General features: G+C 66.5%; 52 protein-coding genes and 2 riboswitches (1 of these 54 cut by a window edge). Of the genes, 36 read left to right on the top strand and 16 right to left on the bottom strand.

The window, feature by feature from the left end:
* Together sucD and LV476_RS07610 are read left to right on the top strand one after the other, a co-directional pair.
* Window positions 1-843, top strand: the 3' portion of a protein-coding gene (sucD, locus tag LV476_RS07615; RefSeq protein WP_250074948.1) for a succinate--CoA ligase subunit alpha. The gene continues 60 nt to the left of window position 1, outside the view; the window shows 843 of its 903 coding nt (coding positions 61-903); its start codon lies off the left edge, out of view; its stop codon occupies window positions 841-843.
* Window positions 840-2,528, top strand: coding sequence for an NAD+ synthase (locus LV476_RS07610; protein ID WP_250074947.1), 1,689 nt, complete (start codon window positions 840-842; stop codon window positions 2,526-2,528). The genes sucD and LV476_RS07610 overlap by 4 nt, the downstream gene beginning before the upstream one ends.
* Window positions 2,529-2,553: 25 nt before the next feature.
* Here LV476_RS07610 and LV476_RS07605 read toward each other — a convergent pair whose 3' ends face one another.
* The 7 genes from LV476_RS07605 to LV476_RS07575 all read right to left on the bottom strand — a co-directional run bounded on the left by LV476_RS07605 (window position 2,554) and on the right by LV476_RS07575 (window position 10,452).
* On the bottom strand, window positions 2,554-3,288 hold the full coding sequence (locus LV476_RS07605) for a 16S rRNA (uracil(1498)-N(3))-methyltransferase (RefSeq protein ID WP_250074945.1): 735 nt from the start codon (window positions 3,286-3,288) through the stop codon (window positions 2,554-2,556).
* 7 nt (window positions 3,289-3,295) lie between these two features.
* Window positions 3,296-4,636, bottom strand: a complete 1,341-nt coding sequence (locus LV476_RS07600; RefSeq protein ID WP_250074942.1) for an adenosylmethionine--8-amino-7-oxononanoate transaminase — start codon at window positions 4,634-4,636, stop codon at window positions 3,296-3,298.
* Between the two features lie 18 nt (window positions 4,637-4,654).
* Window positions 4,655-5,644, bottom strand: coding sequence for a 3-dehydroquinate synthase II (locus LV476_RS07595; RefSeq protein ID WP_250074941.1), 990 nt, complete (start codon window positions 5,642-5,644; stop codon window positions 4,655-4,657).
* 43 nt (window positions 5,645-5,687) lie between these two features.
* Entirely contained in the window at window positions 5,688-6,530 is an 843-nt protein-coding gene (gene metF / locus LV476_RS07590) for a methylenetetrahydrofolate reductase [NAD(P)H] (RefSeq protein ID WP_250074939.1), read from the bottom strand.
* Between the two features lie 61 nt (window positions 6,531-6,591).
* Window positions 6,592-8,016 carry an adenosylhomocysteinase gene (ahcY, locus tag LV476_RS07585; RefSeq protein ID WP_250074936.1) on the bottom strand — a complete coding sequence of 475 codons (1,425 nt, stop codon included), beginning with the start codon at window positions 8,014-8,016 and terminating at the stop codon, window positions 6,592-6,594.
* 114 nt (window positions 8,017-8,130) lie between these two features.
* Window positions 8,131-8,234, bottom strand: a riboswitch (S-adenosyl-L-homocysteine riboswitch).
* A 69-nt stretch (window positions 8,235-8,303) separates the two neighbouring features.
* Window positions 8,304-9,476 (bottom strand): methionine adenosyltransferase, encoded by a 1,173-nt coding sequence (gene metK, locus LV476_RS07580; protein ID WP_250074934.1) that lies wholly within the window; start codon window positions 9,474-9,476, stop codon window positions 8,304-8,306.
* A gap of 109 nt (window positions 9,477-9,585) precedes the next feature.
* On the bottom strand, window positions 9,586-10,452 hold the full coding sequence (locus LV476_RS07575) for a phosphate/phosphite/phosphonate ABC transporter substrate-binding protein (RefSeq protein ID WP_250074932.1): 867 nt from the start codon (window positions 10,450-10,452) through the stop codon (window positions 9,586-9,588).
* A 236-nt stretch (window positions 10,453-10,688) separates the two neighbouring features.
* Here LV476_RS07575 and LV476_RS07570 point away from each other — a divergent pair, with 236 nt between their 5' ends.
* From LV476_RS07570 to LV476_RS07530, 9 genes are all read left to right on the top strand, one after another.
* Window positions 10,689-11,243, top strand: coding sequence for a thioredoxin family protein (locus tag LV476_RS07570; protein ID WP_250074930.1), 555 nt, complete (start codon window positions 10,689-10,691; stop codon window positions 11,241-11,243).
* 201 nt (window positions 11,244-11,444) lie between these two features.
* Window positions 11,445-13,433, top strand: coding sequence for a transketolase (gene tkt / locus LV476_RS07565; protein WP_250074928.1), 1,989 nt, complete (start codon window positions 11,445-11,447; stop codon window positions 13,431-13,433).
* A gap of 93 nt (window positions 13,434-13,526) precedes the next feature.
* Window positions 13,527-14,525: a type I glyceraldehyde-3-phosphate dehydrogenase gene (gene gap, locus LV476_RS07560; RefSeq protein ID WP_250074926.1), complete on the top strand. Its 999-nt coding sequence runs from the start codon at window positions 13,527-13,529 to the stop codon at window positions 14,523-14,525.
* Between the two features lie 143 nt (window positions 14,526-14,668).
* On the top strand, window positions 14,669-15,853 hold the full coding sequence (locus LV476_RS07555) for a phosphoglycerate kinase (RefSeq protein WP_250074924.1): 1,185 nt from the start codon (window positions 14,669-14,671) through the stop codon (window positions 15,851-15,853).
* Window positions 15,854-15,861: 8 nt separating this feature from the next.
* Complete coding sequence (gene pyk / locus LV476_RS07550) at window positions 15,862-17,331, top strand: pyruvate kinase (protein ID WP_250074922.1); 1,470 nt, start codon at window positions 15,862-15,864, stop codon at window positions 17,329-17,331.
* 150 nt (window positions 17,332-17,481) lie between these two features.
* Window positions 17,482-18,546, top strand: a complete 1,065-nt coding sequence (fba, locus tag LV476_RS07545) for a class II fructose-bisphosphate aldolase (protein ID WP_250074920.1) — start codon at window positions 17,482-17,484, stop codon at window positions 18,544-18,546.
* A gap of 159 nt (window positions 18,547-18,705) precedes the next feature.
* Window positions 18,706-20,910 carry a PAS domain-containing protein gene (locus LV476_RS07540; RefSeq protein WP_250074918.1) on the top strand — a complete coding sequence of 735 codons (2,205 nt, stop codon included), beginning with the start codon at window positions 18,706-18,708 and terminating at the stop codon, window positions 20,908-20,910.
* 70 nt (window positions 20,911-20,980) lie between these two features.
* On the top strand, window positions 20,981-21,931 hold the full coding sequence (locus tag LV476_RS07535) for an ATP-binding cassette domain-containing protein (protein ID WP_250074916.1): 951 nt from the start codon (window positions 20,981-20,983) through the stop codon (window positions 21,929-21,931).
* A 142-nt stretch (window positions 21,932-22,073) separates the two neighbouring features.
* Window positions 22,074-22,862 carry an ABC transporter permease gene (locus LV476_RS07530; RefSeq protein ID WP_250074914.1) on the top strand — a complete coding sequence of 263 codons (789 nt, stop codon included), beginning with the start codon at window positions 22,074-22,076 and terminating at the stop codon, window positions 22,860-22,862.
* 48 nt (window positions 22,863-22,910) lie between these two features.
* On the opposite strand, the gene LV476_RS07525 is transcribed toward LV476_RS07530, so the two are convergent.
* Together LV476_RS07525 and folE are read right to left on the bottom strand one after the other, a co-directional pair.
* Window positions 22,911-23,639, bottom strand: a complete 729-nt coding sequence (locus LV476_RS07525) for an SDR family NAD(P)-dependent oxidoreductase (protein ID WP_250074912.1) — start codon at window positions 23,637-23,639, stop codon at window positions 22,911-22,913.
* Between the two features lie 4 nt (window positions 23,640-23,643).
* A complete protein-coding gene (gene folE / locus LV476_RS07520; protein ID WP_250074910.1) occupies window positions 23,644-24,258 on the bottom strand; it encodes a GTP cyclohydrolase I FolE in 615 nt (204 codons plus the stop codon).
* Window positions 24,259-24,468: 210 nt separating this feature from the next.
* Here folE and argS point away from each other — a divergent pair, with 210 nt between their 5' ends.
* The 5 genes from argS (at window position 24,469) to LV476_RS07495 (ending at window position 29,978) form a co-directional block, all read left to right on the top strand.
* Window positions 24,469-26,220 carry an arginine--tRNA ligase gene (gene argS, locus LV476_RS07515; protein WP_250076294.1) on the top strand — a complete coding sequence of 584 codons (1,752 nt, stop codon included), beginning with the start codon at window positions 24,469-24,471 and terminating at the stop codon, window positions 26,218-26,220.
* Window positions 26,221-26,236: 16 nt separating this feature from the next.
* Window positions 26,237-26,812 (top strand): SPOR domain-containing protein, encoded by a 576-nt coding sequence (locus LV476_RS07510; RefSeq protein ID WP_250074908.1) that lies wholly within the window; start codon window positions 26,237-26,239, stop codon window positions 26,810-26,812.
* 338 nt (window positions 26,813-27,150) lie between these two features.
* Window positions 27,151-28,719: a diguanylate cyclase gene (locus LV476_RS07505; RefSeq protein WP_250074906.1), complete on the top strand. Its 1,569-nt coding sequence runs from the start codon at window positions 27,151-27,153 to the stop codon at window positions 28,717-28,719.
* A gap of 114 nt (window positions 28,720-28,833) precedes the next feature.
* Window positions 28,834-29,769 (top strand): branched-chain amino acid transaminase, encoded by a 936-nt coding sequence (locus LV476_RS07500; protein ID WP_250074904.1) that lies wholly within the window; start codon window positions 28,834-28,836, stop codon window positions 29,767-29,769.
* A complete protein-coding gene (locus LV476_RS07495; RefSeq protein WP_250074902.1) occupies window positions 29,766-29,978 on the top strand; it encodes a zinc-finger domain-containing protein in 213 nt (70 codons plus the stop codon). The genes LV476_RS07500 and LV476_RS07495 overlap by 4 nt, the downstream gene beginning before the upstream one ends.
* 18 nt (window positions 29,979-29,996) lie before the next feature.
* On the opposite strand, the gene LV476_RS07490 is transcribed toward LV476_RS07495, so the two are convergent.
* Window positions 29,997-30,983, bottom strand: a complete 987-nt coding sequence (locus LV476_RS07490) for a mitochondrial fission ELM1 family protein (protein ID WP_250074899.1) — start codon at window positions 30,981-30,983, stop codon at window positions 29,997-29,999.
* 394 nt (window positions 30,984-31,377) lie between these two features.
* Between LV476_RS07490 and LV476_RS07485 the strand changes: the two genes are divergently transcribed.
* Window positions 31,378-32,475, top strand: coding sequence for a glycosyltransferase family 4 protein (locus tag LV476_RS07485; RefSeq protein WP_250076292.1), 1,098 nt, complete (start codon window positions 31,378-31,380; stop codon window positions 32,473-32,475).
* Here the strand turns inward: LV476_RS07485 and LV476_RS07480 are convergent.
* Window positions 32,448-33,515 carry a glycosyltransferase gene (locus LV476_RS07480; protein WP_250074897.1) on the bottom strand — a complete coding sequence of 356 codons (1,068 nt, stop codon included), beginning with the start codon at window positions 33,513-33,515 and terminating at the stop codon, window positions 32,448-32,450. The genes LV476_RS07485 and LV476_RS07480 overlap by 28 nt on opposite strands.
* Before the next feature lie 39 nt (window positions 33,516-33,554).
* Between LV476_RS07480 and LV476_RS07475 the strand changes: the two genes are divergently transcribed.
* Complete coding sequence (locus LV476_RS07475) at window positions 33,555-34,427, top strand: glycosyltransferase family 2 protein (protein WP_250074895.1); 873 nt, start codon at window positions 33,555-33,557, stop codon at window positions 34,425-34,427.
* Here the strand turns inward: LV476_RS07475 and LV476_RS07470 are convergent.
* A complete protein-coding gene (locus LV476_RS07470; protein WP_250074894.1) occupies window positions 34,390-35,280 on the bottom strand; it encodes a lysophospholipid acyltransferase family protein in 891 nt (296 codons plus the stop codon). The genes LV476_RS07475 and LV476_RS07470 overlap by 38 nt on opposite strands.
* A gap of 92 nt (window positions 35,281-35,372) precedes the next feature.
* Here LV476_RS07470 and LV476_RS11210 point away from each other — a divergent pair, with 92 nt between their 5' ends.
* Window positions 35,373-36,617 (top strand): 3-deoxy-D-manno-octulosonic acid transferase, encoded by a 1,245-nt coding sequence (locus tag LV476_RS11210; RefSeq protein ID WP_284047424.1) that lies wholly within the window; start codon window positions 35,373-35,375, stop codon window positions 36,615-36,617.
* Window positions 36,618-36,626: 9 nt separating this feature from the next.
* On the opposite strand, the gene LV476_RS07460 is transcribed toward LV476_RS11210, so the two are convergent.
* On the bottom strand, window positions 36,627-38,141 hold the full coding sequence (locus LV476_RS07460; protein ID WP_250074892.1) for a TolC family outer membrane protein: 1,515 nt from the start codon (window positions 38,139-38,141) through the stop codon (window positions 36,627-36,629).
* A gap of 234 nt (window positions 38,142-38,375) precedes the next feature.
* Entirely contained in the window at window positions 38,376-39,035 is a 660-nt protein-coding gene (locus LV476_RS07455) for a protein-L-isoaspartate O-methyltransferase family protein (protein WP_250074890.1), read from the bottom strand.
* A gap of 203 nt (window positions 39,036-39,238) precedes the next feature.
* A riboswitch (TPP riboswitch) is annotated at window positions 39,239-39,352 on the top strand.
* 79 nt (window positions 39,353-39,431) lie between these two features.
* Between LV476_RS07455 and thiC the strand changes: the two genes are divergently transcribed.
* A complete protein-coding gene (gene thiC, locus LV476_RS07450) occupies window positions 39,432-41,321 on the top strand; it encodes a phosphomethylpyrimidine synthase ThiC (protein ID WP_250074888.1) in 1,890 nt (629 codons plus the stop codon).
* An 83-nt stretch (window positions 41,322-41,404) separates the two neighbouring features.
* On the opposite strand, the gene LV476_RS07445 is transcribed toward thiC, so the two are convergent.
* Window positions 41,405-41,767, bottom strand: a complete 363-nt coding sequence (locus LV476_RS07445) for a DUF5362 family protein (RefSeq protein ID WP_250074886.1) — start codon at window positions 41,765-41,767, stop codon at window positions 41,405-41,407.
* A 186-nt stretch (window positions 41,768-41,953) separates the two neighbouring features.
* Complete coding sequence (locus LV476_RS07440) at window positions 41,954-42,118, bottom strand: DUF1328 domain-containing protein (RefSeq protein ID WP_250074884.1); 165 nt, start codon at window positions 42,116-42,118, stop codon at window positions 41,954-41,956.
* Window positions 42,119-42,304: 186 nt separating this feature from the next.
* Here LV476_RS07440 and LV476_RS07435 point away from each other — a divergent pair, with 186 nt between their 5' ends.
* From LV476_RS07435 to queC, 16 genes are all read left to right on the top strand, one after another.
* A complete protein-coding gene (locus LV476_RS07435) occupies window positions 42,305-43,246 on the top strand; it encodes a DMT family transporter (protein WP_250074882.1) in 942 nt (313 codons plus the stop codon).
* Between the two features lie 110 nt (window positions 43,247-43,356).
* Entirely contained in the window at window positions 43,357-44,100 is a 744-nt protein-coding gene (locus LV476_RS07430) for a ferredoxin--NADP reductase (RefSeq protein ID WP_250074880.1), read from the top strand.
* Between the two features lie 171 nt (window positions 44,101-44,271).
* A complete protein-coding gene (locus tag LV476_RS07425; protein ID WP_250076290.1) occupies window positions 44,272-44,880 on the top strand; it encodes an anthranilate synthase component II in 609 nt (202 codons plus the stop codon).
* A complete protein-coding gene (locus LV476_RS07420; protein ID WP_250074878.1) occupies window positions 44,877-46,130 on the top strand; it encodes a multidrug effflux MFS transporter in 1,254 nt (417 codons plus the stop codon). The genes LV476_RS07425 and LV476_RS07420 overlap by 4 nt, the downstream gene beginning before the upstream one ends.
* Window positions 46,131-46,203: 73 nt before the next feature.
* Window positions 46,204-46,944, top strand: a complete 741-nt coding sequence (locus LV476_RS07415) for a YebC/PmpR family DNA-binding transcriptional regulator (protein ID WP_250074876.1) — start codon at window positions 46,204-46,206, stop codon at window positions 46,942-46,944.
* Window positions 46,937-47,602: a crossover junction endodeoxyribonuclease RuvC gene (gene ruvC, locus LV476_RS07410; RefSeq protein WP_250074874.1), complete on the top strand. Its 666-nt coding sequence runs from the start codon at window positions 46,937-46,939 to the stop codon at window positions 47,600-47,602. Before LV476_RS07415 ends, ruvC begins: the two co-directional genes overlap by 8 nt.
* Window positions 47,599-48,195 (top strand): Holliday junction branch migration protein RuvA, encoded by a 597-nt coding sequence (gene ruvA / locus LV476_RS07405; protein ID WP_250074872.1) that lies wholly within the window; start codon window positions 47,599-47,601, stop codon window positions 48,193-48,195. Before ruvC ends, ruvA begins: the two co-directional genes overlap by 4 nt.
* A 3-nt stretch (window positions 48,196-48,198) precedes the next feature.
* The gene (gene ruvB / locus LV476_RS07400) at window positions 48,199-49,251 is read left to right on the top strand and encodes a Holliday junction branch migration DNA helicase RuvB (RefSeq protein WP_250074870.1); all 1,053 of its coding nucleotides are present in this window, start codon (window positions 48,199-48,201) and stop codon (window positions 49,249-49,251) included.
* Between the two features lie 2 nt (window positions 49,252-49,253).
* Window positions 49,254-49,670, top strand: coding sequence for a tol-pal system-associated acyl-CoA thioesterase (gene ybgC / locus LV476_RS07395; protein ID WP_250074868.1), 417 nt, complete (start codon window positions 49,254-49,256; stop codon window positions 49,668-49,670).
* On the top strand, window positions 49,667-50,344 hold the full coding sequence (gene tolQ, locus LV476_RS07390) for a protein TolQ (protein WP_250074866.1): 678 nt from the start codon (window positions 49,667-49,669) through the stop codon (window positions 50,342-50,344). The genes ybgC and tolQ overlap by 4 nt, the downstream gene beginning before the upstream one ends.
* 3 nt (window positions 50,345-50,347) lie before the next feature.
* Complete coding sequence (gene tolR / locus LV476_RS07385; RefSeq protein ID WP_250074864.1) at window positions 50,348-50,797, top strand: protein TolR; 450 nt, start codon at window positions 50,348-50,350, stop codon at window positions 50,795-50,797.
* A gap of 3 nt (window positions 50,798-50,800) precedes the next feature.
* The gene (tolA, locus tag LV476_RS07380; protein ID WP_250074862.1) at window positions 50,801-51,949 is read left to right on the top strand and encodes a cell envelope integrity protein TolA; all 1,149 of its coding nucleotides are present in this window, start codon (window positions 50,801-50,803) and stop codon (window positions 51,947-51,949) included.
* Between the two features lie 104 nt (window positions 51,950-52,053).
* Window positions 52,054-53,292: a Tol-Pal system beta propeller repeat protein TolB gene (gene tolB / locus LV476_RS07375; RefSeq protein ID WP_250074860.1), complete on the top strand. Its 1,239-nt coding sequence runs from the start codon at window positions 52,054-52,056 to the stop codon at window positions 53,290-53,292.
* A gap of 22 nt (window positions 53,293-53,314) precedes the next feature.
* A complete protein-coding gene (gene ybgF / locus LV476_RS07370; RefSeq protein ID WP_250074857.1) occupies window positions 53,315-54,265 on the top strand; it encodes a tol-pal system protein YbgF in 951 nt (316 codons plus the stop codon).
* Window positions 54,262-54,960: a 7-carboxy-7-deazaguanine synthase QueE gene (gene queE, locus LV476_RS07365; RefSeq protein ID WP_250074856.1), complete on the top strand. Its 699-nt coding sequence runs from the start codon at window positions 54,262-54,264 to the stop codon at window positions 54,958-54,960. Before ybgF ends, queE begins: the two co-directional genes overlap by 4 nt.
* A 3-nt stretch (window positions 54,961-54,963) precedes the next feature.
* A complete protein-coding gene (gene queC / locus LV476_RS07360) occupies window positions 54,964-55,641 on the top strand; it encodes a 7-cyano-7-deazaguanine synthase QueC (protein ID WP_250074854.1) in 678 nt (225 codons plus the stop codon).
* Window positions 55,642-55,660: the final 19 nt, after the last annotated feature.

Below are 55,660 nucleotides of genomic sequence, written 5' to 3'. Positions count from 1 at the left end.
GGCACTTTCCACTCGGAGCAAGCACTCGCTTACGGCACACGTCTTGTCGGCGGGGTGACGCCCGGCAAGGGCGGACAGACGCACCTGGGGCTGCCGGTGTTCGACACGGTCGCCGACGCGGTCCGCGAAACGGGGGCGACCGCGAGCATGATCTACGTGCCGGCCCCGTTTGCCGCCGATTCGATCCTCGAGGCCGCAGCGGCCGGCATCGAAGTCATCGCCTGCATCACCGAAGGCATTCCCGTGGTCGACATGCTCAAGGTCAAGGCCGTGCTGGCGCAGGACTACCCGGATGCCTGCCTGATCGGCCCGAATTGCCCGGGTCTGATCACGCCGGACTCCTGCAAAATCGGCATCATGCCCGGTTCGATTCACAGCAAGGGGCGTGTCGGCGTCGTCTCGCGATCGGGCACGCTTACCTACGAGGCGGTCGCCCAGACCACCGCGGAGGGGCTGGGGCAGAGTACCTGCGTCGGCATCGGCGGCGACCCCATCGGCGGGCTGGATTTCATCGATTGCCTGTCGCGCTTCGCCGACGATCCGCAGACCGAGCTGGTGCTGATGGTGGGCGAGATCGGCGGCGGCGCCGAGGAGGCGGCTGCCGACTTCATCCGCCAGGGCTACCCGAAGCCGGTGGTGGCGTACATCGCCGGTGCGACCGCGCCGTCTGGCAAGCGCATGGGGCATGCCGGTGCGGTAATCGCGGGCGGGAAGGGGACCGCTGCGGCCAAGTGCGAGGCGCTGCGCGCGGCGGGCGTGCACGTGGTCGAGAGCCCGGCCGATCTCGGTGTGACGGCCGCCCGGGTGCTCAATGGTCAGGCCGAGGGCAGCAGCGCATTGTGAGTGATCAGCTGAACGGTATCGAGGAGCGCGAGGTCGACGGGCTCCGAATCGCGCTCGCCCAGATAAATACCCGGGTCGGCGACAGCCGGTCCAACGCCGCGCGCGTGATCGAACTGGTAAAACGCGCCCGCAAGGAAGTCGATGCTCGGCTGGTCGTGTTCCCCGAACTAACCCTGTCGGGCTACCCGCCCGAGGATCTGCTGCTGCGGCGCGACTTTGTCGATGCCTGCGAGGCCGAGTTGGCCCACATCGCCGAGCGTGTCGGCGAGACCGCCGTACTGATCGGCACGCCGGGGCGGGGCCCGGACGGCCATCTGCAGAACCAGGCGGTACTGATCGACGGTGGTCGGATCGTGGCTCGATACGCCAAGCAGGCGCTGCCGAACTACGGGGTGTTCGACGAGAAGCGCTATTTCCGCAAGGGCACCGAGACCCTGGTCGAGGAGATCGATGGTGTGCCGGTTGGGGTCGTGATCTGCGAGGATGCCTGGCGCGAGGGGCCGATCGAGCAGACCGCCCAGGCCGGCGCCAAGGTGATCTGTGTACTCAATGCCTCGCCCTTTCACCGGCTCAAGACTCGCGAGCGCGAGGCGCAGATCGCCGAGCGCGTGCACTCCAGCGGCTGCGCGATCATCTACGTCAATCTGGTCGGCGGTCAGGACGAGCTCGTTTTCGACGGTCGCTCGTTCGTTTCCTGCCGTACCGGCAACCACATGCACCTGCCCGGGTTTGCGGAGAGCATCGGCTGGACCGAGGTGTCGGCCGACGGCGAGATCGTCGCCCATGGGCAGAGCCACGAATGGCAGGAAGGCGAGGCGGAAATCTACCGCGCCCTGACTACCGGCATCGCCGACTACGTGCGCAAGAACGGTTTTTCGGGCGTGGTGCTGGGACTGTCCGGTGGTATCGACTCCTCGCTGGTGCTGGCCCTGGCGGTCGACGCCCTAGGCGCCGACAACGTGCTCGCCGTGCGCATGCCGTCGCAGTACACCTCGCCGATGAGCCTCGAGGACGCCGCACTCCAGTGCGAGGCCCTCGGCGTGCGTTGCGAGACGCTCTCGATCGAGCCGATCTTTGGCCAGTTCAAGGAGACCCTCAGCCCCCTGTTCGCGGGCCTGGCCGAGGATGTCACCGAGGAAAACCTGCAGGCGCGCGCCCGCGGCGTGATCCTGATGGCCCTGTCGAACAAGTTCGGCCGGTTGTTGCTGACCACCGGCAACAAGTCGGAGCTTGCGGTTGGCTACGCCACCCTCTATGGCGACATGGCCGGCGGCTTCGCCCCGATCAAGGATGTGCCCAAAACGGTCGTCTATCAGCTGGCGCGCTACCGAAATACCCTCGGCGGGACGGTGCGCCCGGAACTGGCCGCCGTGCCCGAGCGGGTGATCACCCGCGAGCCGTCCGCTGAGCTGCGCGCCGATCAGCTGGATTCGGATTCGCTGCCGGCTTACGAGGACCTTGATCGCATCATCCAGGCCTTCGTCGAGGAGGATCACAGCATCGAGGAGATCGTCGCGATGGGGTTGGACGAAGCCGTGGTGCGTCGTGTGGTGGGCATGATCCTGGTCAACGAGTACAAGCGGCGTCAGGCGCCGCCGGGCGTGCGCATCAGCCGGCGTGCCTTCGGCCGGGACCGTCGCTATCCGATCAGCTCGGGCTTCCGCCCCGACAAGACCGGCTCCTGATCCTGGCGCCGCCGGATCGGGCGCGTCAGCCCAGATCGCCCCACTGATATTGCAGCACCGCCACGCCGGTGATTGCGGCCGTCTCCGCGCGCAGGATGCGCGGACCCAGGGTCAGGGCGCGGAAGTCGTGCTCGATGGCCGTTTTCACCTCGTCGTCCGTCAGTCCGCCCTCCGGGCCTACCAACAATGCCACCTCGTCGGGGCGCGGCTGCTCCCGCAGCTCGGTCAGCAGTCGTTCGGCGCGCGGGTCGAGTACCAGGCGTACCGGCGCCTCGGTGGCGACGATCGCCTCGTCCAGTGACCGAATCGGTTCGATGGTGGGCAGGATGTCGCGACCGCACTGCTCGCAGGCGTTGATCATGATCTGGCGCCAGCGGACAATGCGCTTCTCGGCCCTCGCGCCCTTGAGTTCCAGCACGCTGCGCTCGGTCTCCACAGGCGCGATGGTCGTCACCCCGAGTTCGACGGCCTTCTGGATCACCAGCTCCATCTTCTCGCCCTTGGCCAGAGCGGCCATCAGGGTGATCGGCACCACCGATTCGGTCGGGCTCGGCTCGCTACTCTCGACCTGCACGCGCGCCTCGCGCCGGGCCAGTACCAGTTGCGCACGCGCACGCCGGCCGCGACCGTTGAACAGCTCCAGTGGCTGGCCGTCCTTGAGGCGCAGCACGTTGCGCAGGTAGTTGACGGTTTCCGCCGGGAGGTCGATCTCCCGGCCGGGCTCGAGTTCGGCGTCGACGAAGACGCGACGGATGCGCATGGTCGAGTTAGCGAATCGCCGCGTGACTGGCGTCGTGCGTAACCTGGAAGACGTGACGGTAATCGTCCTCGTCGAGCACGTAGGGCGGCATCCAGTAGAGGGTGTTGCCCAGCGGGCGCAGCAGCAGTTCGTGCTCCAGCGCGTACTGGTAGGCGCGCACGCCGCGGCGCTCCTCTGAGGGGAACGGCTCGCCGGTCTCCGGGTTGACCAGGTCCATCGCCGCGATCATGCCGGTGCGGCGCACGTTCGTGATGTGCGGCAGCTTGGCTAGCTCGGCCAGGTGGCCGTCCATGATCTCCTGTGCCTTGTGGTTGGCATTGATCACGTCGTCGCGCTCGAACAGGTCGAGAGTGGCCAGGGCCGCGGCGCAGGCGAGCGGGTTGCCCGTGAAGCTGTGGCTGTGCAGGAACGCTCGCATGGTGTTGTAGTCGTCGTAGAACGCCTGGTAGACCGTGTCGCTGGTCATGACCGCGGCCAGCGGCAGGTAGCCTGCGGTCAGTCCCTTGGACAAGCACATGAAGTCCGGGGTGATGTCGGCCTGCTCGCAGGCGAACAGCGTGCCGGTGCGGCCGAAGCCCACCGCGATCTCGTCGGCGATCAGGTGGACGTCGAACTCGTCACAGAGCAGGCGCAGGCCGCGAATGTAGTCCGGGTGGTGCATCAGCATGCCCGCGGCGCACTGCACCAGCGGTTCGACGATCACCGCCGCGGTGCGGTCGGCCTGTTCCTCGAGGATCTTGCGCATGCCATCGAGTGCCTCGGCGGCCCGTTCGCGGCAGTCGCCACGGTCCTGGCGGCAGGCTGGCGACGGTGCGGTCGCGGTGGCGCGCAGCAGCGGGCCGTAGGTGTCCTTGTACAGACCGACGTCGCCGACCGAGAGCGTGCCGAGGGTCTCGCCGTGGTAGCTGTTGGCCACGGTGATGAATTCGCTCTTGTCGGGTTTGCCGCTGTTGCGCCAGTAGTGGTAGCTCATCTTCAGCGCCACCTCGACCCCGGAGGAGCCGTTGTCGGCGTAGAAGGCGCGGTCGAGCCCGCTCGGGGTGATCTCGACCAGTCGCTCGGAGAGTTCGACCACCGGGCCGTGCGAGAAGCCGGCCAGGATCACGTGTTCGAGCTTGTCGAGCTGCGCCTTGATGCGGTCGTTGATGTAGGGGTTGGCGTGGCCGAAGATGTTGACCCACCAGGAGCTGATGATGTCGAGGTAGCGGCGGCCGTCGAAGTCGTACAGCCACGGGCCTTCACCGCGGTCGACGGGCACCAGCGGGATAGACTCGTGGTCCTTCATCTGGGTGCAGGGGTGCCAGAGGACGTTCAGGTCGCGGCGTTGCCAGTCCTGGTTGCGGGTCATTCCGGGCTCTCCTGGGAATTAGCGTTCGAGAATGGTTTCTTCGACCCGGCGACCGAAGTGCCGTCCGCCGCGCTCGGTCAACGAGACGCGCACCCGGTCACCGGGGTTCAGGTCGAGCACGCTCACCGCCTTGCCCTCGGGGTTCACCAGGCGGATGGTCTCGGCGTGCTGCAGGATGGCGGAGAAAACATTGGCCTCGTCGTCGACCGCCTCGATCTGCACCATCGGGCGGCGCTCGATCTTGTTGCGGCCGACGGCAAGCGCGCGTGTCTTCCCATCGGCGCCGACCACCAGGGCCGGATCGCCGCTGGCCATCTCGGCGAGATAGCGCACCCGGTCGCCGGGGGTGACCACATAGCCATGGATCGCGCCGGCATTGACGCGGAAGGGCCGGGCGGCGCAGTGCGGGTTGTCGACGTTCTCGCTGTGAACGAGAAAGCGGGCGTGATTGAAGCTGCCCACCAGCAAGCCCTCGCCGGGATCGAGCTCGCCGATCAGGTCGAGGCAGCTGCGGTCGCCCATACCCACCGGGGTGATCGCGGTGATGCGCGCTTCGGTCAGGGACAGCGGGGCGGGCTGGAGTTCGTCGAGCACGCGCCCGAGCGCCTCGATTGCCGGCCTGTCCGCATTGCGCAACCAGATGCCGGCCACTCCCTGTTCCATGATGGTCAGGGCGAGCTTGGCCTGTTCGGCAGTGTCGACCACCTGGACCACCTTCGCGCCACGGGCGATCAGGTTCTCGGCCGGGATGATGGTCCACTCGGCCGGTTCGACCACCGCGAGCCGATTGTGGCGGACGGCTTCCTCGTCGCTTTCCCGCTTGATGCGATAGCGGTCGAAGTCGCGGCCTTCCTGCAGGTCGCCGTCGCTGCCGACCCGCGGTAGACCGGCCGTGTCGGCGCCCTCCGGCAGTACCAGGGCCGTGGCGCCGGCCTCGCGCGCGGCGTGCGCGTCCGCCGGGTCGGCCGGCTCGATCCAGATGTGTTTGCGCGGGGTCGAATCGCTCATGATCGGCAGTATAACGTCTCGCCGGCGGGGCGCGGGCCGGTACTCAGTCGCCGATCAGCCCGGCGTCTTCGCACAGCCGGATCACCGGCCCGGAGCGGTTCATGGCGTAGAAGTGGATGCCCGGCGCGCCGGCGTCGACCAGTTGTCGGCACAGCTCGCTGACCACGTCGTGACCGAAGGCGCGCAGCCCCTCGAGGTCGTCGCCGAACCCTTCCAGCCGTTTTCTCAGCCAGCGCGGGATGTCCGCCCCGCACATGTCGGAGAAGCGCGCCAGCTGCTGGTAGTTGGTGATCGGCATCACGCCGGGGACGATCGGCACGGCGATGTTCAGCCGCTCGCAGTCGTCGAGAAAGCGCCGGTAGGCCTCGATCGAGTAGAAGTACTGCGTGATCGCGGCGTCCGCGCCGGCCTCGACCTTGCGCTTGAAGTTGGCCAGATCGGTTTCGGCATCGGGCGCCTGCGGATGGATTTCCGGGTAGGCGGCCACCTCGACGTGGAACCAGTCGCCGCTGTACTCGCGGATGAAGGCGACCAGCTCGTTGGCGTAGCGGAAGTCGCCCGGGTCCTGCATGCCGCTGGGCAGATCGCCGCGCAGGGCGACGATGCGGCGGATGTCCTGCTCGCGGTAATCGTCGAGGATCGCCGCGATGCCCTCGCGTGAGGAGCCGATGCAGGACAGGTGCGGGGCGGCCGGGATGCCGGAGTCGCGCTGGATCTCGCGCACCGTTTCGAAGGTGCGTGTCTGGGTCGAGCCGCCGGCGCCGAAGGTTACCGAGAAGTACTCGGGGCGGATCTCGCGCGCCAGGGTCTGGTAGACCTCGCGCAGCTTGGCCTCGCCGTCGTCGGACTTGGGCGGAAAGAATTCGCAGGAAACCGGGATGGACATGATTCCTCCGGGAAGTGAACGGTGGGCCCGGACGCTGCGTCCGGGCCGTCATGGCGCCGGATCAGTAACGATACGCGTCCGGCTTGAACGGGCCCTCGGCCGGGACACCCAGGTACTTGGCCTGATCCTCGGTCATGCGCGTGAGCACGCCGCCGAATCCCTCGACCATGTAGCGGGCGACCTCTTCATCAAGCTGCTTGGGCAGCACCTCGACCCGCAGGGAGGCCTGCTTCTTGTCGGCGGGCAGTTCGGCAAAGCGATCCTGGTAGAGGTGGATCTGGGCGAGCACCTGGTTGGCGAACGAGCCGTCCATGATCCGGCTCGGGTGACCGGTGGCGTTGCCGAGATTCACCAGGCGGCCCTCGGAGAGCAGGATCAGATAGTTCTCGCTGTCCGGATCGAAGTCGCCGCCGGCGGTCGCTTCGCGGTAGACCTTGTGCACCTGCGGCTTGATCTCTTCCCAGGCCCAGTTCTTGCGCATGTAGGCGGTGTCGATCTCGTTGTCGAAGTGACCGATGTTGCAGACCACCGCACCGTTCTTCAGTGCGCGCAGCATGGGCGCATCGCAGACGTTGACGTTGCCGGTGGTGGTCACGATCAGGTCGATCTTGCCCAGCAACTCGGCATTGATGCCGTCGTCACTGCCGGTGTTGACGCCGTCGCGATAGGGCGAGACTACCTCGAAGCCGTCCATTGCAGCCTGCATGGCGCAGATCGGGTCGATCTCGCTCACCTTGACGATCATGCCTTCCTGGCGCAGCGAGGCGGCGGAGCCCTTGCCGACGTCGCCGTAGCCGACCACCAGGGCCTGCTTGCCGGAAAGCAGATGGTCGGTGGCCCGCTTGATCGCATCCGAGAGCGAGTGGCGGCAGCCGTACTTGTTGTCGTTCTTCGACTTGGTAACCGCGTCGTTGACGTTGATCGCCGGGATCTTGAGCGAGCCGTCGGCCAGCATCTCGAGCAGGCGGTGCACGCCGGTGGTGGTCTCCTCGGAGACGCCGTGGATGCCCTCGAGCAGGTTCGGGTACTTCTCGTGCATCAGGCCGGTGAGATCACCGCCGTCGTCAAGCAGCAGGTTCGGCGTCCAGGCATTATCGGCATCGCCCGGGCCGTGGATGGTCTGCTCGACGCACCACCAGTATTCCTCCTCGGTCTCGCCCTTCCAGGCAAATACCGGGATGCCGGCCGCGGCAATGGCCGCCGCGGCCTGGTCCTGGGTGGAGAAGATGTTGCAGGACGACCAGCGGACCTCGGCGCCGAGCGCGATCAGGGTCTCGATCAGGACCGCGGTCTGGATGGTCATGTGGATACAGCCGGCGATGCGGGCACCGGCGAGCGGCTGCTCGGCGCGGTACTTCTCGCGGATCTTGATCAGCGCCGGCATCTCGCGCTCGGCGATCCGGATCTCGCGGCGACCCCAGTCGGCCAGGTTGATGTCGGCGACTTTGTAGTCGTTGAAGGCTTGCGGCTTGGTTACGGCATTCATCGTGAGCGCGTCCTCGTCAATGTCTTTCGCATGGATCGACTCGAACGCGAGGGCGCGCTGCCGCTCTTGTCCAAGTCGAGACTTGAAAGCGAACCCGGTTCCGAACGGGAGGGGTTCTCAAGAGCGCCGTTGATCAGGTGGCCGGGGCGAATGCCTCGACCGCCGCGCCCGGGCCGAGCCTGATCCGCGGGATACGGATTGCAGCGCTCCTCGGTCGGGGCGGGAATTTCAGGTCGGGGAGTATAACCGGCGATCCGGCCGACTGCACGGCCGGGCGCGGTAGGGGCTCAGAGACCAGCGTCGGCGCGCAGCGCTTCGGCACGGTCGGTGCGCTCCCAGGCGAACTCCGGCTCCTCGCGGCCGAAATGGCCGCCGACCGCGGTCTTGCGGTAGATCGGGCGGACCAGGTCGAGCATCTGCAGGATGCCGTAGGGGCGCAGGTCGAAATGCTGGCGCACCAACTCGGTGATGCGTTCGTCGGAGATATGACCGGTCCCGAAGGTATCGACGCTGATCGAGGTCGGCTCGGCCACGCCGATGGCGTACGAGATCTGGATCTCGCAGCGGTCGGCCAGCCCGGCGGCGACGATGTTCTTGGCGACATAGCGCCCGGCGTAGGCGGCCGAGCGGTCGACCTTGGAGGGGTCCTTGCCGGAGAAGGCGCCGCCGCCGTGGCGGGCCATGCCGCCGTAGGTGTCGACGATGATCTTGCGCCCGGTCAGGCCGCAGTCGCCCACCGGGCCGCCGATGATGAACTGGCCGGTCGGGTTGATGTGGTACTTGGTCTCGCTGTCGAGCCATTCGGCCGGCAGCACCGGCTTGATGATCTCCTCCATCACCGCTTCGCGCAGTTCGGCCTGGCCGATGTCCGGGTTGTGTTGCGTGGAGAGCACCACCGCGTCGATGCCGGCCGGCACGCCGTTCTCGTAGCGGAAGGTCACCTGCGATTTGGCATCCGGTCGCAGCCAGGGCAGCGTGCCCGCTTCGCGCACCTCGGCCTGCTGCTGCACCAGGCGGTGGGCGTAGGTGATCGGCGCGGGCATCAGCACGTCGGTCTCGTTGGTGGCGTAGCCGAACATCAGACCCTGGTCGCCAGCACCCTGTTCGGTATCCACCTCGCGGTCGACGCCCTGGGCGATGTCGGAGGACTGCTTGCCGATCGCGTTGAGCACGCCGCAGGTGTGGCCGTCGAAACCCAACTCCGAGCTGGTGTAGCCGATGTCGACGATCACCTCGCGCACCAGCTCGTCGACGTCCACCCAGGCGGAGGTGGTGACCTCGCCGGCGAGTACCACGAAGCCGGTCTTCACCAGCGCCTCGCAGGCTACCCGGGCGCGGGGGTCCTGTTCGAGGATGGCATCAAGAATCGCGTCACTGATCTGGTCGGCGATCTTGTCCGGGTGGCCCTTGGAGACCGACTCGGAGGTGAACAGGTGGCGCTTCGGGGCAGTTGCGCTCATGTCGTGCAGGCCTCTTTCGCGTGCAGGGTGAAGAAGTCAGGTTGCCTGTCCGGGTCGTCAAGAACGGCCCGGCGGCGGTGGATCATGCCACAGCTGGCGGGATCGTGGATCAGTAACCGTAGGTGCCGATCAGCAGTTCGGCCTTGCCCGCGTAGTAACGGTTCGATGCCGGAACGATGTCGGTCAGGCTCTGTTCCTCGAGAATGCGCTGGCCTTCCTCGGTTTCCGGGAACGACAGCAGGGCCTGCTTGAGTGCCTTGCGGGTGCGCTCGTTCACCTTGGGCGATACCGAGAAGCCAAGGAACGGCAACGGCTCGGTGGTCACGACCGGGTACAGCCCGGCATAGCCGCCGACCAGCGGGGTCGGGATCACGCCTGCCCGGGCCTTGCCCTCGAGTACGGCGGTGGCGACGTCACGGTTGGTCTGCTCGAACACCAGCGTCGGCTGTTGGACCGGGTTCGGGAACAGTTGGTAGAGCACGAGGGCGCCGACCGACGGCGACGGCTGGACCGCGACCCGCTGGTTGACCAGCTCCTTCGGCGAGAGCACCAGGTCATCGTCACGGGTGACCAGCGACTGGGTGACCTCGCCGTCGAAGCGCGCCACGACCTGCCAGTTCTGACGCTGGACTCGGAAATCGGTCACCGGGGCGGCGTCGAGGGCGACATCGAAGTCCGAACCGCCACGGGTCGCTTCCCAGAAGGACAGGTAGTTGGGGAAGAGCTTCAGCTCGACGGGCTGGCCCAGCCGGCGGCTCAGGTATTCGGCGACCGGGGTGTAGACCTCTTTCAGTTCCGGTTCGGGCAGGAACGGGGCGATCGCCATCTGCAATGGCGTGCTGGCCTGAGCCGGCATGGCCGCGACCAGCAGGGCAAAGGCGCCGGTCAGGAATGAGGCGAAACGGGCACGCATGCCGGAACTTCGGCTGGTCGGAATGTGTCGACGGTTGGGAATGGGTCGCGAGGGCGCGCTCATGGGTGGAGTCTCCTGGTCCTTGGTAACCGGTTCTTGTTGTTGTGGCCGGTCTGTGGCCGGCTTGGTCGAGCGCCGCGTGACGGGACCTGGCTCGGGTGGTCCGTCCGACGGGGTTCGGGTGGGCTGAAAATACCACAGTTGCCAGGCTGGCGACGAGCGCTCCGGTCGTGGCCGGGGCGCGTGCCGGCATGCGACACTCCTCGCCATCGGTTCTTTATATTCGAGGAGGCAAGCACATGGCTCGCACGGAAACACCGGTCTGCGATTTCGGTCGGCCCGCCGTCGATTTCTCCCTGCCGGATACCGAAGGGCGCATCTGGCGGCTCGCGGATGTTCGCGGCGAAAAGGGCACGCTGGTGATGTTCATCTGCAACCACTGCCCCTACGTCAAGGCAGTGCTCGAGCGCATCGTCCGCGACGCGCGCGAGTTGAAGGGGCTGGGGGTGAACACCGTTGCCATTATGTCCAACGACCCGACCGACTACCCCGAGGACTCGCCGGAGAACATGAAGCGCCTCGCCGAGGCGCTCAAGTTCCCGTTCCCCTACCTGCTCGACGAGTCGCAGGCGGTGGCGAAGGCCTATGGGGCGGTCTGCACGCCGGACTTCTTCGGCTACAACGGCGATCTCGAGCTGCAGTATCGCGGCCGGCTCGATGCCTCGCGCAAAGAGGCCGAGCCGGACGCGCCGCGCGAGCTGTTCGAGGCAATGAAGCAGGTCGCCGAGACCGGTTGCGGTCCGGAGGCGCAGGTTCCCTCCATGGGCTGTTCGATCAAATGGCGCGAGGGGTGATGCGACCCCGCTGAACCGCCTTTCAACCCAAGCGCTTCGCCGCCCTAAGTGATTGAAAAACGGGGTGGTTGCCTTGTGTGAGGGTTTTGGGGACAATGTCGCGCAACTTCCGCGCCTGCCTCGTGGCAAGGCGCTGACGGCTGCGTGCGCAATGCACACGGCGCCCAGAATCGCTTCTTTTTCAACCCTTTGGAGTGTTTTATGTCGACACGTAGAGAGCTTGCCAACGCGATTCGCGCGTTGAGCATGGACGCCGTTCAGAAGGCGAATTCGGGTCACCCGGGCGCCCCCATGGGCATGGCGGACATCGCCGAGGTGCTGTGGAACGACTACATGCACCACAACCCGAAGAACCCGGAATGGCCGAACCGTGACCGCTTCGTTCTTTCTAACGGCCACGGCTCGATGCTGATCTACTCTCTGCTTCACCTGACTGGCTACGAGCTGCCGATGGAAGAGCTGAAGAACTTCCGTCAGCTGCACTCCAAGACCCCGGGTCACCCGGAGTACGGCTACACCCCGGGCGTCGAGACCACCACCGGTCCGCTCGGCCAGGGCATCACCAATGCCGTGGGCATGGCGATCGCCGAGAAGATGCTCGCCGGCCAGTTCAACAAGCCGGGCCACAAGGTCGTCGATCACTACACCTACTGCTTCCTGGGTGACGGCTGCCTGATGGAGGGCATCTCCCACGAGGCGTGCTCGCTGGCGGGCACCCTGGGCCTGGGCAAGCTGGTCGCCTTCTACGACGACAACGGCATCTCCATCGACGGTCATGTCGAGGGCTGGTTCACCGACGACACGCCCAAGCGTTTCGAAGCCTACGGCTGGCACGTGGTCAGCGATGTCGACGGCCATGACGCCGACGCCATCGACGCGGCCATCCGCGAGGCGCGTTCGGTCAACGACAAGCCGACCCTGATCTGCACCAAGACCGTCATCGGCTTCGGTGCGCCGAACCTCTGCGGTACCCACGACTGCCACGGCGCCGCCCTCGGCGATGCCGAAGTCAAGGCCACCCGCGAGAACATCGGCTGGAGCCACGAGCCGTTCGTCATCCCGGACGAGGTCTATGCCGGCTGGGACGCCTCCGAGAAGGGCGCCAAGGCCGAGGCCGAGTGGAACGAAACCTTCGCTGCATACGAGAAGGCCTTCCCGGCCGAAGCCGCCGAGCTCAAGCGTCGTCTGAACGGCGAGCTGCCGGCCGACTTCAGCGACAAGATGGACGCGCTGATCAAGGAGATCGACTCCAAGGGCGAGAGCGTCGCCTCGCGCAAGGCCTCCCAGGCCGTGATCACCGGTCTGGCCGACATGCTGCCGGAACTGGTCGGCGGCTCGGCGGATCTGGCGCCGTCCAACCTGACCACCTGGAAGGGCTGCACCGCGCTGACCGCCACCGAGTCGGATGCCAACTACATCCACTACGGCGTGCGCGAGTTCGGCATGAGCGCCATCATGAACGGCATGGTGCTGCACGGCGGCCTGCTGCCGTACGCCGGCACCTTCCTGATGTTCTCCGAGTACGCTCGCAACGCGCTGCGCATGGCGGGCCTGATGAAGATCGGCTCGATCTTCGTCTATACCCACGACTCCATCGGCCTGGGCGAAGACGGCCCGACTCACCAGCCGGTCGAGCAGGTCGGCACCTTGCGCCTGATTCCGCGCATGCAGACCTGGCGTCCCTGTGACGCGGTCGAGACCGCCGTGGCCTGGAAGCGCGCGATCATTCGTCGCGACGCGCCCACCTCGCTGGTCTTCTCCCGTCAGGGCCTGCCGCACCAGGAGCGTTCTGCCGAGCAGATCGCCAACATCGAGAAGGGTGGCTACATCCTGAAGGATTGCGACGGCACGCCGGACCTGATCCTGATCGCCACCGGCTCCGAAGTCGGCCTGGCGATGGACGCGGCCGAGAAGCTGTCCGACAAGAAGGTTCGTGTCGTCTCCATGCCGTGTGTCGAGGCCTTCGCCGCTCAGGACGACGCCTACCGCGAGTCCGTACTGCCGAGCAGCGTGACCAAGCGCATGGCCATCGAGGCCGGCGTCACGCAGGGCTGGTACAAGTACGTTGGCTGCGACGGCAAGGTGTTCGGCCTGGACACCTTCGGTGAGTCCGCCCCGGCTGGCGACCTGTTCGAGTTCTTCGGCTTCACCGCCGATCGCGTCGCCGAAGAAGCCCGCAAGCTGGGCTAAGTCGCGACCGCGTCAACCGTTCCCGGGCGCATGCTGCGTGACACGCATGCGCCCTGACTGATTTGCATCCACGTATCGATTAGGAGAAAACTCATGGCTATTCGTGTCGGTATCAACGGCTTCGGCCGCATCGGTCGCATGGTCTTCCGTGCCGCTGCTCAGGAATTCCCGGAGCTGGAAATCGTCGGCATCAACGACCTGCTGGAGCCGGACTACCTGGCGTACATGCTCAAGTACGACTCCGTTCACGGCCGTTTCGACGGTGACGTGTCGGTCGAAGGCAACAACCTGGTCGTCAACGGCAAGAAGATCCGTCTGACTGCCGAGAAGGACCCGTCCCAGCTGAAGTGGGACGAGCTGGACGTCGACGTCGTGGTCGAGTCCACCGGCCTGTTCCTCACTGAGGAAACCTGCCAGAAGCACATCGACGCTGGCGCCAAGAAGGTCGTTCAGTCCGCGCCGTCCAAGGACGCCACCCCGATGTTCGTCTACGGCGTGAACCACAAGGACTACGACGGTCAGAAGATCGTTTCCGCCGCGTCCTGCACCACCAACTGCCTGGCGCCGGTTGCCAAGGTCCTGAACGACAAGTTCGGCATCAAGCGCGGCCTGATGAGCACCGTTCACGCTGCCACTGCCACGCAGAAGACCGTTGACGGCCCGTCCCAGAAGGACTGGCGCGGCGGCCGCGGCATCCTGGAGAACATCATCCCGTCCTCCACCGGTGCGGCGAAGGCCGTTGGCAAGGTCCTGCCGGCCCTGAACGGCAAGCTGACCGGCATGGCGTTCCGTGTCCCGACTTCCGACGTTTCCGTGGTCGACCTGACCGCCGAGCTGGAGAAGGGTGCTTCGATGGACGACATCAAGGCCGCCATGAAGGAAGCCTCCGAGGGCGAGCTCAAGGGCGTCATGGGTTACACCGAGGAGCCGGTCGTTTCCACCGACTTCCGCGGCAACCCGCAGCCGTCCGTCTTTGATGCCAAGGCCGGCATCGCGCTGGACGACACCTTCGTCAAGGTCGTCGCCTGGTACGACAACGAGTTCGGTTACACCTGCAACATGCTGCGCGTCGTGCAGCACGTCGGCAAGTAACCAGACCGGTAACGGGTGGGGTCATTCCCACCCGTTTTTCTTCGACGGTTATCCGCTCGAGGAAAGCTGTAAGGATTGGGCGCCAGCGAGGCACCCAGCCCTTACCGCTTTCATTTCTACTTAGTCTCATTGAGGAGCTATTCATGGCTAACGTCATCCGCATGACTGATCTCGATCTTGCCGGCAAGCGCGTGCTGATCCGCGCCGACCTGAACGTGCCGGTCAAGGACGGCAAGGTGACTTCCGACGCGCGTATCACCGCGTCGCTGTCGACCATCAAGGCCGCACTCGACCAGGGCGCCAAGGTCATGGTGACCTCGCACCTGGGTCGTCCGACCGAGGGTGAGTTTTCCGAGGGCGATTCGCTTGCGCCGGTCGCCAAGGACCTGGGCGACAAGCTCGGCCGCGACGTCCGCCTCGAGCGCGACTACCTCGGTAAGGACGTCGCCGTCGAGGCCGGCGAGGTCGTCATGCTGGAGAACGTGCGCTTCAACAAGGGCGAGAAGAAGGACGACGAGGCGCTGGCCAAGCAGTACGCCGCGCTCTGCGACGTCTTCGTCATGGATGCTTTCGGCACCGCGCACCGCGCCCAGGCTTCTACTCACGGCGTGGCCAAGTTCGCACCGGTCGCCTGTGCCGGCACGCTGCTGACCGAAGAGCTCGAGGCGCTCACCAAGGCGCTGGCCAACCCGGCCCGCCCGATGGTCGCCATCGTCGGCGGCTCCAAGGTTTCCACCAAGCTGACCGTGCTCGAGGCGCTGGCTGCCAAGGTCGACCAGCTGATCGTCGGTGGCGGCATTGCCAACACCTTCGTCAAGGCCGCCGGTCACGGTGTGGGCAAGTCGCTGTGCGAGGACGACCTCGTCCCGACCGCCAAGGCCCTGATGGACAAGCTCAAGAGCAACGGCGCGAGCATTCCGCTGCCGACCGACGTGGTCGTCGGCAAGCAGTTCGACGAGAACGAGCCGGCCGTGCTCAAGCGCGTCGAGGACGTCGCCGAGGACGACATGATCTTCGACATCGGTCCGGAGAGCGCCGAGGAGCTGGCGAAGGTAATCGAGAACGCCGGTACCGTCGTTTGGAACGGCCCGGTCGGCGTGTTCGAGTTCGACCAGTTCGGTGACGGCACTAAGCGCCTCTCCCAGGCGATCGCCGACACCAAGGCCTTCACCCTGGCCGGTGGCGGCGACACCATTGCGGCGATCCAGAAGTACGACATCTACGACAAAGTCAGCTACATCTCCACCGCCGGTGGTGCATTCCTGGAGTTCCTGGAAGGCAAGACCCTGCCGGCGGTCGCCATGCTGGAAGAGCGGGCGAAAGGCTGATGGCGAACATGCACGGTTCCACTGATCATCTGCCGGCGCAGCGACGGACCAAGATCGTCGCGACGCTGGGCCCGGCCAGCGACGACCTGGCCACCATCACCGAGCTGGTCCGTGCGGGCATCGACGTCGTGCGGATGAACTTTTCGCACGGCAGCGCGGCCGACCATCAGCGTCGCGCCGACATGGTCCGTGAGGCGGCCGCCGCCGAAGGTCGCTATGTCGCGATCCTCGGTGACCTGCAGGGGCCGAAGATCCGCATCGACCGCTTCAAGGACGGTAAGGTGGAGCTCGAGAAGGGGCAGCCGTTCACCCTCGATGCCGACCTCGACCCCGAGGGCGGTGACGAGACCAAGGTCGGGATCACCTACAAGGCGCTGGTCTCCGACTCGCGTCCGGGTGACATCCTGCTGCTCGACGACGGCCGGATCGTCCTGAAGGTCGACCGCGTCCAGGGCAACCAGGTGCAGACCACGGTCACCGTGGGTGGTGCGTTGTCCAACAACAAGGGCATCAACCGCCAGGGCGGCGGCCTGTCTGCCCCGGCGATCACAGAAAAGGACCGTGCCGACATCAAGTCCGCGGCCCAGATCGGTGTTGATTACATCGCCGTGTCCTTCCCACGCTCGGGCGAGGATATCCACGAGGCCCGTCGCCTGCTCCAGGAAGCCGGCTGCCGTGCGCACATCGTCTCGAAGATCGAGCGTGCCGAGGCGGTCGACTGCATCCGTGACATCATCCAGGCGTCCGACGCGATCATGATCGCCCGCGGCGATCTGGGCGTGGAGATCGGCGACGCCGAGCTGCCCGCTGTGCAGAAGGCCTTCATCCAGATGGCCAAGGAGCTCAACCGTCCCGTCATCACCGCGACACAGATGATGGAGACCATGATCGACAACCCGATCCCGACTCGGGCCGAGGTGTTCGACGTGGCCAATGCGGTGCTCGACGGCACGGATGCGGTGATGCTCTCGGCGGAGACCGCGGCGGGCAAGTACCCGGTCCGCGTGGTGGAGACCATGTCGCGGGTCTGTCATCGGGCCGAGTACCAGATCGAGGCCAAGAAGAGCGCGCCGCCGCTGGACGTGCCCTTCGAGCGGATCGACCAGGCGATCGCCTACTCCGCCATCTACACGGCCAACCACCTGTCGGTCGCGGCGATCGTCGCCCTGTCCGAATCCGGTGCCACGCCGCTGTGGATGTCGCGCGTCGATACCGACATCCCGATCTACACCTTCACCCGTGCCGAAGAGACCGCGCGTCGCGTCAGTCTCTACCGCGGGGTGCAGGCGGTGCACTTCCCGGTTCCCTCGACCGACCATGCGGAGGTGAACCGCATGATCCTCGAGAGCCTGCAGCAGATGGAGCGGCTCGACGAGGGTGATCTGGTCATCATCACCAAGGGTGATCTGATGGGCCAGATGGGTGGCACCAACGCGATGAAGATCGTGCGTGTCGGCGACGTGATTTCCGTCGACTGACGCGGTCTCGTCGCGAGTCGGAGCGATTTTGCATATCCGGGTGCGCTGGGTATGCTGTCGCGCTGATCGAATTTTCGGTTTCCCGGCCGGTCCAAGCCGCCGGGAAACAGCCCAGTTTCGCAACTACGTTTCAACTTGAGGAGAGGCACTATGGCGCTCATTTCGCTTCGCCAGCTGCTGGACCATGCCGCTGAGAACAGCTACGGCATGCCGGCGTTCAACGTCAACAACATGGAGCAGATCCACGCGATCATGCAGGCTGCCGACGAAGTCGACAGCCCGGTGATCCTGCAGGGCTCCGCCGGTGCGCGTAAGTACGCGGGCGAGCCGTTCCTGCGTCACCTCGTCGAGGCGGCCACCGAGATGTACCCGCACATCCCGATCGTCATGCACCAGGACCACGGTTCTGATCCGGGTGTCTGCCTGCGCGCGATCCAGTCGGGCTTCTCCTCGGTCATGATGGACGGCTCGCTGCTGCCGGACATGAAGACCCCGTCCGACTACGAGTACAACGTCAACGTTACCGCCAAGGTGACCGAGATGGCGCACGCCGGCGGTGTTTCCGTCGAGGGTGAGCTGGGCTGCCTCGGCTCGCTGGAAACCGGCGAGATGGGCGAGGAAGACGGCCACGGCGCGGAAGGCAAGCTGGACATGGACATGCTGCTGACCGACCCGGAAGAAGCGGCCGACTTCGTCAAGAAGACCGACTGTGACGCCCTGGCGATCGCCATCGGCACCAGCCACGGCGCGTACAAGTTCACCCAGAAGCCGACCGGCCAGATCCTGCGCATCGACCGCGTCAAAGAGATCCACCAGCGGATCCCGGACACCCACCTGGTCATGCACGGTTCCTCCTCCGTTCCGGAAGAGTGGCTCGAGATCATCAACAACTACGGCGGCGACATGGGCCAGACCTACGGCGTGCCGGTTGAAGAGATCGTCGAGGGCATCAAGCACGGCGTTCGCAAGGTCAACATCGACACCGACCTGCGCATGGCGTCCACCGGTGCCATCCGCAAGCACCTCGAGGAAAACAAGTCGAACTTCGACCCGCGCAAATTCCTCAAGGAAGCCACTGCCGGCATGCAGGCGATCTGCAAGGCGCGCTTCGAGGCCTTCGGCTCTGCCGGTCAGGCGTCCAAGATCCGCCCGATCTCCCTGGAAGAGATGTACAAGCGCTACGAGTCGGGCAGCCTGAAGCAGAAGATCCGCTAAGCACGGATCGATGCAACTGCCGGTCCAGCCGGCAGTCAGCCACGACTTTGATAACCTCGCCTTTCGGCGGGGTTTTTTTGTGCTTACGGGGCATAGGCGTTGGGCGCCAAATGCGTGATAATCGATCGGATGGAACGAGACCGGCACAAGGACGAATCCATGTCGCGACCGATGGTGCACACCCGGCGGCCAGGCCTGCGTGGTGTTTGGTTGATGGTGCTGGCGGGGTGGCTGGCGCTGGGTATCTTCGGCGGGCTGGCGATCCAGAAGGAGTACGAGCAGGCGGTGGTCGAGCGGGGCGACCGGCTGCTCGAGACCGCCGATTACGCGCTGGAAAGTCGCAAGGCCGAGCTGGCACGGATCGCCCGTATTCTGGCGCTCGACGAGCGCGTCCGGGATCTCCTGTCCCGGGCGAAGGCCATGGTCGCCCTCGAAGGTGGCGGTGGCGGTGGCGAGGAGGCCGCCCAGCTGCGCCGCGACCTGGCCCATGCGGTCACCCCGATCGCCACCGAGCTGATCCACGGTGAGGATCGGGTGCTGCAGTTCCACCTGGGCCCGGATGCGATCAGCTTCCTGCGCGTACACGCCCCGGATCGGTTCGGCGACGAGCTGGCCTCGCTTCGACCGCTGCTTGCGAATGTCTATCGGCGCGGCGAGGGGGCAATCGGTTTCGAGATCGGCCGGGTCTACTCCGGCTTCCGTGCGGTCGAACCGGTCTGGGCGCCCAACCCGGCCGGCTCCAGCCGGGTGGTCGGGACCGTCGAGGTCGGGACCGGTATCGCGCCCATCGACAGCTACCTTTCCTCCAGTCGGCACGCGCGTGCCGCGTTGTTGCTTCCCGCCGAACTGGCCGAGGAGAACATGTGGGCAGAAGTGCGCGACAAGCGCGACATCGCCCCTGTAGGTAGCGGCGAGTACTACCTTGACGGCCCGGCTGTCGACCACCCGGGATTGTCGGCTGCCCTCGGCCTGATCGATGCCACGCCGTCCGCACGTTGGCAGTTCGCGGCGAACGGGGCGCACTGGGTGGCCGTTTCGCGACCGGTTCCGGTCGTGGGACAGGATGACGGCAAGGCCGCCCGCGTGGTGGCGGTCGAGTCGATCACGAACCTGCACGCCACGATGGAATCGCGGCTGGTGACGCTGGCGACAGCCGTCATCGTCGCCATCGCCCTGACCACGCTCGCCTTGTGGCTGCTCTCCCGCTGGCAGCGTACGCGCTGGATGGTGGTGGTCGATCAGGCGGAGGCCGAGCGGGATGCCCTGTTCGAACTGAGCCCCCAGCCTCTCGAACTCACCGACATGCAGGGGCGCTCGCTGCTCACCAACGAGGCGTTCCGTCGCACCTTCGGGCCCAGAGATGCTGACGAGCCGCTGGGCTGGGAGAGCCGTGGCCTGACCGGCTTGCAGCTCGAGGCCTTCGAGCGCGCCATCGCCCACGGCGAACGCTGGAACGGCGCGCTCAAGCTGCCGGCCCTGCATGGCGGTGCCGGCTGGTTCCGGGTGCAGGTGGTGCCCATTCGAGACGAGTCGGGCGGTCCGGGCCGTCTGTGGTGGTTCTTCCAGGACGTCGATCGTGAACGTCGGGCCGCGGCGGTGGCGCAGGCCGAGCGCGATCGGCTCGACGCGTTCCTCGCCGCAAGCCCGGCAGTCATCTATACCTACCTTGCCGACATGCCGGATCGCCTCGAATACGTCAGTGCGAACATCGAGGAAATCCTGGGCTACACGCCGGATGCCTTGATCGATGGGCCGGACTGGTGGGAGCAGACCCTTCATCCCGCTGATCGCGACCGGGCGCTGGCCGAGGCGGATTTCTCGCAGTGGTCCAACGACAGCAAGCGCAGCCGTTATCGCCTGCTGCGTCCGGATGGCAGTGCCCTCTGGGTCACGGACCATGCCCGGCTGCTGCGCGACGAGTCGGGGCGTCCCGAGCGCGTGGTCGGCGCGTTGATCGATTCGCGCGAGACCGTGGCGCTCGAGGCGAAGGTGGCCGAAAGCGAGCGTCTGTATCGTTCGATCGTCGAGGGGGTCGAGGAGGCGATTTTCCTGGTCCGGGTCGAGCCGGACGGCGTTTTCCGCTACCTCGCCAGCAACCCGTCGCACGAGCGGGCCACCGGCCTGGCCCGTGAAACGCTGGCCGGCGCGACGCCCGAGGAAATGCTCTCGCCCGAGAACGCGCGCCACGTCGAGGCCCAGTATCGCCAGTGCCTCGAGGCCGGCCACGCGATTCGCTATCGGGAAACCCTTGACCTGCCTGCCGGCCGGACCGAGTGGCGAACCACGCTCACCCCGATCCGGGACGAAACCGGCCGCTTCAGCCTGATTGCTGGCGTGGCCGCCCGGATCGACCCGGACGACTGAGGAGGCGTTTGCAACGCCTCCGACCTTCGACCATCATCCCGGACCGCCACCGACCGGATCCCGTTGTGTCATGCCGAGACCTGAACGCTCATCGCCGCCGACCGCCGCTTCCCGCCCGGTAATCACCGCGCGCGGGCTGCTCAAGTGCTTCGGTGACCTGCGTGCCGTCGACGAGGTCTCATTCGACATCGCTGCGGGGCGCTGTTTCGGCTTTCTCGGGCCCAATGGTGCGGGCAAGACCACCACGCTGAAGATGCTGATGGGCCTGTCGGATTTCGATGCCGGCGAACTGTCTGTCCTGGGAAACGTGCTTCCGGCCGAGGCCCGGGCCATCCGTGCACGTGTTGGCCTGGTGCCGCAGGGCGACAATCTCGACCCGGATTTCACCGTCCGGGAGAACCTGTTCATGTACGCGCGTTTCTTCGGGCTGGCCCGAGAGGATGTCGCGCGACGGGTCGACCGGCTGCTGGAGTTCGCCAACCTGACCCACAAGGCTGATGCCCGTGTCGACCAGTTGAGTGGTGGCATGCAGCGGCGCCTGACCATCGCCCGCGCGCTGGTGAACGACCCGGAAGTCGTGATCCTCGACGAGCCGACGTCAGGGCTCGATCCGCAGGTCCGGCACGTCATCTGGGGGCGTCTGGCCGAACTGCGTTCCCGCGGGGTGACGCTGGTGCTGACCACGCACTACATGGAGGAGGCCGAACGACTCTGCGATGAGCTAGTGGTGATGGATCACGGCCGCATCCTCGACCAGGGCTCGCCCGGCGAGCTGATCCGGCGGCATGTCGAGCCCGACGTGATCGAGTTGCGCGGTTCGGTGAGCGACGGGGTGTTTGCCACGCTGACCTCCATGGCGTTGCGGGTCGAGCGCCACGGCACGGCGGTCTATGTCTACACCCGTGCGCCGGCACCGATCCTCGACTTCCTCGGCCAGCCCGACGGCCTGACCGTCATCCACCGTCGCGCCGGGCTCGAGGACGTGTTCCTGCATCTCACCGGCCGGGAGCTCCGCGAATGACGGTACCTCGGCAAAGCTATTGCACCAATCGGTTGCGGCGTCGCGTGCTCGCTGGCTTCTCGCCTATCCGCTTGATATGTCTCGTCGCTCGCTGCGCGGCTCCTTGCACTCGCTCGGCTCATGACGCTTTGTCGAGGTGCCTATGAAGCGTTCCATCTGGCAACCGCCACGGGCGAGACGAGCAGCGTTTGCGGTATTTGCCCGCAATTTTCTCGTCTGGCGCAAGCTGATCGGTCCGGCGATCGTGCTCAACTTCGGCGAGCCGGTGATCTACCTGCTGGGCCTGGGGATCGGGTTGGGGGCGCTGGTGGGGGATATCGGCGGGTTGCCGTATCTGGTGTTCCTCGCCTCGGGCATCGTCGCGTCCTCGGCGATGATCTCGGTGAGCTTCGAGGGCATGTATTCGGTATACACGCGGATGGTGCCGCAGAAGACCTTCGACGCCATCCTGGCGACACCATTGGATATCGACGACATCATCCTCGGCGAGACCGTCTGGGCGGCCTTCAAGGGGCTGCTGAGCGCCGTGGCGATCCTGATCGTCGCCGGGCTCCTTGGTGCCGTGCCGGGTGGCTGGATGGCGCTGTGGGCGCTGCCGGTGGTGTTCCTGCTGGGGTTGGCCTTCGCTGGCCCGGCGATTGTCATGACCGCGATCGCCGACAACTACGACTTCTTCAACTACTACTTCGTGCTGGTCGTCACGCCGATGTTCATGCTCTCCGGCGTGTTCTTTCCGATCGAGACCCTGCCGGCGTGGCTGCAGACGGCGGTATTGCTGCTGCCGCTGACCCATGCGATCGAGGTGATCCGGCCATTGATCGTCGGCGAGCCCGTCGAGCATCTGCTTGTGCATCTCGCCGTACTGGCCGGCTTCGCCGTGGTTGCCTACTACGTCGCCGTGGCGCTGGTGCGCCGGCGGCTGTGGGATTGATCAGGGCAAGAGAGGCGGGGGTGGCGTCGTGCCCGTCTCCGTCGGCTCTCAGTTCCCCCAGCGTCGCCCCGTGTCGAGGCGGATCACCGCCTGATTGATCAGCGGGCAGGCCATCAGGTAGTCGATGGTCTCCGCGACCACGCCCGGACCCGGTTCGAACGGCAGCAGCCGGCGGGCGAGGCGTTGGCGGCGATAGTCGGCGTCGTCTTCCGGGTGGAACATCAGCAGCCCCGGTGCGATCGCGTTGACCCGCGTGTGCGGGGCGTAGCGCAGCGCCAGCGAGCGGATCGAGCTCTCGATTGCCGCCTTTGAGGCGATGTAGTGGATGTGATGGGGGTCGCCCTCGTCGATGTGCGCGTCGGTCAGGAACACCACCTGTCGATCGGCCCGGCCGTCGTCGCGGGTGCGTGCGGGCAGGCTGCGCTGTAGCGCTTCGGTCAGCTCGATCGGACTGGTGACATGCACCGTGTACATGGCCGTGGCCAGCGCCGGGTCGGCGGCGCAGTCTTCGTCGCCGTGCCAGATGGAGGCATTGTGGACGATCAGGTCGAGCCGGTCGGTCCAGTTGGCCACCATGTCGGCGAAACCGGCCAGCCGGTCACGTTCGAGCAGGTCGAGCGGCATGGCGATCAGGCCCTTGCCGGTCAGCGTCTTGAGGGCATCGGTCTCGTGTCGGTAGGTGCCGATCACCCGATGGCCGGCATCCAGCAGGTGCTCGGCGAGGTGCGCGCCCACCCGGCGGGTGACGCCGGTGATCAGGATGGTCTGCCGGCTCATCGGGTCAGCCCCGGCGCCCGATCAGCTGCAGGAACTCGTTGCGCGTGGCGGCGCTCTCGCGGAACTGGCCGGTCATGCGCGAAGTGACCGTCTCCGACTCGACCTTCTCCACGCCGCGCATCGCCATGCACATGTGTGCCGCCCGCACCTGGACAGCCACTCCCGCGGCGTCCGTGGCGGATTCGACCGCCTCGGCGATCTGCTGGGTCATGTTTTCCTGAATCTGCAGGCGCCGGGCGTAAAGGTCGACGATCCGCGCCAGCTTGGACAGCCCCAGCACCTTGCCCTGCGGCAGGTAGCCGATGTCGACGTGGCCGATGATTGGCAGCATGTGGTGCTCGCACAGGCTGAAGAACTCGATGTTGCGCACCACCACCATCTCGTCGTTGTCCGACTCGAACAGGGCGTTGCCGATCGCGTTCTCCAGACGCTGATCCAGCCCCTGGGTGAGGTAGAGCAGCGCCTTGGCCACGCGTCTGGGCGTATCAGTCAGGCCTTCGCGGCCGGTGTCCTCGCCCAGTTCGGCAAGAATGGTCTTGACCGCGCCGGCGATGTTGTCGACGCGCTTTTCGTCCGCGCCGACCGCTTCGGGAAAGTCGTCCTCGTGCAAGGCTGCCATGTCGGGGTTTCTCTCAGTAAAACGCTCGAAATTATTGGCGCAAACTTTAGCAGGTTGCTACCGGCCGTGTCCGCCGCTGCCGGCAGTCAGCGGTTGGTTGGGCGGACGCTTGCCGCTAAACTGTCGCGTTCCGTCTGATATGCCGGTGCCCGCACCGGAGCCCATCGACCGTTCTCATACCAAGGGGTCCGCCCGCCCGTGAAGGCTGTAATCGAACAACGTCTCCAGGCCATCTGCCAGCAATTCGTCGATAACGGTGACCTGCCCGCCGAGGTGGCGGTTCAGCCCGTGCTGACCGTACCGAAGGACTCAGCCCACGGCGATTTCGCCAGCAACCTCGCGATGCAGTTGGCCAAGCCGATGAAGCAGCCGCCGCGGGCGATTGCCGAGCGCATCGTCGAGGCCTTCGCCGGAACGGAGGGCGTCGACCGGATCGAGATCGCCGGTCCCGGCTTCATGAACTTCTTCGTCGAAGCGGGCGCGGCCTTCGCCCTGATCGACCGCATCCTCGAGGAGGGTGAGCGCTTTGGTCGTTCGGATGCCGCCGCGGGCGAGCGGGTGCAGGTGGAGTTCGTCTCCGCCAACCCGACCGGCCCGCTGCACGTCGGCCACGGCCGCGGCGCGGCCTACGGTTCGGTGGTCGCCAACCTGCTCGAGGCCGTCGGTGCCGATGTCGAGCGCGAGTACTACGTCAACGATGCCGGCCGGCAGATGCACATCCTCGCGGTCAGCGTCTGGCTGCGTTATCTCGAGGCGCGTGGCGAGGCGATCGAGTTTCCCTCCAACGGTTATCGCTCCGAGGGCTACATCCTCGACATCGCCCGGGCGCTCGCCGACGAGCACGGCGACCGCCTCGTCGTGGCGTCGGCCAAGGTGTTTGCCGACCTGCCGGAAGATGCGCCCAATGGCGACAAGGAACGGCATATCGACGCGCTGATCAGCCGCATGCGCGAGCTGTTGGGCGAGGCCGACTACCAGACCGTCTTCCGTGCCGCGCTGGATTCGATCCTCTCGGACATCCGCGAGGATCTGGCCGAGTTCGGCGTGACCTACGACAACTGGTACTCGGAGCAGAGCCTGGCCGACCGCGGTCTGGTCGAGCGCGCCATCGAACGGCTCGAGGCCGAGGGTCTGCTCTACGAGCGCGACGGCGCGCTGTGGTTCCGCTCGACCGACTTCGGCGACGACAAGGACCGGGTGGTGCGCCGCGACAATGGCCAGACCACCTATTTCGCCTCGGACATCGCCTATCACCTCGACAAGTTCGATCGCGGCTTCGACGAGGTGATCGACATCTGGGGCGCGGATCACCACGGCTACGTCCCACGGGTGAAGGCGGCCATGACCGCCCTGGGCAAGCCGGCCGACCGGCTGACCGTCTCGCTGGTGCAGTTCGCGATCCTCTATCGCGGCGGCGAGCGGGTACCCATGTCGACCCGCTCGGGGAGCTTTGTCACCCTGCGCGAGCTGCGCGAGGAAGTGGGCAACGACGCGGCGAGGTTCTTCTACGTCATGCGCGCGGCCAACCAGCACCTCGACTTCGATCTCGATCTGGCCAAGAGCCAGAGCAACGAGAACCCGCTCTACTACATCCAGTATGCCCACGCGCGGGTCGCCTCGGTGCTGCGCCAGCTGCCGCTGCGCGGCTTCGAGCACGAGCCCGAGGCCGGCCGGGAAGCCTACGCCCGGCTGACCGAATCGCATGAGCAGGCCCTGTTCAAGCGCCTGTCGCAGTATCCGGCGCTGGTCGAGCGGGCCGCGAAGGCCCACGAACCGCACCAGTTGGTGCACTACCTGCGCGACCTGGCCCAGGACTTCCACAGTTACTACAACGCCCATGCCTTCCTGCTTGGCGACGACGCACCGCTGCGCAACGCGCGCCTGAATCTGGTCGTGGCCACGCGCCAGGTGTTGGCCAACGGGCTGACCTTGCTCGGTGTCAACGCGCCGGACGAGATGTGACCGAGGGAGATCGGCGATGAGCAACCGGGGTCGCAAGAAGGTCAATCGCCCGCGCTCGGGCGACAACCGCGGGGCCAAGTGGACGCTGCTGATCGCGGTCGTCTTGCTGGTCGGCCTCGTGGTGGTGCTTGCCCGGCTGACGGCCGAGAAGAACAGCCAGCCAGAGGCGGAAAACACGGGGCAGACGGACACGCGCAGTGTCGAGAAGGCACCGGAGAAGAAGGCGGTCTCGCCGGAGTCCGAGTTCCAGTTCTATACCCTCCTGCCCGAGAAGGGGAGCCAGTCCGCACCGAACAAGCCGCCTGCCGAGGACGAGGAGGCGCCCACGCCCCCGGACGAGAAGAAGCTCGACTCTGAGACCGGCTATCTGATCCAGGCCGGCTCGTTTCGCGCGGCGAAGGATGCCGATGCCCGCAAGGCAGCGCTGGCGCTGCTGGGGATGGAGAGTCGGGTGGCGGCCGTCACGGTCGCGGGTCAGCGCTACCATCGCGTGATCGTCGGACCGGTGCCGGGCGATCAGGTGTCGGCCGTGCGCAGCCAGCTCGAGGAAGCGGGCATCGAGAGTGCACCACCGCGTCGCGCCCCCGGCTGAGGCCTCCTGTCGCGGCTATTGCCCGGCCGCTGCACACGGCATACAGTAAAGCCGATACGTTTGGACTGTCGTTTGGCAGGAAGGCGTCGGCATAGACAGGGCGGTCCGTGTGCCGTCGGATGCGAGGGACGAGCATGCCGTGTGGGGAAATCACGGGATGGCGGGACGGGAAGTCCCTGAGGGCGGATCGAGTGGCAGGTGGTGACAGGCTGCAACCCGGCGGGGACAGGTCGGGACGCCGCCGGGCATGGTCGTGGCTGCTGCTTGTGCTGTTCGCCCTCGCTGTCCCGGTCGCTCAGGCCGAGAACCACCTTCTCGAAAGAGCACACTGGGCTTCGGTGGAGGAGAACCTTTCTCCCGCCGAGGCCCTCGCTCTCGACTATCGCCCGGTCGGGCAGGAATCCCTGAACCTCGGTCCCTTTCGAGGGCAGATCTGGTTGCGCTTGCGGCTGGATGGCAGCGAGATCGAGGGCAACCGCTGGCTGGCGGTGCGGTGGCCGTACTTCCACGACTTCCGGCTCTACCTGGTCGGACCGACCGGTGCGGGCGGCGAACCGGCGCTGCTGGAACTGCGTCGCTCCTCGCTTCCGGAAGGCCCGCTATCCATGCCCATCCATCCGGGGCGCTTGCTTCCCGCCTTCAAGGGTGAGCGCGAGTTCCTGATGCACCTGAGCGCTGACGGACCGGCTGCCCTGCACCTCACCCTGGGGTCGCTGCAGGAGGAGCAGGGGCGAACGCTGGTGCGTTACCTGCTGTTCGGCGCCTATTTGGGCGCGATGCTGGGCATGGCTGCCTATAGCCTGTTCCTGATGTTGGCGGTGCGTGAACGCACCTATCTCGGCTATGCTGCCTTCCTGGCGGCGACCGTGCTCTACATCGGCCTGCGCTTCAATATTCTCAACCCGCTACTGCCCGCTTTCCTGCAAGCGGTGCCGTCGGGCGTACTGGTGCAGTTGTCCGTCGCCTTGATGGCGCTTTCCGGGATCTGGTTCGTGCGGCGGTTCCTGCGTACCGCGCGGGACGATCGCGGGGTCGATCGCCTGCTGGTCGGCATCATGGTGGCCGCGGTGGCCTCGATGCCGATCTCGATCTGGCTGGCCGGCGTCGTGTCGTTCCTGTTTGTGGCGAGTTACGCCATCGTCACGGTGGTCGCGATTGTCTGGGCCGCCTGGCGCGCGAGGCGGCGTGGCTTCGATCCCGCGCTCGATCTGTTGGTGGGTTGGGCGGTGTTTTCCTTCGCCGTGCTGCTTTACCTGGGCATGCTGCTCGGTTTGCTGCCCTATGTCGCGTGGCTGACCATCGCCGTGCCGCTGGGCTCGCTCGCCCAGGCGCTGCTGCTCGCCTTCGCGCTGGGGCACCGCATTCGCCACAAGCAGCGTGAGGAGGCCCTGCTCACCCGCGAGCGCGACCGTTATCGCTTCCTCAGCGAGCAGGATGGTCTGACAGGATTGTTCAACCGTCGGGCACTCGACCGGCGTCTGGAAAACACGATCACAGGCGCCTTGCGTGACGGGAGCCCGTTGAGCCTTATCGCTCTCGATACCGACTGTTTCAAGGACTACAACGATCGCTACGGCCACCTGGCGGGCGATGATGCGTTGCGCTGTCTTGCTCGGGTTATGCGCGCCAATGTCCGTAACGAGGACATGTGCTTCCGTTACGGCGGCGAGGAGTTCGTGATTCTCCTGCCCGGGCAGAACCTGCCTCATGCCACGGTCGTCGCTGAACGTGTGCGCGAGGCCTATCGTGGTGGGTCCGCCTCCGATCTCGGCCCCGGCGGCACGGTTAGTCTCGGGGTGGTCGAATTTCGCGAGGGGGATACGCCCAATACCCTGCTCGCGCGAGCGGACGCGGCGCTATACCGTGCCAAGGAGCGCGGGCGCGATCGGGTGGAGCTGGCGCACTAGGGGATCCCGTCCCCCTGCCGGAAACGTCTTCGGGGTGGTAAACTCGCGGGTTTGCGCGTGGCGGTTCGTCGCCGGCGCGCGGCACCGGTTAACTGCTCTGCGAGGCGTACTGCAATGTCGATGGAAGACCGCGATGGCCTGATCTGGCTGGACGGCGAGATGGTCGAATGGCGCGAGGCCAAGACCCACGTACTCACCCATACCCTGCATTACGGTATGGGCGTGTTCGAGGGCGTGCGCGCCTACAAGACCGAGCAGGGTACCGCGATCTTCCGCCTCGAGGACCACACTCGCCGGTTGCACAACTCGGCCAAGATCCTCGGCATGACGCTGCCCTACAGCGAGAGCCAGCTCAACGAGGTGCAGCGCCAGGTCGTGCGCGAGAACGGGCTGGAGAGTGCCTACATCCGACCGATGGCCTTCTACGGCTCCGAGGGCATGGGCCTGCGCGCCGACAACCTCAAGGTGCACGTGATGGTTGCCGCCTGGCACTGGGGCGCCTATCTCGGTGCGGAGAACATCGAGAAGGGCATCCGCATCCGCACCTCGAGCTACTCGCGCCACCACGTCAACGTCACCATGTGCAAGGCCAAGGCGAACGGCGCCTACATGAACTCCATGCTGGCGCTGCGCGAGGCCACCGCGGCCGGCTACGACGAGGCGATGCTGCTCGACACGCAGGGCTTCGTCGCCGAAGGCTCGGGCGAGAACATCTTCATCGTGCGCGATGGCGTCCTGTACACCCCGGACCTGACCGCCGCGCTCGACGGCATCACCCGTCGCACCATCATCGCGCTGGCGAACAAGTTCGGCATCCCGGTGGTGGAACGGCGCATCACCCGTGACGAGGTCTACATCGCGGACGAGGCGTTCTTCACCGGCACCGCCGCCGAGGTCACCCCGATCCGCGAGGTCGACGACCGGCCCATCGGCAGCGGCGTGCGCGGTCCGATCACCGAGCGCCTGCAGAGCACCTACTTCGATCTCGTCGAGGGGCGCTATCCCCCACTGGCAGACAACTGGCTCGACTACGTGGAGGCACGTGCATGAATCCGGATACCGCATCCCACCCGCAGGACTTCAAGACCCCGAACGCCGACCGGGTGATCGAGGTGACCCAGGCCGACCTGCCGGTCTACTGCCCGCGCGAGGAAGAGGCCGTCTGGAACTCGCACCCGCGGGTCTACATCCACCTCGAGCACAAGGGCGACGAGGCTCGCTGCATTTACTGCAGCGCGGTCTACAAGCTGATCGACTGAGGCCGTTCCCGACGGGCGCTAGTCGGCGTCCGTCACCCTCTCGCAGATGACGGCCGCCACCTGCCGGGTATCGTCCACCGGCTCGTAAGCCCACCGTTCCAGCGTGCCGTCGAAGGCGCGTGTCACCCCTTCCTCGCGCAGCTCGCGGTGGAAGCGCGCCAAGCGCTTCGAGTAGCGGCCGAAGTCGATCACGTACAGCGGCCGGCCGGTCGAGGCGGCCTCCGAGACCATCGAGGCGGAATCGCCGCTCACCACCAGGTAGTCCGCGAGGCCCAGGATGCCGAAGTAGGGATTGGGTCCCTCGCCGCGCCACAGCAGATGCGGCACGTCCCTGATGGTCTCCGCCAATGCCTGCGTGTTCTCCTCTCCCGTGCGCCGCGACGGCGTGACAATAATCGAGCCGCCACTGTCTCGGGCGGCCTGAGCCAGCTGTTCGCCGATCTGGCGCGTCTTCTCCGGAGTCAGGGTCATGGTGCGGTTCGAGCCGCCCAGCAACACGCCGATCCACGGGCGCGGCAGCGACTCGAAGTCCGCACGAAACTGTTCGGCGGCGGCATCGAGCTTGCTCTGGGTGACATGGTGAATCGCCCCGCGCGTCGGCAGGACGTTCGGCCCGGTCAGGCCGTCGTGGCGGGGCGGAACCACCAGGTCGAAATAGCGCGGCGGGATCAGCGGGTCCTGCACGTGCACCGTGAAGCACTGCCCGCCGGAGAGCTTGCGAATGGCGATCGAGGCGGCCGTGCTGCGCCGGCCGCAGGTGATCAGTACCCGTGGCCAGGGTGGGGTGAGTCGGTCCGAGTCTGGGGTGAGCTTTCCCAGCGGGTCTGGCACCCAGTGCATCGGCAGCCAGCGCCAGTGGCGAGGTAGACGGATCGTCTTCTGCACCACCGGCCAGCCAGTGCACTCGGCGATGGCCTCGGCCAGGCCGCGGGCCTGGTTGGCCATGCCGGCCTCGCCCGTGGTGACAGCCCAGATCTCGTTGGCGGTGTCGGGATGTGTCGGCATGCGGGCATGATAGCCTCGCGAGGAGCCTCTGCACGATTCGATAGTGCCTCTGCGGGACTGCCAAGGGTCCAGTTGCAAGGCACAGTCCGCCGTGAATGGCAGTGGTCCTTCGCAAGGATTGTAACGCCGCAAATGGACCCTTCGCGGCCCGCCCGGATGAGGCTGGCGGGTTTTCCCGCAGTCGGCGTTGCCGTCCCTCGGCGGGCAATGAGCCCACCTTCGGGACGGCGCCTTGATTGCGAACAAACCCGTCAGCCAGAGGCGCCATCGAATCGTGCAGAGGCTCCTAGGCCACCCTTTTGCGCCGTATGCCATCCGGCAAACCGATCGAGGAGATCACCCGGTGACGACAGCAACCCCCTCAGCCACCTCGCGACGACTGACCGTGGTGCAGATGCTGCCCGCGCTCGACGGCGGTGGCGTGGAACGCGGCACGCTCGAAATCGCGGAGGCGCTGGTGCGCGCCGGCCATCGCGCCATCGTCATCTCCGAGGGCGGTCGGTTGGTCGAGGAACTCGAGGCGCTGGGTGCCGAGCACGTCACGCTGCCGGTCGGCCGCAAGTCGTTGCTCACCCTGCGTTATATCCCCACGGTACGCCGCCTGCTGCGCGACGAGGATGTCGACATCCTGCACTTGCGCTCGCGGCTGCCGGCCTGGATCGGCTATCTCGCCTGGAGGGGCATGAAGCCGGCCAGCCGGCCGCGTCTGGTGACCACCGTGCACGGTGCCTACACGCCGGGGCGCTACAGTGCCGTGATGACCAAGGGCGAGCGGGTCATTGCCGTTTCCGACAGCATCGTCAGATACATTCGCGAGCATTATCCGGACGTCGACCCCGAGCGGATCGTGCGCTTCTATCGCGGCATCGACCCGGCCGACTATTACCCCGCCTTCCGGCCGGATGCGGCCTGGCGCGAGCGCTTCTTCGCCGAACACCCCACGCTGGCGGATCGCTGGCTTATTACCCTGCCGGGGCGGATCACGCAGTTGAAGGGGCATCGCGACCTGCTCGAGATCGTCGCGGGCCTGAAGGCGCGGGGCGTGCCGGTGCATGCGTTGCTGGCCGGCGGGGTGCACCCGCGGCGGCAGGCCTACTGGCAGGATATTCAGGCGCGCATCACCGAACTCGGATTAGCGGAAGACATCACCTGGCTCGGTCCGCGTCGGGACCTGCGCGAGATCCTCGCAATCAGCGACGTGGTGCTCTCGTTGACCCGCAAGCCCGAGTCCTTCGGTCGCACGGTCACCGAGGCGCTCGCCCTGGGGCGGCCGGTACTCGGCTATGACCACGGCGGGGTGGGCGAGCAGTTGGAGCGGGTCTACCCCGAGGGGCGGGTGCCGCCGGGCGACATCGAGGCGGCGGTCGACCGCCTCGCGCAGTGGTGGCACGACGGGGTGCCGAGCGTGACCGAGGGCGTGCCTTTCACCCTTGATCGCATGCAGGACGAGACGCTCGCCCTGTATCAGTCGCTCGCCGCCGAGCGCTCCTGACCACCGGCCAGCGCGAGGGCCTGGCGGTAGCCGGCCTCCATCTGCGGTAGCACGGCATCGACGTAATAGCGCTCGCGGTAGCGCGCCAGGGCCTGCTCAGCGCGCTCGGCGCGGGCGGCATCGTTGCCGATCGCCTCCTCGAGCTGGGTGGCCATGTCCGCGGCATCGTCGATCGCGCACAGCCAGCCGGTGGTCGAATCGAGGATGGTTACCGGCCCCTCGGTGCGCGTGCTGACGATCGCGGTGCCTCGCGCCATGGCTTCCAGTACCACGATGCCGAAGGGCTCGTGGCGCGAGGGCAGGATGAACAGGTCCGCCTGGTCCAGCAGCGGCGTGACGTCCTCCATCCAGCCAGGGAAATCCACCCGGTCACGGATGCCGAGCTCGTCGGCCAGCGCAGTCAGCTTGTCGCGGTCCGGTCCGTCGCCCGCCAGCACCAGCCGCCAGGCGTGCCGGTCAGGCAGGCGGGCGACCGCGCGGAGCAGGACGTCGAAGCCCTTCTTGTGCACGAAGCGGCCGAAGGCCAGCAGCTGCACCGCCGTGGTGGCCTCGCCGGTAGCGCGTTGGCGCGGCGGGAACATCGAGAAGTTCGGTACCACCATGATCCGTTCGTCCGCCACGCGCAGTTCGCGCAGGTGGCGCGCCTGGTCGGGTGTGGCCGCGGTGAAGAAGTCGATCTTCCGGAAGTATTTCAGGTCGAGATAGTTGTGCACATGGGTTACCAGCGGGGCGGGTAACCAGCGCTTGATGCGGCCGAGGTAAAGCCCGGCGCGGCTGAGCTGGGCCTCGACGATGTCGGGACGGAAGGCGCGGATGGCGCGCGCCAGCGGCCACAGCTTGAGCCAGTCGTGGTTGCCGCGCACCCGCATTGGGACCACGCGGATGCGCGCCTTGCCTTCGAGATGACGGCGGCTGGCCGATTGCGGGTGGGTGATCGCCAGCACCTCGTGGCCGCGCTCGGCCAGCGACAGGCACAGGTCGACGAAATAGCGTTCGGCGCCGCCGAACCCCTTGCTGAACATGACTTGGGCAATGCGCATCGCGAGGCGTGTCGTCCGGTTCGGGTGTCGTGTGTTGCTATGATCTCACATCGCACCGCCGCTGATGCCGTTGCCACGCCCGTTTTTGCCGAGGTGATGATGCCCCCGAAACTGCCCATTTCCGTCACGATCATCACGCAGGACGAGGTCGACCGCGTCGGCCCGGCCATCGAGAGCGTGATCGACTTCGCCGACGAGGTGATCGTCGTCGACTCCGGCAGCACCGACGGCACCGAGGCGGTCGCGGAAGGGCTCGGCGCCCGGGTGGTCCACCATGACTGGCCGGGCTACGGGCGGCAGAAGCGGTACGCCGAGGACCTGGCCCGCAACGACTGGATCCTCAATATCGATGCCGACGAACGCCTGCTGCCCGAACTGCGCGACGAGATCGTTGCCCGCTTCGAGGACGGGCCCGGCGAGGATGCCTACCGCCTGCCGATCCACGACCGCTTTCTTTGCAGCGAGCGGATCAGCCGCAAGGCCCAGTACCTGCCGGTGCGGCTGTACCGGCGCTCACGGGGGCGCTACAGCGAAAGCCCGGTGCACGACCGGGTGCAGATGGAAGAGGGCGCTCGCGTCGGCGTGCTCACCGGCCGGGTTGCCCATGACTCCACCCGCTCGCTGTCGCACCGCCTGCACAAGATGGACGGCTACACGGCGATGCAGGCCGAGGACATGCAGCGCAAGGGGCGCCGTGCCTCGGGGCTGCGCCTTGTCGCAGATTTCTGGCTCTCGTTCCTGCTCGGCTATTTCACCAAGGGCTTCTGGCGGGCGGGCCTGGTCGGCTACATCTACGCGATGAACTATGCCTACAGCCGCTTTCTACGCCAGGCCAAGCTTTGGGAGCTGGAGCGTTGCGGGCGGGCCGATGCCGTCAGTAAAGCGGAGGATAGCCCTCGGGAAGGGTCTTGAAGCGGCGGTGTCCCCAGAGATACATCTCCGGGTGGCGCCGGATTTCTGCTTCGAGCCGCTCGACCAGACGCCGGGTGTCGGCGGCATCGTCGCCGCTGGGAATGCCATCGAGGGGCGGTTCGATCTCGAGCTCGTAACGGGTGCCGAAGCGGCGGACGTGGTAGGGCAGGATGGTTGCCCGGCCCATGCGGGCGAGTGTGGGCATGGCGGTATTGGTGGCCGCCGGCAGGCCGAGGAAGGGAATGAACGCGCTGGTCTTGCCATGGTAATTCTGGTCCGGTGCGGTCCAGAGTACGCCCCCGCCCCGCAGCGCCCGAACCATGCTGCGCGTGTCATCGCGCGGGATCAGGCCGGCCAGATGCTTCTCCCGGCCCTGATTGATCAGGCTGTCGATCGCCGGGTTGTTGTTGGGCCGGTAGACGGCATGAATGGCGGCATGCCGCGAGACGAAATAGACCCCCAGCTCCATGTCGGCGACATGCGCGGCATTGAGGATCACCCCCTGCCCACGGGCCTCGGCGGCCTCGAGATGTTTCAGTCCGATGATGCGGTACTCGGGGACGCGCTCGAGGTTGCCGAACCAGCCCCAGAACCCCTCGCAGATGCCTTCGCCGAGTCGCTTGAAGTGGTTCTCGATCAGGGCCTCGCGCGCCGCTTGGTTCCATTCCGGGAACGCGACCGCCACGTTGGCGCGCATCACGTCACGCCGTTTTCTCAGCAGCCGGGCCATCAGCCAGCCCGTGAAGCGCCCCAGAGCCAACCGGCCACGCTGCGGCAGCGCCGCGATCAGACGGGGCAGCAGCGACAGGCCGAAGCGGGCGGCTCGCAGGCGACTTGGGGCAGGGGCATTCATGGGCTGCCATTCTAAGGGATAATGCCCGCCATGCACCTGACCCGACCCGCTCTTCCACCCATGCCGTATCGCGCCGAAATCGGGGTGCCGGCATGAGGCGCTGGCAGTACCAGATCGCCCTCGGTCTGATTGCCCCGTGGCTCGTCTGGGATGCGTGGCGTCGCTATCGGCATGCTCCCCGGGGCGACCGGCGCCTGTTCGAGCAGTTCGGCCGGTTGCGCGATGGGCTCCCCCAGGGCGCGCTCTGGCTGCACGCCGTTTCGCTCGGCGAAACCCGCGCCGCTGCGATGCTGGTCGACGAGCTGCGCTCGCGCTGGCCGGATCTGCCGATCGTGCTCAGCACCACCACCGAGACCGGCGCCGAGGCGGCCCGTTCGCTCGGTCTGCCCCATTTCTACGCCCCGTACGATTACGCATTCGTGCAGCGGCAGGTCCTCCGTCAACTGACACCGCGAGCGATGGTGGTGATGGAGACCGAGCTCTGGCCCAACCTGGTGCGCGAGGCGAATCGCCGTAGCGTGCCGATGATGATTGCCAACGCGCGGCTGTCCGACCGTTCGTTTGCCCGTTACCGACGTTGGGGCGGCCCACTCCTGCGGGAGGTCCTGGCGGGCGTCGGGTTCGTCTGTGCGCAGTCCGACCAGGATCGCGATCGATTCGCTGCGCTGGGGGCGCCACGGGTGGCCGACTGCGGCAATCTCAAGTTCGATTTGCCCGTGGCGGAGACCATCCCGGCCGTCCCGGCCGCCCGGGCGCATACCTGGCTGGCGGCCAGCACCCATCCGGGCGAGGAAAAGCAGGTGCTGGCGGCCCATGCCCGTGTCCGCGAGCGCTTCCCCGATGCCCAGCTCATCCTGGTTCCGCGGCATCCGGAGCGGGCGGCGGAGGTCATGCGGATGGTGGAGGCGGCAGGTCTCTCGGTGGCTCGCTGGGAAGCCGCGGGCATGCCGGAGCGGGCGCTGGCCGTGGCGGTGGTCGACCGAGCGGGGGTGCTGGCCGAGCGTTTCGGCGAAGTGCCGGTCGTCTTCATGGGCGGCTCGCTCGAGCCCGTTGGGGGGCACAATCCGCTAGAGCCGGCCGCGGTCGGGCGCGCGGTGTTGAGTGGCCCGTACGTGAGCAACTTCCGGGCGGTATTCGCCGCGCTGGGCGAGGCCGGTGGTGAGCGTCAGGTCCGGGGTGCCGACACGCTGGCCGCTGCGGTCATCGAGTGCTTCGAGAATCCGGCCGACTGGGCGGTCGCCGGTGAGCGGGCCCGGGCCGTGATCGCCGGCCATCGCGGCGCGGCGGCCCGGTTGGCCGATCGGCTGGCGGCGTGGATTGAAGGCGCCGCCGGCTGACTTCCCGGTTTACTGCTCGCCGTCCACCGTCTGACGTGCGCGTTCGAGTACGCGCTGCATCATCTCGGTCTCGACCGAGCTCGCGCCTTCGCCTTTGGATGAGCTCATCAGTGGGGCGATCAGGGCGTTGGTCTCCTGCTCGGTGAGCTGGCGGTTGATGGCCTCGAGGTCGGCGACCGTCAGCTGGCCGGTGTCGGCCTTCAGCTGCAGCAGGTTGGTGATGTAGTTGTAGCGCGCGTCGAGGTAGTCGGCCATGGCCTGGAACACCCGCAGTTCGGCGTTCAGCACATCGACGATCGTACGCGTGCCCACGCCGTAGCCGGCCTCGGTGGCGACCAGGCTGGTGCGTGCCGATTCGACCGCCTGGCGGAAGGCGGTGATCTCGCTGATCGAGGTCTGCACGCCGCGGAAGCTGTCGGAAGTCTGCTGGCGGACCTGGCGGCGCTGGGCCTCGAGGTCGAACTGGCTGCGCTGGTAGTCGAAGGCCGCCTGACGCGACTGGGCGTTGATGCGACCGCCGGTGTAGATGGGCAGATTCAGCTGCACGCCCACCTGGCCATTGAGCGTCTCGCTGCGGCCGGTGAACTGGCTCGGGCTGTTGTCGTAGCCGTAACTTCCTTCGAGGCTCACGGTCGGTGCCCGCTGCGAACGAGCTACATCCACGTTCTGCTGCGCGATCTGGGTGCCGACGACCGCGCTCTGCAACTCGAGGTTCTGCGCCAGGGCGAGATCGATCCATTGCTGCGGATCGGCCGGCTGGGGGGCAGCCACGTCGAGGTTGGTGCGGATGTCGTCCAGATCGTTCTCGCTCTGGCCGATAATGGTCTGCAGCGCGGCATCGGCGTTGTTGAGCGCATTGCGGGCCGCGATGATCTGGGCGTTCGCCTGGTCGTACTGGGACTGCGCGTCCGCCACGTCGGTCACGGCGACCAGCCCGACGTCGTACTGGCGCTGGGCCCGTTCGAGCTGGCGCTTGAGCGCGGTGCGGTTGGCCTTGGCCAACTGAAGCTGGGCATCGGCGTTCAGTACCTGGAAATAGGCCTGACCGGTACGCAGGATCAGGTCCTGCCGGGCCTGTTCGTAGTCGATATCGGCCTGGCGCACCTGCAGTTCGGCGACGTCGAGCTGCAGGTTTTCCGTCCGGTTGTAGATCGTTTGTGACAAGGTCAGGGCCACATTGCGGCCCGTGCCGCTGATCTCGTCGGATCCCGCGAAACCGCCGTCAAGAACCCGCGTGTGGGTGTAGTTGACGCCGGCATTGCCCTGAACCTGAGGCAGCAGGTCGGCCCGTTCGATGGGAATGTTCTGCTCGACCGAGAGTCGCTGCTGCTGCGCCGCCCGCAGTTGCTGATCGTTCTGTTCGGCCAGTGCGTAGACGTCCAGCAGGTCCGCGGCCGCTGCCGTGCCGGCTGCCAGTGTCAGCCCCATGCCGATGGCGGCCGACAGGGCAGCTCGGCGGAAGGGTCGGTCAAGGCTGCGAGGCACGCCCCGGCCGGGGGAGGATGTGAGGCGAGGGACTGGCATGGTCGAGCTTCCTCGGACAGGTTGGATGCGTAATTGATTAGCCTGCTAGCTATCGGCACGATACCCCAGCGGCTGATTGAGTGCCAGCGCGCGGCGGGGAGCTCGAAAGAGCCGGCGATCGATGCGCCTCGGCCCCTGCCGAAACGTCGAGCTTAACGCAGAACGGCCCCGGGTGAGATACCGGGGCCGTGTCGGGTTGTCCTGGTCCGGCCGGAGACCGTCGACCGGGTGTAATCAGAGCGAGAAGGCCGGCTTGGGTTCCGCGCCGATCAGGTAGCCGGTCCGGGTCTCGAACAGCGAGTCGGTCCGGAACTGGGTCTCGGATTCGCGGGTGACCATCGAGACGGTCTGGATCGGGCCCGTGCCGGTGATCGCCAGCAGGCGGCCGCCGACGTTGAGCTGGCGGAAGCAGGCCTCCGGCATGGTGGTGCGAGCGCCGGTGAAGACGATCACGTCGAAGTGCTCGTCATTGGCCCATCCGTCATGCGCATCGCCTGTTTCCAGCACCACGCGCTCGAAGCCCAGCTCGGCGAGCAGGCCGCCGGCGCGTTCCGTGAAGTCCTCGAACAGGTCGACCGAGCGAACGCTGTTGCCCAGCGAGGCGAGGCAGGCGGTGAAAAAGCCGGTGCCAGTGCCGATCTCGAGCACGCGCTCGTTGGGCTGGACCTGCAGGTACTGCAGGATGCGGCCCTCGACCACCGGCGGCAGCATCGTCTGGCCGTGACCGATCGGTACGGCGACGTCGGCGAAGGCGTGGACGCGCTCGGCGTCCGGGACGAAGCGCTCGCGCGGGACGTTAAAGAACACCTCCAGAACGCGCTTGTCGAGCACGTCCCAGGGGCGGATCTGCTGCTCGACCATATTGAAGCGGGCCAGTTCGATGTCGGTGGGCATGGTTTGGCTCTGAGTTCGGAAAATTGAGTGCGCGGTAATTTACGGGTTTTCCCCCGTCCGGGCAACTTCAGGCAGCGCGCGATGCGCGCCGGGTGACGCGGCTAAGTGACTGAAAGCGGTGCGGGAACTTGTTGTTTTCCGCTTGCTGGGGTAGCGTTGCGCCCATTGAAGGGGCTGTTTCAGCAGGGCTGGGACAGTCATTACCCACAGACTAGGGGTGCCGCCGACGATCCCGCAGGGGTCCGCCCGGCGGCTGAGAAACACCCTCGGAACCTGATCCGGCTTGCATCGGCGTAGGGAAGTCTGTCTGGCACATCTGAGTATTCCTCCCGTGTCCAGTCGGCGCTCGTCGTGCATGCCCCCATGCTGAACAAGGTGGCCCACGAGGTAGCACATATGAGCGCAATCCCCAGCGATTTCCTGCAGAAAACGGCAAAACTCTCCGAGACGGTCATCGAGCCGTTTCCGGCCAGCCACAAGCGCTATTCGGTGGGCTCGCGCCCGGACATCCGTGTCCCGTACCGCGAGATCAGCCAGACGGCGACGCAGAACGACTCCGGCATCGTCTCCAACCCGCCGATTCCGGTCTACGACACCTCCGGCCCCTACACCGACCCGGACGTCGAGATCGACCTGCTCAAAGGGCTCGAGCCGTTGAGGCAGAAATGGATCGACGAGCGTGACGACACCGAGCAGCTCGACGGGCCGACCTCGCGCTTCGGCCAGGAACGTCTGAGCGACGAGAAGACCGAGAACCTGCGCTTCTCGCACATCCGCCCGCCGCGTCGCGCCAAGGCCGGTGCCAACGTCACCCAGATGCATTACGCGCGCCAGGGCATCATCACCCCGGAGATGGAATACGTCGCGATCCGCGAGAACAACCGTCTCCAGGAGATGCGTGCCGACCCGCGCTACAAGGCGCTGCTGCGCCAGCACAAGGGCGAGTCCTTCGGCGCGGCGATCCCGGACGAGATCACCCCGGAGTTCGTCCGTGACGAGATCGCCCGCGGCCGCGCGATCATCCCGGCGAACATCAACCACCCGGAAATCGAGCCGATGATCATCGGCCGGAACTTCCGTACCAAGATCAACGGCAACCTCGGCAACTCGGCGGTCACCTCCGGCATCGCCGAGGAAGTCGAGAAGATGGTCTGGGGCATCCGCTGGGGCGGCGACACCATCATGGATCTGTCGACCGGCAAGCACATTCACGAGACCCGCGAGTGGATCCTGCGCAACTCGCCGGTACCGATCGGCACCGTGCCGCTTTACCAGGCGCTGGAGAAGGTCGACGGCAAGGCCGAGGACCTGACCTGGGAGATCTACCGCGACACGCTGATCGAGCAGGCCGAGCAGGGTGTGGACTACTTCACCATCCACGCCGGCGTGCGCCTGGCCTACGTGCCGATGACCGCCGAGCGCGTCACCGGCATCGTCTCGCGTGGCGGTTCGATCATGGCCAAGTGGTGCCTGGCGCACCACGAGGAGTCGTTCCTCTACACGCACTTCAACGAGATCTGCGAGATCATGAAGGCCTACGACGTCAGCTTCTCGCTGGGCGACGGCCTGCGCCCGGGCTGCTTGGCGGATGCCAACGACGAGGCGCAGTTCGCCGAACTGAAGACCCTCGGCGAGCTGACCCAGATCGCCTGGAAGCACGACGTGCAGGTGATGATCGAGGGCCCGGGCCACGTGCCGCTGCACATGGTCAAGGAGAACATGGACAAGGAGCTCGAGGATTGCTTCGAGGCGCCGTTCTACACCCTTGGGCCCCTGGTCACCGACATCGCGCCGGCCTACGACCACATCACCAGCGGCATCGGCGCGGCCAACATCGGTTGGTACGGCACCGCCATGCTTTGCTACGTCACGCCGAAGGAGCACCTCGGCCTGCCGAACAAGGACGATGTGCGCGAGGGTGTGATTACCTACAAGATCGCCGCCCACGCCTCGGATCTCGCCAAGGGCTTCCCGGGCACGCAGGTGCGCGACAACGCGCTGTCCAAGGCGCGCTTCGAGTTCCGCTGGCTGGACCAGTACCACCTGTCGCTCGATCCGGAGCGGGCGCGTGAGTACCACGACGCGACGCTGCCGAAGGAAGCCCACCAGGTGGCGCATTTCTGCTCCATGTGCGGCCCACACTTCTGCTCGATGAAGATCACCCAGGAGGTGCGCGAGTACGCCGACCAGTTGGGCGTCGACGAGGAGGAGGCGCTCAAGCAGGGCATGAAGGAGAAGTCGATCGAGTTCGTCGAGAAGGGCGGCGAGGTCTACGGCCGGATCTGATCGGCCCACGCGCTGATTCATAAAAGAAAGCCCCCGGTTCCGGCCGGGGGCTTTTTTTCGTGTTGCGTTCGGTCAGGCGGACGTCAGAAGTTGCCTGCACCCATTCCCATCATGCCGACGCCGAAGATCATGCTGACGACCATCATGATCAGGCCGAGCAGAGTCAGCACGCCGAAGATCGTGAAGTAGATCCGGATCTTGCCCATGGCGTAGCTCGCCTCCTGGGGCTCGTTGCTGGTGTAGGCACGGTGGACGGCACCGGCGGCCTGCATCAGGACCACCCCGGCCCAGATGGGAATCCAGGCGATGATGATGCCGACTATCGATAGGGCGGTGATCACGCCGTAGATGATCATCATCACGCCGATCAGCTGCATCCAGAACTTGCCGCGGTACAGCGGTTCGATGATCGAGCGGGCGTCGGCCGCTGAGGATGAGGTTTCCATGGGGACGTTCTCCTTTGTCGTATGTGCTGACTTCCCTTTGGCTGTGTCCGGCCCGCCGGGCACCTGACGATGGTAGCCGAAGCGTCTCCCGCCGTCGTGTAGTGGCAGTCCCGATGGTGTGGTGCCTGACACAAAAAAACCCCGGCCATGCCGGGGTTTCCTCGGTTTCCTGCCGGGTTGGCGCGGTCAGACCGGCGGGCGCCGTCCCATCAGGAAGAACACGATGGCCAGGATCAGGCCAACGACGAACAGGATCCAGGCGATCTGCGTGGCCGCGCCAGCGATGCCGCTCATCCCCAGCACGCCGGCAATGATGCCCACGATCAGAAATACGAGTGCCCAAGAAAGCATGGTGCTACCTCCTATGACGAAGCGGCCTCAACCCCGCGTCGGGGTGGCCGCGAAAATGGCTCGTCCACGTGGACAATAGATGGGATGGCTCAATATTGCTGCAGTTCCTCGCCGTCCACCCGGCTTCCCCGTCGGTGACGGCAGGCTGCTACCATCGCCGGCCTTCCCGAAACCGCCGGTGAGCGCATGACCGAGCCGACCCCAGGTCCCGTCGAAGATCGCGATATTCCCGAAAGCGCACCCGTTACGGTGATGCCGCTGCTGGCATTGCTGCTGCTCGGCATCCTCTGGGGCTATAACTGGGTGGTGATGAAGGCGGTGCTGACCGATGTCTCGCCGGCCTGGTTCGCCGCGCTGCGCACCGTGGTGCCGGCACTGCTTCTGATCGCGATCCTGCCGCTGGCCGGCAAGCGCCTGCGACCGCCGCCGTTGTTCTACGTCCTGCCGATCGGCGTGTTCCAGACGGCCGCCTTCGTCGGCTTCATGATGTGGGCGCTGGAAACCGGCCCGGCCGGCGAGACGTCGGTGATCGTGTTCATGATGCCGTTGTGGCTGACATTGATGGCGCACTTCGCCCTGCACGAACGCATCACCGGCATCCAGTTGCTGGCCATCGGCCTGGCGCTTCCCGGTCTGGTGCTGCTGATCGCCCCCTGGGAGCAGGCGCTTGCCGTCGGCGCGGTGGGGTTCGGCCTTGCTTCGGGGTTCGGCTGGGCGCTGGGGGCGATCTGGCAGAAGCGCTACTACCACCGCTACCGGCCCGATCTTTTGAGTCTGACGGCCTGGCAGATGCTCTACGGTGGATTGCTGCTGGCGGGCGTGGCGCTCTGGGCCGAGCCGTTCGCGATCAACGCCACGCCCAACTTCTTCTGGGGGCTGTTCTACAACGTGCTGCTGGCCGGCGCGATCGGTTGGCTGCTGTGGGTCTATTCACTGCACCACCTGCCTACCTGGGTGGCCGGTTTCGGCTCGCTTCTGGTGCCGGGTATCGGTGTGCTTAGTGCCTGGCTGGTGCTGGGCGAGACGCCCGGTCCGGTCAAGCAGCTCGGTATCGGCCTGATCCTGTCGGCGCTGCTGATGATCACCCTCTATCAGCGTCGTCAGCGGCGTCACCGTGAGCGATCCTAAGCAACGGGTCTGCGTGGCCGGCAGGGCATCGCTACACTGGTTGCGTTCTCAAGCGCCCCCGGCGGCAAGCCGGCCGCGAGGGCGACAACAAACATGACGCGAGGTGACTGATGGGCGAATGGCTTGAGGCGACCGTGGTCGAGAAGATCCGCTGGAACGACGGCCTGTTTTCATTGCGCTTCGACGCGCCGCTACCCGCGTTCAAGGCCGGGCAGTTCGTGCGCGTCGGGCTGGATGTCGACGGCGAGCGGATCGCGCGGCCCTATTCGCTGGTCAACGCCCCGGACGAGACGCCTCACGAGATCTATTTCAACGTCGTGCCGGAAGGGCCGCTCTCCCCCCGGCTGGCCCGGCTCGAGGCCGGCGACCTGTTCCAGGTGCATTCCTCGGTCACCGGCACGATGACCATGGAGCGCACCCCCGAGCATCGCCATCTGTGGCTGTTCGCCACGGGGACGGCGCTCGGCCCCTTCCTGTCCATGCTCAAGACCGATGCCCCCTGGCAGCGTGCCGAGCGGGTAGTGCTGTGCCACTCGGTGCGCACCGCCTCGGACCTGACCTATGGCGATACGATTCGCGAGCTCCTGCATCGGTATGGCAACCGGCTGACCTTCGTGCCGCTGGTCACCCGGGAGACCGTCACCGGGACGTTGCAACAGCGCATTCCGGCGGCGCTGGACTCCGGCGATATCGAGCGGCTGGTCGGGTTGACGCTGCGCCCCGAGGACGCGCACGTCATGCTCTGCGGGAACTCGGACATGATCGAGGCGGTCCAGCAGCGACTGGAAGCGCGCGGGTTGCGTCGCCATCGGCGTCGCGAGCCGGGGCATGTCACCGTCGAGAAGTACCACTGAGGCAGCCGTTCTGGCGGCGGGTTCGCGGCGCGCGCCAGGCTCGTCCGCCGGGCGGTGTGAGCTATACTGGTCGCCCTTGCGGCGGCCGCTTCGTCGCGGGGTTGTCCCGGGCCCGGCCGCGTCGCCTCCCGGGGCAGCGACACCTCTTTGATCATGGAGTGGCAGCCGTACATGGTGCTCATGCTCGACAACTACGACTCGTTCACCTACAACCTGGTCCAGTACTTGGGCGAGCTGGGTGAAGAGGTCTGGGTGGCGCGCAACGATCAGGTCACGATCGAGGAGATCGAGACCCGTGCGCCGAGTCACATCGTCGTCTCGCCGGGTCCCTGCGACCCGGACCAGGCCGGTATTTCGCTGGAGGTGATTCGGCATTTCGCCGGCAAGCTGCCCATCCTCGGTGTCTGCCTCGGCCATCAGGCGATCGGCCAGGTCTTTGGCGGCCAGGTCGTGCGGGCGCGCGAGGTGATGCACGGCAAGGTCTCGCCGGTCTATCACACTGGCGAAGGGGTGTTCGAGGGGCTGCCGAACCCGTTCGAGGCGACCCGCTATCACTCGTTGGTGGTGGCGCGCGACAGCTTGCCGTCCGAGCTCGAAGTGACGGCCTGGACGCAGCACGATGACGGCTCGGTCGACGAGATCATGGGCTTCCGCCACCGCGAGTACGCCATCGAGGGCGTGCAGTTCCATCCCGAGTCGATCCTCACCCAGCACGGCCACCAGCAGCTCAAGACCTTCCTCCGCTACCGTTCGGGCGTGCGCGAACTCGCGCCGGCGTGAGCGGGCCGTCCGAAGCCCCCTCTCCGCAAGGGCGCCGCGCCGCGGTGCTGATCCTGGTGATCGCCGGGCTGTTGATGCTCGCGCCCTTCACCGTCGATGCCTACCTGCCGTCCTTCCATGCCATCGGTAGTGAATTCGGCGTCGGTCAGGCGGCCGTCCAGCAGACCTTGAGTCTCTACCTGGTCGCTTTCGGCTCGATGATGCTGTTCTACGGCCCGGCGGCGGACAGCTTCGGTCGCAAGCGCGTCATCCTCTTGGCCCTGCTGGCCTATGCCGTGATGACCGTGCTTGCCGCGATTTCCCAGAGTCTCCTCCAGTTGATCGCCGCCCGCGTGGGGCAGGGGCTGGCGGCCGGTGCCGGGGTGGTGATCGGCCGGGCGCTGGTGCGCGACATGTTCGGCGGGGCCGATGCCCAGCGGGTGATGGCCAACGTCATGCTGGTGTTCGCCGCCGCACCCGCGGCCGCACCGATCATCGGCGGGTGGCTGCACGAGTGGTTCGGGTGGCGCTCGGTGTTCTGGTTCCTGTTCGGCTTTTCCCTGCTGCTGGTCCTGGCGATCTGGCGGCTGTTGCCCGAAACGGTCTCGCGCGAGGCGCGCCAGTCGTTCGCGCCGGGTTTCGTCGCCAAGAGCTACCTGCGCGCCTTCGCGCATCCGCGCTACATGCAGCTGATCGTGGTGTTCGCCCTGCTGTTTGGCGGCATGTTCCTCTACGTCGCGGCCGCCCCCGCCATCCTGATCGACCACCTCGGTCAGCATGAGACCGATTTCTGGAAGTTCTTCGTGCCGCTGGTGACCGGCCTGATCCTCGGCAGCCGTATGACCCGCTGGCTGGCGGGGCGATTGAGCATGACCGCCACCATGGGGCTGGGGCTGTCGATCAGCGGGCTTGCCGTGCTCTACAACCTGCTGCAGGTCAGCCTGCAGCCGGCCGACCAGGTGCACAGCGTGTGGCTGACCGTCACGCCGATCACGCTGTACGTGATGGGCATGGCGACCACCATGCCGGCGCTCAACATCACCGCGCTCGACTACTGGCCGGCCCAGCGCGGCCTGGCCTCGGCCCTGCAGGGCGCCACCCAGATGGCCTTTGCCGGCATCGTCTCCGGGGTGCTGGTGGCCTTGCTGGCCGATTCCCTGCTGGCGCTGGCGACAGGCATGGCGACGCTGTATCTCGCCGCGCTCGCACTGTGGGGAGTGTGGTGGCGCACCGACCGAGTCATGTCGTCGGGGGGAAACGCCCGGCTTTGATAGAATGATTTGCACGCTGCAATATCCGCCCCCGATGCGGGGTTCGGTTCACATTTGACGAGGAAACGACAAGATGGCCGGTCACAGCAAGTGGGCGAACATCAAGCACCGCAAGGCGGCGCAGGATAAGAAACGCGGCAAGATCTGGACAAAGATCATCCGCGAGATCACGGTTGCCGCGCGCACGGGCGGCAATGCCGACCCGTCGGCCAACCCGCGCCTGCGCCTGGCCTGGGACAAGGCGCTCTCCGCGAACATGCCCAAGGACACCATCGAGCGCGCCGCGAAGCGCGGTGCCGGTGATCTCGAGGGGCAGGACTTCGTCGAAGTCAGCTTCGAGGGCTACGGCCCGGGCGGTGTGGCGGTCTACGTCACCGGCATGACCGACAACAACACCCGAACCGTCGCCGACGTGCGCCACGCCTTCTCCAAGAACGGCGGCAACCTCGGCACCGACGGCTCGGTCTCGTTCCTGTTCTCCCGGCTGGGCGTGCTCTACTACCCGCCGGGCAGCGACGAGGATCCGGTCATGGAGGCGGCGATGGAGGCCGGCGCCGAGGACATTCAGGTGTTCGACGACAACTCGATCGAGGTGACCACCACGCCGGAGACCTACAGCGACGTCAAACAGGCGATGATCGACGCCGGCCTGCCGCCGGAGGAGAGCGAGGTCACCATGCGCGCCGCCACCAACGCGCCGGTGGAAGGCGAGGCCGCCGAGAAGGTGGTCAAGCTGATCGACATGCTCGAGGACCTCGACGACGTCCAGGACGTCTACCACAACGGCGAGATCCCGGAAGAGGCCTATGCCTGAGCATGGGGCAGCGCAACCCGTGGCCCGGCGGGTGCTCGGTATCGACCCCGGCTCCCGCGTGCTGGGGCTGGCGGTGATCGAGTTCGCCCGCGGCCGGGCGCGCTGCCTCGGGCTGGCAAGCCAGTCCCTGCAGGCCCATGGCTCTTTTGCCGCCCGCATGGGCGGCGTTTTCGATGCGGTCTCCGAGTGGATCGAGACCCATCAGCCGCACGAGTGCGCTATCGAGCAGATCTTCATGTATCGCAGCGAGTCCTCCTCGCTCAAGCTGGCCCAGGCCCGTGGCGCGGCCTTGGCGGCGGTGGTGCGCCACGGTCTGCCGGTGGAGGAATACATGCCGGCGACGGTCAAGCAGGCCGTGGTCGGCAGCGGCAAGGCTGACAAGACGCAGGTCGCTCACATGATCCAGCGCCTGGCCGGGCTCGACGAGTTGCCGTCGGCCGACGGTGCGGACGCTGCCGCCGTCGCCTTGTGCCACTGCTATCGCAGTCAGGCCTTCGGCGGCGTGGCCGCCGGCGGAGGAAACGCCGAAGCGCGCGAGATTCTGCGCGAGGCCTCGCAGCGACGGTATCGCCGCCGCAGCGACTCGCGTGGCTGGCGTGACATGGATGCCGCGGCGCTGATGGCTCGGGCCGCGGCCAAGTCGGGAGGACGGAAATGATCGGCAGACTTGCTGGACGCGTACTCACCCGCAAGCCGCCGTTCCTGCTGGTGGACGTGCACGGCATTGGCTACGAGGTCGAGGCGCCGATGTCTACCTTCTTCGCCACCCAGGGGCAGGATGACGTGGTCCTGCACACCCATCTGGTGGTGCGCGAGGACGCGCAGCTCCTGTACGGCTTTGCCACCGTCCGCGAGCGCGACTTGTTCCGCGCCCTGATCAAGGTCTCGGGCATCGGCCCGCGCATGGCCGTCGCCGTGCTTTCGGGTATGTCCGAGGCCCAGTTCCGCGATTGCGTCATGAACGACGACGTCAGCGCGCTGACCAAGGTGCCGGGTATCGGCAAGAAGACCGCCGAGCGGCTGATCATCGAGATGCGCGATCGGCTCGACAAGACGCCGGGCACTTCCGTCCCGGCGGCCGTCGGCGGCGTGCCTGCCGAGGAAACGCCGCGCGACGAGGCCTTGAGCGCGCTCGAGGCATTGGGCTACAAGCCGGCCGAGGCCAATCGCATGATTACCCGGGCCGAGAAGGAAGGCGCGACCGACGCCGAGGCCCTGATCCGCCTCGCCCTGCGGCAGACGGTCAAGTAAGCCATGAGTGAATCGATAGACGACGCCCGCTTCGTCAGCTCCGAGCACCGCCCCGACGAGGAGGCCCTCGAACGGGCGCTGCGGCCGCGGAAACTGGCCGACTACATCGGCCAGCCGGCAGTGGTCGAGCAGATGGAGATCTTCGTCCCGGCGGCGAGAAACCGCGGCGAGCCGCTCGATCACGTGCTGATCTTCGGTCCGCCGGGGCTGGGCAAGACCACGCTGGCGCACATCATCGCCAACGAGATGGGCGTGAGCCTCAAGCAGACCTCCGGTCCGGTGCTCGAGCGCCCCGGGGATCTTGCCGCCTTGCTGACCAACCTCGAGCCGGGCGACGTGCTGTTCATCGACGAGATCCATCGCCTCTCCTCGGTGGTCGAGGAGATCCTCTACCCGGCGATGGAGGACTACCAGATCGACATCATGATCGGCGAGGGGCCGGCGGCGCGCTCGATCAAGCTCGACCTGCCGCCGTTCACGCTGGTGGGCGCGACCACGCGGGCCGGCATGCTGACCAACCCGCTGCGCGATCGCTTCGGCATCATCCAGCGGCTCGAGTTCTACGAGGTCGATCACCTGGTGCACATCGTCGAACGCTCGGCGCGGCTGACCCAGCTGGAGATGGACGGTCACGGCGCGCGCGAGATCGCGGCGCGCTCGCGTGGCACCCCGCGGATTGCCAACCGGCTGCTGCGGCGGGTGCGCGACTATGCCGACGTCAAGGGTGGCGGTCGGGTCGACCGGGATATCGCCAGCGCGGCACTGGACATGCTCAAGGTCGACCGGCGTGGCTTCGACCACCAGGACCGCCGCCTGCTCCAGACCTTGCTGGAGAAATTCGACGGCGGACCGGTCGGGCTGGACAACCTTGCCGCGGCGATCGGCGAGTCGCGCGACACCATCGAGGACGTTCTCGAGCCGTACCTGATCCAGCAGGGCTTTCTCATCCGGACGCCGCGCGGGCGCATGGCCACCCGGCAGACCTGGGAGCACTTCGGATTCACGCCCCCGGCGCAGTGGTCGGTTGATCTCGCCGACACGCCTTCGGGAGAGTGACCATGACGCATCCGGACCCTTCGGTGTTTCGCTGGCCCGTGCGCGTCTACTACGAGGACACGGACGCTGGCGGCGTGGTTTACCACGCGCGGTACCTCAACTTCTGCGAGCGGGCGCGGACCGAGTGGCTACGTGCCCGCGGCTGGGAACAGGACGCCCTCCGCGACCAGCAGAAGGTGGTCTTCGTGGTGGCTCGCGCCTCGCTTGAATATCGTCGACCGGCGCGATTTAATGACGCGCTTACCGTCACCTGCGAGGTGGAACGCCTGCGCTCAGCGGCCATCGATTTCACCCAGCGAGTGGAACATTCCGCCGATTCCTCGGTCCTGTGTGAGGTGTCGGTGCGCGTCGTCTGTGTCGATACGCAGACCTTCCGCCCCAAACCCATACCCGAGCCGATCCTGGAGTCTTTCGCGTGAATTCCGATCCATCTGTCATCGAACTGATTACCGGGGCCAGCCTGCCCGTCCAGCTCGTGTTGCTCATTCTCGTGCTGGCCTCGGTCGGCTCCTGGGCCCTCATCTTCCACAAGGCGCGCGTCTACAAGCGCGCCGTCAGCCAGGTCCGCCGCTTCGAAGGCAGCTTCTGGGCCGGTGGCAGCCTCAATGAATTCTACGACCGCATCTCGCGCGAGAAGCGTCCGCGCGAGGGGCACGAGGCGGTCTTCGAAGCGGGCTTCCGTGAATTCCAGCGACTGCGGCAGGCCGAGGAGCGCCGCCATGATCACGTCATCGGCGGCGTCGAGCGCGCCATGCGCGTGGCCGAGCATCGCCAGATCGACCAGCTCGAGGAGGGTATTCCGTTTCTCGCCACCGTCGGTTCGGTCAGCCCCTACGTGGGCCTGTTCGGTACCGTCTGGGGGATCATGAGCGCGTTCATGAACCTCGGCTCGATGCAGAGTGCCACGCTGGCCGCGGTCGCGCCGCCCATCGCCGAGGCGCTGATCGCCACGGCCATGGGTCTGTTCGCGGCCATCCCCGCCGTCATTGCCTACAATCGCTACACCCAGCGGGTCGACTGGCTGGCGGGCCGCTACGAGAACTTCATCGACGAGTTCCTGGGACTGCTTCAGCGGCAGCTGGGAGGCAAGTAAGTCATGGCGCGGCGTACGCGACGGGCGCGACGCATGGTCGCCGAGATCAACGTCGTTCCCTACATCGACGTGATGCTGGTGCTGCTGGTCATCTTCATGGTGACCGCGCCCATGCTGCAGCAAGGGGTCGAGGTCGAGGCGCCGAAGGCGGCTGCCAGTCCGCTGGACGACAGCGACGAGCCGCCCCTGCTGATCATCGTCAATCAGGACGGCGAGTACTTCGTCAACAAGGCCGAAAATCCGGATGCTCCCGTCAGTCTGACCACCGTCAGCGAGCTGGTTGCCGCCGCCCGCAAGGTCGACCCCGAGGCGCCGGTGCTGGTGAAGGGCGATCGCGCGTCTAACTACGATAACGTCATGCGCGCCATGGTGGCTGCCCAGCAGGGCGGTGCGACCAAGGTGGGCCTGGTGACCGATTCGCAGCCGCCCCAGTCGAACGCGGAGGAACGCTGACCGATGTTGCGGATGCTCGCACGGATGCCCGCCGCCGTGATCGCGGCGGTGCTGCTGCACCTGCTTCTGGTGCTGGCCATTGTCTTCAACGAACTCTGGCAGCCGGAGCGGGTGGAACCCGCCGGCCAGTCGGCGGACATGCCGACCATCGAGGCTGAATCGGTTTCTTCCGCAGTAGTCGAGAAGCAGGCCGAGCGGATGCGCCAGCAGCGCGAGGCGCGCGAACAGGAAGTCAAGGAACAAACGGAGGCCGCCGAAAAAGCGGCCGCGGCCCGCCGCGCCGAAGAGGCGCGGGCGCAGCAGCTGGCCCAGTTGCGCGAGCAGCGCGAAAAAGAAGCCAAGGCCGAGGCCGAACGACTGGCGGAGATCAAGAAGCAGCAGGAACAGCTGGAGGCCGAGCGCCAGGCGGCGCAGGAGGAGGCCAAGGCGGCCCGCGAGGCGGCCGAGGCCGAGCGTCGTGAAGCCGAGAAGGCTCGCCAGGAAGCGAAGGAAGCCGCCGAGCGGCGTGCGGCCGAGGAAAAGGCGCGTCAGGAAGCCGAAGCGGCGCGCAAGGCAGCCGAGGAGAAGGCGCGCAAAGAGGCCGAGGAGCGTGCGCGGAAGGAGGCCGAAGAAAAGGCGCGTCGTGAGGCCGAGGAAAAGGCCCGCCGCGAGGCCGAAGAAAAGGCACGCCAGGAGGCCGAGGAAAAAGCTCGGCGCGAGGCGGAGGAAAAGGCACGCAAAGAAGCTGAGGAGCGTGCCCGGAAGGAAGCCGAGGAGAAGGCTCGTCGCGAGGCCGAGGAAAAAGCTCGCCGGGAGGCCGAGGCTCAGGCTGCGCGCGAGGCGCGGGAACGCGCCCTGCAGGAGCAGCTGGCTGCCGAGGCCCAGGCGCGCGCGGACGAGAGCGCACTCGCCCGCTGGGCGGCGGCCATTCAGGCCAAGGTGCGACGCAACTGGCAGCGTCCGCCCGGTGCCCGGATCGGCTGGACCTGCACCGTAACGGTTCGTCAGGACAGCTCCGGCCGGGTGCGTAGCGTCAGCGTGGAGCGCTGTGATGGCGACCGGCTGTTCGAGCGGTCGGTGGTGCAGGCCATCGAGGCGGCCTCGCCGCTGCCCAAGCCGGAAACGGAATCGATTTTCCAGGAAGAGATCCGCTTCAACTTCAAGCCGGAATAACGGGGTAACCCGGGGTGATTCTCATGAATGTATTGGCTTTTACTCGTCGCACCAGCCGTGTTTCGTCACTGGTTGGCGCACTTGTAGGTGTTGCGATTCTGCTGATGGCCGGCCCGAGTCGGGCGGCGCTGGAGATCGATATCAGTGGCGGCACCGAGACCGGTGTGCCCATCGCCGTGGTGCCGTTCCAGCAGCCGGGGCAGGTGGACGATCTGGCACAGATCATCAGCGATGATCTGGCGCGGTCCGGCCTATTTGCCCCCATCCCTCGGACGGCGATGCCCGGCCAGCCCGTCTCGCCCCAGCAACTGCGTATCGACGACTGGCGCGCCGGCCAGGCCCGCTATGTCGTCATGGGACAGGCCAACTCGCAGGGCGATAGCCTGCAGGCCCGTTTCTACCTGATCGACATCAGCTCCGGTGACCGGGTGGCCGGCAGTCAGATCACGGCACCCGCCTCCGCGGAGCGGACGGTTGCCCATCGCATCAGTGACCTCATCTACGAGGAGCTGACCGGCGATCGCGGTGCCTTCTCCACCCGCCTGGCTTATGTGACCGAGCGTGGCCGCGGTGACAACAAGGTGTTCACCCTGCAGATCGCCGACTCCGACGGCGCCAACCCCCGCACCGTGCTCGAGTCGCCTTACCCGATCATGTCGCCCAGCTGGTCCCCGGACGGCGGCAAGCTGGCCTACGTGTCGTTCGAGGGCAACCGCTCGGCGATCTGGGTCCAGAACCTGGCGACGGGGGACCGCTACCAGCTGACCGACTACCCGGGCATCAACGGGGCGCCTGCCTGGTCGCCGCGCGGTGACAAGATTGCGGTCACCCTGTCCAAGGGAAACAACCCGGACATCTACGTGATCGATCTCGATACCCGTCGTCTGACCAAGTGGACGCACTCGGGAGCGATCGAGACCGAGCCGACGTGGTACCCGGACAACCGCAGCCTGGCGTTCACCTCCGATCGCTACGGTCAGCCGCAGGTCTTCCGCAAGAGCGGCCCCGATGCGCGGCCCATGCGCCTGACCTTCGACGTGCCGTACGCTGCCGGGCCGCGAATTTCGCCCGACGGCGAGAAACTCACGCTTGTTGTGCGCACCGACGGTGGCTTCTTCGTCGCCGAGCAGTCGCTCGGTGACGGTGAGCGCAAGCTGCTCAGCCGTGGCGGCAGCGAGGAGCGCCCCAGCTACGCGCCGAATGGGGCCATGGTTGTCTATGCAGCGCAGTCCGGAACCGGCTCGGTGTTGAAGATTTCGCCGGCAATCGGTGGCGAGCCGCAAACCTTGCGTTACGATCAGGGCAAGGTTCGCGATCCGGTCTGGGGGCCGTTCAATGATTAAAGGGAAACAAGACAGGAAATCCATGAGCGCATCCGTATCTGTTCGCCGCCGCGGCTTGCCGCTGGCGGCTGGTGTCATTGCCTACTCGCTGAGCGCAACGGCAATGGCGCAGCAAGCACCGGGCTGGCTCAATTGGGGTGGAGGCTCGGAGCCGGAAAGCACGAACGAATCGTCCGAGGAGCGGCCGGCCGTGCGGACGACGCCTGCCACGACGATGCCGATGAGCGGTGATGCCGGCAGCGTCACACAGTCCGGACAGGCAGCGCTGCTGCAGCGGTTGATGCAACGCGTCAACGACCTCGAGCGCCAGATGCAGGCGGTGCGCGGCCAGCTTTCGGAGCAGGAGCGCAAATTGCAGCGCCAGTCCGAGCGAGTGGACGAGGCGATGGAGGCAGCGCAGTCGCAGCCCGCCGCCGGGGCAGGCGGCATGATGCCGGCCCAGGGTGGTCAGGCGTCCATGGGTTCGCCGTCGGCACCGACCGGACCGGGTGCTCCTTCGGCACCGCAGGCGCCCGCAGCGAGTGGTGGGAACGGCGCTGCTGCCGCATCCGGTGGCTCGGCTCCGTCCGCCGGCGGCGCGGGAGCCAGCGACGAAGAACAGCAGGCGCTGTACAACGAGGCGTTTGAGGTCCTGAAGAGCGGCGACTACGACGCGGCTATCCAGGCGTTTCAGAAGGTAATCGACGCCAACCCGCAGGGCAGCTGGGCGCCGAGCGCGTACTTCTGGCAGGGCGAGACGTACTACGTCAAGCAGGATTACGATGCGGCTCGCCAGTCCTATACGTCTCTGGTGCAGCGATTCCCGGACAGCCGCCGTGTCCCGGATGCCAAGCTCAAGATGGGCTACATCGCCCAGGAGAAGGGTGACAGCGAAACCGCGCGGCAGCTGTTCAGCGAGGTCGTATCCGACCATCCGGACTCGCAGGCGGCCGGTCTGGCGAAGCAGCGCCTCTCCCGCATGGGTGGCGGATGACCGAGGCGATGGCCGCCGACACGCCGTCCCTCGATCAGGTCGAGACCGGTTCGACCCGCACCCTGCGCATCACCGAGATCTTCCGCTCGCTTCAGGGCGAGTCGGATCATATCGGCTGGCCGACGGTGTTCGTGCGTCTGACCGGCTGCCCGTTGCGTTGCGTTTACTGCGATACCGCCTACGCGTTCACGGGCGGCGAACGCATGGCCCCCGAAGCGATCCTCGCGCGGGTGGCCGAGCTCGATACCCGTCACGTCTGTGTAACCGGCGGCGAGCCGCTTGCTCAGCCGGGCTGCATCGATCTGCTGCGACGCCTGGGCGATGCCGGTCATGTAGTCAGCCTCGAGACCAGTGGCGCCTTGGACATAGCCGAGGTCGATTCGCGGGTTCACGTGGTCATGGACCTCAAGACACCGTCGTCCGGCGAAGTCGATCGCAACCGTTGGCAGAACCTCGCGCACCTGAAGCCCAGTGACGAGATCAAGGTGGTGATCGGCTCGCGCGAGGATTTCGACTGGGCCATCGCCCGGGTCCGCGAGCATGACCTGACCGGGCGCTTTGCCGTGCTGTTTTCACCGGTATTCGATGGCGTGTCGCCGCGCACCCTTGCCGAGTGGATTCTCGAGACCGGGCTGGAGATCCGCTTCCAGATGCAGTTGCACAAGCTGATCTGGGGCGACGAGCCGGGGCGATAAGCTATGAGTGCGAAGCGAGAGCCAGCGGTGGTCCTGCTGTCGGGTGGTCTCGATTCGGCCACCCTGGCCTGGCGGGCGCGGGCGGACGGTTATGCCGTGCATGCTTTGAGCTTCGATTACGGTCAGCGGCATCGCGTCGAGCTCGAGGCGGCGGCGCGCGTCGCGGCTGCGGCCGGTGCGGCGGCCCACCGCACGATCCGTATCGACATGGATGGCATCACCGGCTCCTCGCTGACCGATGCGTCACGATCGGTGCCGGACTACGATCCGTCGCAGTCCGAGATTCCCAGTACCTACGTGCCGGCGAGGAATCTCACCTTCCTGTCGTTTGCCCTCGGCTGGGCCGAGGTGCTCGGCGCCAAACGCATCTACATCGGTGTGAACGCCGTCGACTATTCGGGGTACCCCGATTGCCGACCGGCGTTCATCGAGAAGTTCGAGGAGCTGGCGAACATCGCCACTGCGGCGGACCATCCGTTCGAAATCCACGCCCCTCTGCTGCGCATGACCAAGGCGGAGATCATCCGCACGGGCCAGGAGCTCGGTGTGGATTATGGTCTGACGGTGTCCTGTTATCGTGCCGACCCTGAAGGGCGGGCCTGTGGTCGATGCGATTCCTGTCACTATCGTCGGCAGGGTTTCCAGGATGCCGGTGTGCCGGACCCGACGCGTTACGCCTGACCTCTTGAAAGAGGGCTGA

Origin of the sequence: Guyparkeria hydrothermalis, assembly GCF_023555385.1 — a bacterium.
GTDB lineage: Bacteria > Pseudomonadota > Gammaproteobacteria > Halothiobacillales > Halothiobacillaceae > Guyparkeria > Guyparkeria hydrothermalis_A.
This window is presented reverse-complemented; position numbering and strand designations above follow the sequence as displayed.

What these genes read in the sequence shown, in the direction of transcription:
- ruvB (WP_250074870.1), top strand. Translation starts at nt 48,199, where the DNA reads ATGAGTGAATCGATAGACGACGCCCGCTTCGTCAGCTCCGAGCACCGC.
- LV476_RS07595 (WP_250074941.1), bottom strand. Translation starts at nt 5,644, where the DNA reads ATGAGCGATTCGACCCCGCGCAAACACATCTGGATCGAGCCGGCCGAC.
- tolA (WP_250074862.1), top strand. Translation starts at nt 50,801, where the DNA reads ATGTTGCGGATGCTCGCACGGATGCCCGCCGCCGTGATCGCGGCGGTG.
- LV476_RS07470 (WP_250074894.1), bottom strand. Translation starts at nt 35,280, where the DNA reads ATGAATGCCCCTGCCCCAAGTCGCCTGCGAGCCGCCCGCTTCGGCCTG.
- LV476_RS07555 (WP_250074924.1), top strand. Translation starts at nt 14,669, where the DNA reads ATGGCTAACGTCATCCGCATGACTGATCTCGATCTTGCCGGCAAGCGC.
- LV476_RS07455 (WP_250074890.1), bottom strand. Translation starts at nt 39,035, where the DNA reads ATGCCCACCGACATCGAACTGGCCCGCTTCAATATGGTCGAGCAGCAG.
- ybgF (WP_250074857.1), top strand. Translation starts at nt 53,315, where the DNA reads ATGAGCGCATCCGTATCTGTTCGCCGCCGCGGCTTGCCGCTGGCGGCT.
- LV476_RS07460 (WP_250074892.1), bottom strand. Translation starts at nt 38,141, where the DNA reads ATGCCAGTCCCTCGCCTCACATCCTCCCCCGGCCGGGGCGTGCCTCGC.
- LV476_RS07435 (WP_250074882.1), top strand. Translation starts at nt 42,305, where the DNA reads ATGACCGAGCCGACCCCAGGTCCCGTCGAAGATCGCGATATTCCCGAA.
- LV476_RS07485 (WP_250076292.1), top strand. Translation starts at nt 31,378, where the DNA reads ATGCTGCCCGCGCTCGACGGCGGTGGCGTGGAACGCGGCACGCTCGAA.
- thiC (WP_250074888.1), top strand. Translation starts at nt 39,432, where the DNA reads ATGAGCGCAATCCCCAGCGATTTCCTGCAGAAAACGGCAAAACTCTCC.
- LV476_RS07510 (WP_250074908.1), top strand. Translation starts at nt 26,237, where the DNA reads ATGAGCAACCGGGGTCGCAAGAAGGTCAATCGCCCGCGCTCGGGCGAC.
- pyk (WP_250074922.1), top strand. Translation starts at nt 15,862, where the DNA reads ATGCACGGTTCCACTGATCATCTGCCGGCGCAGCGACGGACCAAGATC.
- tolR (WP_250074864.1), top strand. Translation starts at nt 50,348, where the DNA reads ATGGCGCGGCGTACGCGACGGGCGCGACGCATGGTCGCCGAGATCAAC.
- LV476_RS07490 (WP_250074899.1), bottom strand. Translation starts at nt 30,983, where the DNA reads ATGCCGACACATCCCGACACCGCCAACGAGATCTGGGCTGTCACCACG.
- LV476_RS07500 (WP_250074904.1), top strand. Translation starts at nt 28,834, where the DNA reads ATGTCGATGGAAGACCGCGATGGCCTGATCTGGCTGGACGGCGAGATG.
- tolB (WP_250074860.1), top strand. Translation starts at nt 52,054, where the DNA reads ATGGCCGGCCCGAGTCGGGCGGCGCTGGAGATCGATATCAGTGGCGGC.
- tkt (WP_250074928.1), top strand. Translation starts at nt 11,445, where the DNA reads ATGTCGACACGTAGAGAGCTTGCCAACGCGATTCGCGCGTTGAGCATG.
- LV476_RS07530 (WP_250074914.1), top strand. Translation starts at nt 22,074, where the DNA reads ATGAAGCGTTCCATCTGGCAACCGCCACGGGCGAGACGAGCAGCGTTT.
- gap (WP_250074926.1), top strand. Translation starts at nt 13,527, where the DNA reads ATGGCTATTCGTGTCGGTATCAACGGCTTCGGCCGCATCGGTCGCATG.
- folE (WP_250074910.1), bottom strand. Translation starts at nt 24,258, where the DNA reads ATGGCAGCCTTGCACGAGGACGACTTTCCCGAAGCGGTCGGCGCGGAC.
- LV476_RS11210 (WP_284047424.1), top strand. Translation starts at nt 35,373, where the DNA reads ATGAGGCGCTGGCAGTACCAGATCGCCCTCGGTCTGATTGCCCCGTGG.
- LV476_RS07415 (WP_250074876.1), top strand. Translation starts at nt 46,204, where the DNA reads ATGGCCGGTCACAGCAAGTGGGCGAACATCAAGCACCGCAAGGCGGCG.
- LV476_RS07570 (WP_250074930.1), top strand. Translation starts at nt 10,689, where the DNA reads ATGGCTCGCACGGAAACACCGGTCTGCGATTTCGGTCGGCCCGCCGTC.
- queC (WP_250074854.1), top strand. Translation starts at nt 54,964, where the DNA reads ATGAGTGCGAAGCGAGAGCCAGCGGTGGTCCTGCTGTCGGGTGGTCTC.
- ybgC (WP_250074868.1), top strand. Translation starts at nt 49,254, where the DNA reads ATGACGCATCCGGACCCTTCGGTGTTTCGCTGGCCCGTGCGCGTCTAC.
- LV476_RS07605 (WP_250074945.1), bottom strand. Translation starts at nt 3,288, where the DNA reads ATGCGCATCCGTCGCGTCTTCGTCGACGCCGAACTCGAGCCCGGCCGG.
- LV476_RS07575 (WP_250074932.1), bottom strand. Translation starts at nt 10,452, where the DNA reads ATGAGCGCGCCCTCGCGACCCATTCCCAACCGTCGACACATTCCGACC.
- LV476_RS07445 (WP_250074886.1), bottom strand. Translation starts at nt 41,767, where the DNA reads ATGGAAACCTCATCCTCAGCGGCCGACGCCCGCTCGATCATCGAACCG.
- LV476_RS07430 (WP_250074880.1), top strand. Translation starts at nt 43,357, where the DNA reads ATGGGCGAATGGCTTGAGGCGACCGTGGTCGAGAAGATCCGCTGGAAC.
- queE (WP_250074856.1), top strand. Translation starts at nt 54,262, where the DNA reads ATGACCGAGGCGATGGCCGCCGACACGCCGTCCCTCGATCAGGTCGAG.
- LV476_RS07540 (WP_250074918.1), top strand. Translation starts at nt 18,706, where the DNA reads ATGTCGCGACCGATGGTGCACACCCGGCGGCCAGGCCTGCGTGGTGTT.
- metF (WP_250074939.1), bottom strand. Translation starts at nt 6,530, where the DNA reads ATGTCCATCCCGGTTTCCTGCGAATTCTTTCCGCCCAAGTCCGACGAC.
- ruvA (WP_250074872.1), top strand. Translation starts at nt 47,599, where the DNA reads ATGATCGGCAGACTTGCTGGACGCGTACTCACCCGCAAGCCGCCGTTC.
- LV476_RS07600 (WP_250074942.1), bottom strand. Translation starts at nt 4,636, where the DNA reads ATGACCCGCAACCAGGACTGGCAACGCCGCGACCTGAACGTCCTCTGG.
- LV476_RS07525 (WP_250074912.1), bottom strand. Translation starts at nt 23,639, where the DNA reads ATGAGCCGGCAGACCATCCTGATCACCGGCGTCACCCGCCGGGTGGGC.
- LV476_RS07475 (WP_250074895.1), top strand. Translation starts at nt 33,555, where the DNA reads ATGATCTCACATCGCACCGCCGCTGATGCCGTTGCCACGCCCGTTTTT.
- LV476_RS07535 (WP_250074916.1), top strand. Translation starts at nt 20,981, where the DNA reads ATGCCGAGACCTGAACGCTCATCGCCGCCGACCGCCGCTTCCCGCCCG.
- metK (WP_250074934.1), bottom strand. Translation starts at nt 9,476, where the DNA reads ATGAGCGCAACTGCCCCGAAGCGCCACCTGTTCACCTCCGAGTCGGTC.
- LV476_RS07495 (WP_250074902.1), top strand. Translation starts at nt 29,766, where the DNA reads ATGAATCCGGATACCGCATCCCACCCGCAGGACTTCAAGACCCCGAAC.
- LV476_RS07440 (WP_250074884.1), bottom strand. Translation starts at nt 42,118, where the DNA reads ATGCTTTCTTGGGCACTCGTATTTCTGATCGTGGGCATCATTGCCGGC.
- LV476_RS07425 (WP_250076290.1), top strand. Translation starts at nt 44,272, where the DNA reads ATGGTGCTCATGCTCGACAACTACGACTCGTTCACCTACAACCTGGTC.
- fba (WP_250074920.1), top strand. Translation starts at nt 17,482, where the DNA reads ATGGCGCTCATTTCGCTTCGCCAGCTGCTGGACCATGCCGCTGAGAAC.
- ahcY (WP_250074936.1), bottom strand. Translation starts at nt 8,016, where the DNA reads ATGAATGCCGTAACCAAGCCGCAAGCCTTCAACGACTACAAAGTCGCC.
- LV476_RS07480 (WP_250074897.1), bottom strand. Translation starts at nt 33,515, where the DNA reads ATGCGCATTGCCCAAGTCATGTTCAGCAAGGGGTTCGGCGGCGCCGAA.
- ruvC (WP_250074874.1), top strand. Translation starts at nt 46,937, where the DNA reads ATGCCTGAGCATGGGGCAGCGCAACCCGTGGCCCGGCGGGTGCTCGGT.